Raw genomic sequence first — 56,549 nt, 5'->3', positions numbered from 1 at the left:
ACCCGTGACCTCGCCGAGCAGCGCAAGGCGCCGAAGGTCCTGCTGCGGCGCGGGGTGGCCCTGCTGCGCGCCGAACCGGCGGTGCTGCGCCGGCAGACCGGCCTGGGCGCCGAGGCCGCCCGCGCGCGGGAGGTGCTGCGGCGGGTGGCCGGCCTGGTCGCCAGCCACCCGCACCACTGATCAGGCCAGCAGCTTCGCGTACGCCGGCTTGATCACCTCGTCGATGATCCGCAACCGCTCGTCGAACGGGATGAAGGCGCTCTTCATGGCGTTGATGGTGAACCACTGGAACTCCTTCCAGCCGTAGCCGAAGGCCTCCGCCAGCAGCGCCATCTCCCGCGACATCGAGGTGCCGCTCATCAGCCGGTTGTCGGTGTTGACGGTGACCCGGAACCGGAGGTCGCGCAGCAGCCCGATCGGGTGGTCGGCGATCGACGCGACGGCGCCGGTCTGCACGTTCGACGACGGGCAGAGCTCCAGCGGGATGCGCTTGTCCCGCACGTACGCGGCCAGCCGGCCAAGCACCGGCTGCGGGCCGGGGGTGATGTCGTCCACGATGCGCACCCCGTGGCCGAGCCGGTCCGCGCCGCACCACTGGATCGCCTGCCAGATCGAGGGCAGCCCGAACGCCTCGCCGGCGTGGATGGTGAAGTGGAAGTTCTCCCGCTGCAGGTACTCGAAGGCGTCCAGGTGACGGGTGGGCGGGAAGCCCGCCTCGGCACCGGCGATGTCGAAGCCGACCACCCCGGTGTCCCGGTGCCGCACGGCCAGCTCGGCGATCTCCTGCGAGCGCGCGGCGTGCCGCATCGCGGTCAGCAGGGTGCCCACCCGGACGGGGCGGCCGGCCGCGGCGGCCTCCGCGCTGCCCTCGGCGAAGCCCTCCACCACCGCCCCGACCACCTCGTCCAGCGTGAGGTTCTGCTCCAGGTGCTGCTCGGGGGCGAACCGGACCTCGGCGTAGACCACGCCGTCGGCGGCCAGGTCGAGCGCGCACTCCCGGGCCACCCGGCGCAGCGCCGGCGCGGTCTGCATCACGGCGACGGTGTGCGCGAACGTCTCCAGGTAGCGCTCCAGCGAACCCGAGTTCGCCGCCTCCACGAACCAGCGGCCGAGCGCCTCCGGGTCGGTGGTGGGCAGCTCGTGACCGGCCTCGGCGGCGAGTTCGACGACCGTCGCCGGCCGCAGGCCGCCGTCGAGATGATCGTGCAGCAGCGCCTTGGGGACCTTGACGATGTCCTCGTATCGGATTGCGACCATGCTCAGACCCTAGCCAGCCCCCGACCGGTGCCGGGACGGGACCGCCGGGCCGGGCGCGTCGACGGCGACGCCACCGCCTACGGCACGCTCGTCGCCGGGGCGTACCGGTAGTTCGACGAGCCGAGTCCGGCCGGGAACGGCCCCCGCTGAGCCGGCCACCGGTCCACGGTCGCGGCACGGGCCGGGCTGCCGACCCGCTCACGTACGCTCACCGGGTGACCGCGCCGCACCCGCCCGAGCAGCCCGGGGCCGGGATGCACCCGGCGGTGCTGGCCCGGCTGCGCTGCCCGGTCTGCGCCGACCCGCTGGCCCCGGCCCCCGACACCCACGCGCTGCGCTGCCCGCGCCGGCACAGCTTCGACGTCGCCCGGCAGGGGTACGTCAACCTGCTCACCGGTCGCGCCCCGCATGTCGGGGACACCGCCGAGATGGTGGCCGCCCGGACGGACTTCCTCGCCGCCGGGCACTACGACGTCGTCTCGGCCGCGCTCGCCGAGTCGGCCACCCGGGTCGTCGGCCCGATGGGCGACGGGCGGCGGGCCGACGCGGAGCCGGGCGTCGGGGCGTACCCGCTGGTGGTGGACGCCGGAGCGGGCACCGGCCGGCACCTCGCCGCGGTGCTGGCGGCGCTGCCCGACGCCGTCGGCCTGGCCCTGGACGTCTCCAAGCCGGCGCTGCGGCGCGCCGCCCGGGCCCACCCGAGGGCCGCGGCGGCGCTCGCCGACACCTGGCAGCGGCTGCCGCTCGCCGATGCCTCGACCGCCGTGCTGCTGAACGTCTTCGCCCCGCGCAACGGCGCGGAGTTCCACCGGGTCCTCGACCCGGCCGGGGCGCTGCTCGTGGTCACCCCGACGGACGCGCACCTCGCCGAGCTGGTCGAGGCGCTGGGCCTGCTGCGGGTGGACCCGGCCAAGGCGGACCGGGTGGCCGACAGCCTGGCCGGTCACTTCACCCAGGAGCGGGCCGCCGTGCACACCGCCCGGCTGCGGCTGACCGGGGCCGAGGTGGCCACCCTGGTCGGCATGGGACCCAGCGCCTGGCACACCGACCCGCAGCGGCTCGCCGCCCGGATCGCCGCGCTGCCCGAGCCGGTCGCGGTCACCGCCGCGGTCCGGCTCACCGTCTGGCGCCCGCGCTGATCAGCGGCTCAGGTGGAGAGGTCGACCTCTTCCCAGCCCGGCGGCTCGTCGTGGTACGGCCCGCGCAGCACCACCGCCCACTCCAACGCCCAGCGCCGCTGGCCGATCGCGTTGGCGTCCACCAGGCCGGGCAGTGCCAGGCCGTGCTTCTCCGCCTCCAGGTACGCCCAGTCCAGGCAGTAGTGCAGGTCCAGCAGGGCGGCCGCGTCGGCCGGGTGCTGCGGCGCGGCCAGGATGCGGGCCCGCCACTGGCCGAACGTCTCCCCGTCGGCGATGTGCGGCATCCGCTCCACCAGCCGCTCGTCGACCGGGATGGTCGGATCGAGCTGCTTGCTCAGCCCGAGCACCCAGGCCAGCGAGAAGAGCGCGTCGTGGTGCAGCACGAACGAGCGGTGGTCGCCCTTGCCGCCCATCACGAACTGCCACTCCGGCGGGGTGACCATCTCGACCAGGTGCGAGTCGAGCAGCCAGCTCATCGCCGCCTGCGGCGGCATCCCGAAGCACCGGGCCAGGATCAGGTGCAGGACCGCGATCCGCGCCTCGATCTCGCCGGTGGGACGCAACTCGATCTCGTCGCCCGGCTCCCAGACCAGCGGAAACTGCGGGGGCGGCAACGGCAGGCGCAGCCGGGACAGCTCGTCCAGGCTCGCCTCACGGACTTCCCGGGGATCGGGGGCGGGTACCAGCACGGTCGAAGTCCCTGTCTGCTCGCGTCGGCGTCACCGCCGGACTGTCCCCCTGGGCTGGGAGAATAGCGCCCGGGGCGGGCCGGCACCACGCCGAGGGCCCGCCACCGACCGACCGGTGCCGGGCGCTCGGCCGTTCAGCCGATCCGCTCGATGACCAGCGACGACGCGGCCGGCGCGGTGGGCGCGAGGCGGACCGCCCGCTCGGCCTCCGCCCGCGCCGCCGGAATCCGGGCGGCCTGGTCGGCGCGGAGTTCGTAGAGCGGGTCGCCGGCCCGGACCGGGTCACCGGGCCGCTTGTGCAGCACCACACCCGCGGCAGCGCTGACCGGGTCCTCCTTGCGGGCCCGCCCGGCGCCGAGCCGCCAGGCGGCCACCCCGATCGCGTACGCGTCGACCGAGTAGACGAAGCCGTCGGCCTGGGCGCGGACCACCTCGACCTCGTTGGCGGTCGCCATCGGGGCGTCCGGGTCCCCGCCCTGCGCGCGGATCATCGAGCGCCAGGCGTCCATCGCCCGCCCGTCGCGCAGCGCGGCGGCCGGGTCGGCGTCCGGCAGACCGGCCGCGTCCAGCATCTCGCGGGCCAGGGCGAGGGTCAGCTCCACCACGTCGGCGGGGCCGCCGCCGGCCAGCACCTCCACCGACTCGGTCACCTCGATTGCGTTGCCGACGGTCAGGCCGAGCGGGGTCGACATGTCGGTGAGCAGCGCGACGGTCTTCACGCCGTGCGCGCCGCCCAGCTCCACCATGGTCCGGGCCAGTTCCCGCGCGTCGTCGACGGACTTCATGAACGCGCCGGAGCCGACCTTCACGTCGAGCACCAGCGCGCCGGTGCCCTCGGCGATCTTCTTGCTCATGATCGAGCTGGCGATCAGCGGGATCGCCTCGACGGTGCCGGTGACGTCGCGCAGCGCGTACAGCTTGCGGTCGGCCGGGGCCAGCCCCTCGCCGGCCGCGCAGATCACCGCGCCGACGTCGCGCAGCTGGGAGATGAACTCGTCGTTGCTCAGCGCCGCCCGCCAGCCCGGGATCGACTCCAGCTTGTCCAGCGTGCCGCCGGTGTGCCCGAGGCCGCGCCCGGAGAGCTGCGGCACCGCGCCGCCACAGGCCGCGACCAGCGGGGTGAGCGGCAGGGTGATCTTGTCACCGACGCCGCCGGTGGAGTGCTTGTCCACGGTGGGGCGGGCCACCGGCGAGAGGTCCAGCCGCTCGCCGCTGGCGATCATCGCGGCGGTCCAGCGGGCGATCTCCGGCGGGGTCATCCCGCGCAGCAGGATCGCCATGGCCAGGGCCGACATCTGCTCGTCGGCCACCAGCCCCCGGGTGTACGCGTCGACCACCCAGTCGATCTGGGCGTCGCTCAGCACACCCCCGTCCCGCTTGGTCCGGATGACGTCGACCGCCGTGAACGCACTCATCGTCGAGTTCCTCTGCTTGTCTGGTTCTGCTGATCGGCGGTACGCCGGGACGGGTTCAGCCCGCGGGCCAGCGGGTGGGGATCTCCATCGGAGGCTCGCCCTCGCCGGCCCAGAAGATGGTGCCGCTGGCGTCGACCACCACCACCCGGGGCGTCCGGGCGTGCCCCCAGGTGATCGCCTCGGCCGGCTCGTCCCAGCTCGGGCCCTCCTCCAGCACCCCGGTCTCGGCGCCCTCGGCGTCCCCGGCCGACCGCTCCCAGTACGCCGTCCAGACCTGCTGCCCGGCGGACATGTCGGGGTGCACGAAGACGGTGCCCCGCCCCCGCCAGGCGGCCAGCCGCTCCGGCACCACCGGGACCGGCTGTTCCCCGGTCACCGCCTCGATGTCGGCCACGTCGAAGGCGTGCGGCAGCAGCTCGGCCATGCGCAGCGGCCGTCCCTTGGACTCGACCAGGCACTCCGGCCCGCCGTTCTCCCACAGCAGCTGCCGGCACCGGCCGCACGGCATCAGCGGCTCGCCGGTGGCGTCGACGCAGGACATCGCGACGAGGCGGCCCCCGCCGGAGGCGTGCAGCGCGGAGACCACGCCGCACTCGGCGCAGAGGGTGACGCCGTACGCGGCGTTCTCCACGTTGCAGCCGGTCACCACCCGGCCGTCGTCGACCAGGGCGGCCGCCCCGACCGGGAACTTCGAGTACGGGACGTACGCGTGCCGCATCACCTCGGTGGCGGCGGCCCGCAGCCGCTCCCAGTCGATCTCGGTCATCCCACCATTCTGCCCAAGTCAGGGTGGTCGGGCGCGGGAAGGGGTACCCCTGGTGTCTGCCGACACCCGCCGGGTCGGCGGCGGGGCCGGGAAACGACCGTGCCCGGTGGGAGGTTCCCCACCGGGCACGGGTGCGGCTTCCGCCGCGGGCTCAGCCCTTGATGTACGGCTTGCCGTCCGCCGCGGGCGCGCGGACCCGGCCGACCAGCCCGGCCACCGCCAGGATCGTCGCCAGGTACGGCAGCATCGCCAGGAACTGGCTCGGGATGCTGCTGCCGATCGCGCCCAGGTAGGTGGCGAGCTGGTCGGCGAAGCCGAAGAAGAGCGCCGCGAGCAGCGCCCCCGTCGGGCTCCACCGGCCGAAGATCAGCGCGGCCAGGGCGATGAAGCCCTTACCGCCGATCATGTTCTTGGTGAAGCTGTAGAGCGCCAGCGTGTAGGAGGCGCCGCCGATGCCGGCGACCACGCCCGCCAGCAGCACGTTGCGGTAGCGCAGCCCGAGCACCTTGACGCCGAGGGTGTCCGCGGCGGTCGGGTGCTCGCCCACCGAGCGGGTCCGCAGGCCCCACCGGGTCCGGAACAGCGCGAGGTGGATGACCAGCACCAACAGCAGGCCCAGGTAGAGGAAGATGTTGCCGCGGAACAGCGCCGGCCCGATCACCGGGATGTCCTCCAGCAGCGGGATCTCCCAGTTGGTGAAGCGGGGCGCGCTGTTGTACTTCTCCGCGTTGGTCTGCATCAGCCGCTCATAGAGGAAGCCGGTGATGCCGACCGCCAGCAGGTTCAGCACGACACCCATGACCACCTGGTCGACCAGATAGCGGATGGCGAAGACCGCCAGCAGCAGCGAGATGAACGCGCCGCCGATCGCCGCGGCGACCAGGCCCACCCAGACGCTGTTGAAGAGGCTGCCGAAGAGCGCGCCGCTGAAGGCGCCCATCAGCAACTGCCCCTCGATCGCCACGTTGACCACGCCGGAGCGCTCGCAGAGCACGCCGGCCAGTGCGCCGAAGATCAGCGGCAGGGCCAGGACGAAGGTGCCCCGGACGATGTTGACCATCGGCATGAAGTTGCGGCCCTCGGGCGCGGCCGACACCTGCCAGCAGAGGAAGCTCAGCACGAAGGCGACCAGCCCGACGCCGAGCGCCAGGGTGAACCAGCGCTTCGGGATCCCGGCCAGCAGGGCCGCTCCGGCCGCGGCGGCGATGATCCCGAACAGGATCGCGCCGACCGTGCCGTTGATCTCCAGCGCCGCGCCGCCCTCGGTCTCGCTGAGGGTGAAGCGTGCCTGCCGGTCGGTGGCCAGCGCGCCGAAGAGCACCGCGGCGAGCACGCCCAGCGCCAGCAGGACCGCGCCGATCTTGCGGTTGCGCGTCCAGAAGCCCTCGTCGACCTCTGCGACCTTGACGTCGGGGACAGCCATGGTGGACATGCCTTACCAGCCCTTCGCCAGGCTCGTCTGCAACCGGGCGGCGCGGGCGGCCCGGAGCTGGAAGATCGCCTTCACCAGGGCCGGTGCGGCGATGAAGATGACGATCAGCGCCTGGAGCACGGTGACCAGCTCCAGCGAGATCCCCGAGTACGACTGCATCCGGTTGCCGCCGGCCTGGAGCGCGCCGAAGAGCAGCGCCGCGAGCAGTACGCCCCACGGCTTCACCCGGCCCAGCAGCGCGACCAGGATGCCGTCGAAGCCGATCTGCGCGACCACCAGCGGGGTCAGCGCGTTCGCCGTGGTGCCCAGCACCATCTGGCTGCCGCCGAGGCCGGCGAGCAGACCGGCGATCACCATGATCAGCACGTACGTCCGGGTGACGCTGATGCCGGCCGTCCGGGCGGCGTCCGGGTTGGCGCCGACGGCGCGCAGCTCGAAGCCGAGCGTGGAGCGGTTGAGCAGCCAGGCGATGAACCAGGTGGCCAGCACCGCGAGCAGGATGCCGGCGTGCACGCGCAGGTCGGCGCCGAGCAGGCGGGGCAGCTGCGCCGAGGCGTCGACCGGCTTGCTGATCGCGTCGGCCCGCTCCGGGTTCTGCACCCCGTTCTGGATGATGACCCAGGAGAGGAAGTAGACCGCGATGTAGTTCAGCATGATCGTGTTGATCACCTCGTGGGCGCCCGTGCGCGCCTTGAGGATGCCGGGAATGAAGCCCCAGATCGCGCCACCGACGGCGCCGGCGATCAGCGCGACGAGCAGGTGCACCACCGGCGGCAGCGGCAGGGCGAAGCCGGCGATCGCGGCGAGGATGACGCCCATGGTCGCCTGGCCCTGGGCGCCGATGTTGAACAGCCCGCCCCGGAAGGCGAGCGCCACCGACAGACCGGTGAAGACCAGCGGCGCGGTGTAGGTGAGCGTCTCGGAGATGGGGCTCAGCGCCGCCTGGAAGCCGACCGCCTCGGGGTCGAAGACGGCGCCCTTGAACAGGTTCGCGTACGCCTCGCTGACCACCGTCCAGCTGGAGGTGAGCGCGTCACCCGGCCGGGCGGTGATGTAGCCGTAGGTGGCGAGCACCTCCGGGTCCGAGACGATGATCAGGATCGCGCCGACCACCATCGCCAGCACCAGCGCGAGCACCGTCACGGTGACCGTGTTGGCGGCCCAGAGGTTGTCCAGGAAGAGCCGGCCCAGGGTGGGCCGGGGCTGCTCCGTGGGCTGCTTCGGCGCGGTCATGGTGGCGCCGCGGCCGGTCTTGCCCGCCTCGTCCTGCGCCGCCTGCGCCTCGGTCGCCGGCTCCTTGTCCGGGGAGCCCGACACCGCGTTGGAGTTGCTCATGCCTCGTCCTCGTTACCAGGGCCCTCAGGGGCCGGGGCCACGGCGCCGGTCGGGGTCGCCCCGGCGGCGTCCGGGGTGATGCCGGCCATCAGCAGACCGATCTCCTCGCGCGGGGTGTCCGGGCCGACGATGCCGATGATCCGGCCGCGGTACATGACCGCGATCCGGTCGGCCAGGCCGATCACCTCGTCCAGCTCGCTGGAGACGACCATGACGGCGGTGCCCACGTCCCGCTCGCGGATCACCTGGCTGTGGATGAACTCGATCGAGCCGACGTCCACGCCCCGGGTCGGCTGGGCGGCGATGAGCAGCTTCAGCGGCCGGGACAGCTCCCGGGCCACGATCACCTTCTGCTGGTTGCCGCCGGAGAGGGTGCCCACCGAGGCGTCGGCCGAGGAGGTACGGACGTCGAACTGCGCAATCCGCTCCTTCGCCGACTTCGCGATGGCGTCCGGCTTGAGGGCCAGGCCCTTGCCGAAGGGCGGCCGGTCGTAGATGTCCAGGACCAGGTTCTCCGCGACGGAGAACTCCTTGACCAGGCCGTCGACGCTGCGGTCCTCGGGGACGTAGCCGACGCCGGCGCGCAGCACCTTCTTGGTGGACCAGCCCTGCATCGGCCGGCCGTCGAGGGTGACCGTGCCGGCGAGCGCCGGGCGCAGGCCCATGATCGCCTCAATCAGCTCGGTCTGGCCGTTGCCCTGCACGCCCGCGACGCCGAGCACCTCACCGGCGTGCACGGTCAGGTCGACGCCGTCGACCGCGCGGATCCGCCGGTCGTCGTCGACGACCAGGCCGGAGACCTGGAGCATCGGCTTGCCGGGGGTGGCCGGCTGCTTGTCCACGGTGAGCCGGACGCTGCGCCCCACCATCAGCGCGGCCAGCTCGTCGCGGCTCGCCTCCGGGGAGGCCGTGCCGACGGTCTTGCCGCGCCGGATCACGGTGATCCGGTCGGCGATGGCCTTGACCTCGCCGAGCTTGTGGGTGATGAAGACGATCGACTTGCCGGCGGCCTTGAGCGACCGCATGACCGTGAGCAGCTCCTCGGTCTCCTGCGGGGTGAGCACGGCGGTCGGCTCGTCCAGGATGAGCAGGTCGACGTCGCGGGTGAGCGCCTTGACGATCTCCACCCGCTGCTGGATGCCGACCGGCAGGTCCTCGATCACCGCGTCCGGGTCGACCCGCAGGTTGTACCGCTCGGAGACCTCGGCCACCTCGCGGCGGGCCCGCCGCCGGTCCAGGAAGCCGAGGATGCCGCCCCGGACCTGCTCGGCGCCGAGCATGATGTTCTCGGCGACCGTGAAGACCGGCACCAGCATGAAGTGCTGGTGCACCATGCCGATCCCGGCCGCGATCGCGTCCGACGGCCCCCTCAGCTTCAGCGGCTGGCCGTCGACCAGGATCTCGCCCTCGTCGGGCTGGTAGAGCCCGTAGAGCACGTTCATCAGGGTCGACTTGCCGGCGCCGTTCTCGCCGAGCAGGGCGTGAATCTCTCCAGGCTCCACCGTCAGGTCGATGTGGTCGTTGGCGACCAGATCACCGAACCGCTTGGTGATGCCGCGCAGTTCGAGTCTCAGCGCAACCTCCTGGAGTGCGAGCGATGGTGCAGCCTAGCTGCCGGTCGGCCGACCGGCAGGGTCGGCCGCGAGGTGGAGCGGATCGGCCGCCCCGGCGCACGCGAGGTGTCCCACGTACGCCGAGGCGGCCGATCGTCATGCCTGGTGCCCGCCGGCCTCCGTTGCCGATGATTTCATCGCGGCGGCCGGGGAGGCGGTCACTTGGTCGGCTGGGCCTTCGAGGTGACCGTGATGGTGCCGGCGGCGATGTCCGCCTTGATCTTCTCGACCTCGGCCTTGAGCTCCGCCGGGACCTTGGTCTCGAAGTCGTGGTAAGGGGCGATCGAGACGCCGTTGTTGGCCAGGTTGCCGACGAAGCCCGGCTGGGCCTGGAGCTTCTCGCCACCGGCGGCCTTGAGCACGGCGTCCTTGACGGCGTCCGGGATGTTCTTGACGACCGTGGTCAGCAGCGCGGCGCAGTTCGGGGTGCTCTCGCAACCGTCGACGTCCACCCAGATGACCGAGTACTTGCCGCCCGAGGCCTGGGCCGCGGCGGTGGTGCCGAGGCCGGCGCCGCCGGCGACCGGCATGACGACGTCCGCGCCCTGGGCGACCAGCGCGTCGGAGACCTTCTTGCCCTCGTCCTGCTTCTGGAAGTCGTTGGTGAAGGAACCCTTCTGGGTCGCCTTGTCCCAGCCCAGCACCTGGACGTTCTTGCCCTTGGCCTTGTTGAAGTACGCCACGCCGTCGGCGAAGCCGTCCATGAAGATGGTCACCGGCGGGATCGGCAGACCGCCGTAGGTGCCGACCTTGCCGGACTTGCTCATCCCGGCGGCCAGGTAGCCGGCCTGGAAGGCGGCCTGGGCGGTGTCGAACTGCATCGGGTAGACGTTGCCCACGCCCGGGTTCGCGTCCACGATGCCGAACTGCTGGTTCGGGTTCGCGCCGGCGATCTTCTTGGTGGCGTCCGCCATCAGGCCACCGACGGCCAGGATGAAGTCGCACTTCTGGTTGACGTACCCGGTCAGGTTGACCTCGTAGTCCGCCTCGGCCTTCGACGCGACGTACTTGATGTCGATGTTGTCGTTCGCCTTCTGGGCCTCCTGGAGACCCTTCCAGGCGGAGGTGTTGAACGACTTGTCGTCGATGCCGCCGACGTCGGTCACCATGCAGGCGCTGTACTTCTTGGCGCCGTTGCCGGCGTTGTTGTCGTCCTCGGGGGCCTCACCACACCCGGCGGCGGCCAGCACGAGCCCGCCCGCCACGATCGCGGAGGCGATCCGCATCCCACGCACAGAGCGCAAGACGTCTCCTTCCCATTGCACACCGCGCCTCGTGCGGTGGCAGCCCTTGAACCGACCAGCGCTGTGCTGCCGGCATCCCACGTTACGGACGGGAGCGTACGCCCGCGCCCACCCACCGGCCGCCAATCGTGCACGACTGTTGAGCGGCTGTTATCCCGGCGTAACCCGGGCGTGGGGCAGATCACTCAGAGTGCTGATATGTGACCCGCCCGCTGTCTGGAAAGTCCCTTTCCCCGGGGCCCGCGGGCGGGTCCTCGGGGCTACCGCCAGAACACCGCGACAGCGGCGTTGACCAGGGTCAACCCGACGAGCGCGAGGAAGTGCCCGCGGTTGACCTCGGCCCGCTTCCGGGAGAAGAAGACCATGACGAAGATCAGCAGAGCCAGCACCAACTTGGTAACAAGCTTCGCCGGGGCGGGCTCGTCGCCCTCGCGCAGCGGAGCGGAGAGCCCGATGCCGGTGAGCAGACCGATCACCGAGCCCCAGAGCATGGCCGCGTTGATCCGCAGCCGGCCGCTGACGTACTGGGCGATGGCGCCGCCGAGCAGCAGCGCGAACCCGATCAGATGGACGTAGAGAAGTACCAGCCGAAGAGCTTCCACGCCGATCATCCTCCCCCACCAACGACAGTTCGTAGTAGCCGCCCCGCCCGGCTGAGCTCATACCGTGATCTCGTCGGCGTCGGCGGACCGGGGCGCGCGGCTCCGTGCCACCAGCACCAGGGCGAGCCCGGCCACCGCGTAGCCGGTCAGTACGGCGACCGGACGGCCCGCGCCGGCGCCGTCGAAGAAGGCGGCCGACCGCAACAGCGTCCCACCGGCGCCCACCGGCAGGAACTGCCCGACGGCACCCCACGGCTGCGGCAGCAGTTCCGGTGCGGCGCTCACCGCGGAGAGCGGGTTGCCCAGCAGGAAGACCAGCAGCGCACCGACGCCGAGGCCCGGGGCGCCGAGCCGCGCGCCCAGCCCCGCCACGGTGCCGGCGGCGGCGAGCGCGAAGAGCCCGATCGCCGCGCCCTCGGTCAGGAGGTCACCGCCGATCACCCCGAGCCAGCCGTGCAGCACCGCCGTGCCGATCAGCGCGGTGAGCAGGGCGTACCCGAGCAGCCCGACCACCCGGGCGCGCCGGCCGGCGACCAGGGTGGTGAGCAGGACGCCGGCGAGCATGCTGGTCAGCGCCAACGGCAGGAAACCGGCGGCGAAGCCGGCTCCACGCGGGTCGTCCGGGTCGGTCGGCACCACCACCGTCACCGGCACCGGCCGACCCCCGGAGAGTCCCGTCGCGGCCTCGGTGAGCAGGGCCGCCACGGCGGGGCCGGCGGCCGGAGCGGTGCGCAGGCCGACGCCGTCGGGGCCGACGACGAAGGCGGCGTAGACCTCGCGGTCGCGCAACGCCCGGTCGGCCGCGGCGGCGTCCGGGAGTTCGGTGAGGGCGAACGCGCCGGGCCGGGCGGCCGCGAGCCGGTCGGCCAGTTCGGCGGTGGCGGTCGCCGGGCCGGCGACGGCGACCGGCAGGTCGCGCGCTGCCAGGTTCGCGGCGGGCCCGGCGAACAGGGGTACGAGCAACGCCTGCACCGTCACCGCGAGGGCGGCGATCAGCACGGCGGACAGCATCGGGGGCCGGGACGTACGAGACATGCCCACTCCTTAAAACGAACGCTCGTTCTTTTAAATAGAGCGTGCGCCTCGCCGCGGCTGCCCGTCAAGAACGAGCGTTCGTTTTACACTGTGTGTCATGCCACGCGTATCGGACGCCCACCTCGCGGCCCGTCGACAGCAGATCCTCGACGCGGCCCGGCGCTGCTTCCTGCGCGACGGCTTCCACAACACCTCGATGCAGGACGTGATCGCCGAGGCGGGGCTCTCGGTCGGGGCGGTCTACCGCTACTTCCCGAGCAAGAACGACCTGATCACCTCGATCGCCCAGTCGGTGATCGGCGGGGCGGACGCCGTCTTCGCCGAGCTGGCCGCCGCCGAGCCGCCGCTGCCCCTGGTCGAGGCACTGGACCGGGCGCTCACCTACGTCGACGCCCAGGCGGGCGAGGACGGCATCCTGCCGCTGGCGATCCAGGTGTGGAGCGAGTCGCTGCGCGACCCGGCGCTGGCGACGTTTGTGAAGACGACGTACAGCGGCTTCCGGGACCGCTTCACGCTGCTGGCCCGGCGGGCCCGGGAGGCGGGCGAGCTGCCCCCCGACGCCGACCCCGAGGCCGTCGGCACCGCGCTGTTCGGCCTGGTCCCGGGCTACCTGATGCAGAAGGTGCTCACCGGCCGGCCGGACCGCCGCAGCTACCTCGCCGGCGTCCGCACCCTGCTCGGCCAGCCCGCCGCCCCCTGACCCCCCGCGATCTTGCACCCTCCGCCCGGGCGAATCGGATGAATGCCCCCAAGGACGGGGATGCAACCGCAAGATCGCGGGGCGCGGCTGCGCCGGCGGGACACGGGCGGTCAGCGGGTCAGGACAGCCGCCAGACCTGGAACGTGGGGCCGTCGGCGGGGAGGGTGACCACGCCGTTGGCGTCCGGGCGCAACGCCGGGGCGCCGCCGTACACGTTCTCCCCCGCCCGCAGCCCGGCCAGCCGGACCGGCCGCCCGGCGGCCCGGCGGGCGAGCACCAGCACCGCGCCGGTTGGGGTCTCCCGGAGGAAGACCAGGGTGTCGGCGTCGACGTGCACCCGGCGCAGGCCACCGTGGCGCAGCGCGGGGGTGTCGCGGCGCAGCGCCAGCAGCCCCCGGTACGCGGCGAAGGTCCCCTGGTCCCAGCTCTCCGGCCGGTGCCACGGCATCGGGGTCCGCGAACCCTCGCCGTTGGTGCCGGTCAGCCCCAGCTCGTCGCCGGCGAAGACCACCGGGGTACCCGGCATCGTGGCGAGCAGGCCGGCGGCCACCTCCTGCCGGGCGGCGTCGCCGACCACCGTGCGGATCCGGGCCGAGTCGTGCGAGCCGAGCAGCTGCCACGAGTGGGTGTACGAGCGCCAGGAGATCAGCGACCGGTAGGTGTCCATGGTGGCCAGCACCGCCTCGGCGTCCCGCCGTCGTACGCCGCCCGGGGTGCCGAGGAAGTTCGGCACCGGGTCGTCGCCGTGCCGCAGCCAGGACCAGACCGGGTCGGTGAAGCCGACGTAGTTCATCGTCCCGTGCCAGCCGTCGGCGTCCAGGTCGCCGGTGTGGTCGTGGCCGTGCTCGGCGAGCAGCAGGCCGTCGGGGCGGGTGTCGGCGACCACCTCGCGCAGCAGTCGCGCCACCTCGTGGGTGTACGCGTCCGCGCCGCGCCGGCCGGTCATGTTCGCCACGTCGACCCGCCAGCCGTCCAGCCCGTACGGCGGGCGCAGCCAGCGCCGCAGCAGCGAGTCCTCGGCGGTGGCGAAGCGCCGGCGCAGCTCCGCGCTGCCCCAGTTCAGCTTCGGCAGGGACTTGACCCCGTTCCAGGAATCGTACTCACCGGTCGCCTCGTCGAAGTAGTACAGCTCCCGCTCGGCGGCGCGCACGTCCGAGGCGGCGGTGGTGAACCACTCGTGCGCGTCGCCGGTGTGGTTGCTGGTGATGTCGCCAAGCAGCCGCCAGCCCCGGGCGTGGACCGCGTCGGCGAGCCGGGCCAGCGCGGCGTCCCCGCCGAGCAGCGGGTCGACGGTGTCGAAGCTGGCCGCGTCGTAGCGGTGGTTGGAGCGGGCCGGGAAGACCGGGGTGAGGTAAAGGGTGTTCACCCCGAGCCGGGCCAGGTGGTCCAGGCGTTCGGTGATGCCGTCCAGGTCGCCGCCGTAGAACTGGTACGGCGTCTGCGGCCCGCGCCCGACGACCGGGGTGTCCCAGTCGCACGGGATCGCCCAGTCCGGCGGGGTGCGGCCGTCGGCGGCGGCGGAGCGGGCGAACCGGTCCGGGAAGATCTGGTAGATCACCGCGTCGCGCGCCCAGGCCGGCGGCGGGGCGTAGCTGACCAGCTTGAAGTCGCCGTTGTCCGGCACGTCGTGGGAGACCAGGCCGGCGGCGTTGAGCCAGCGGTAGCCGTCGGCCCCGGAGAGCATGAAGCGGTAGTTGCTGACCGGGTTGCGGACCTCGACGTCGGCCCGCCACCACACGTCGCCGCCCTCGGTGCGGTCGACGGTTGCCTCGGCGAAGTGCGGCTCACCGTCGCCGGTGGTGCGGACGTGCACCTGCCGCACGTCGGCGCCCGCCGGGACCCGGACGAAGACCGGCACGGTCTGCCCGAGCGCCGGCTCCTGCTCGGGCACGTAGGTGGCGGATCCGTCGTGGTGCGGCAACAGGGACATGACAAAACCCTTCGGTACGTCGAGAGAAAACGCCCGCCCGGACCGGACCCCTCGCCCCCGTTTGCGGCGTGTCGGGGTGTCCTCAGTCGACGACACCCCGACACCCCGCAAACCGGCCCCACGGGCAGGCCCCGGGCCCGCGCGCGGACCCGGACCACTCAGGCCGTGCCGCGCGAAGAGCGGCCACCTATCCGATTTACCCCTTGACGGCGCCGGCGGTGAGGCCGGAGACGATGTAGCGCTGGAGCAGTTGGAACACCAGCACCGTGGGGATCGCGGTGAGCAGCGTGCCCGCCGCGAACATCCCGAAGTTGTTGTTGCGCTCACCGGCCACCAGGCCGAACATGCCGACCGCGAGGGTCTTCGAGTTGGTGTTGGTGAGGAACACGTTGGCGAGGATGAACTCGTTGATCGAGCCGATGAAGGCGAGCAGCCCGGTCACGGCCAGGATCGGCGCCACCAGCGGCAGCATGATCCGGAAGAAGACCTGGGCGTGCGACGCGCCGTCCATGGTCGCCGACTCGTCGAGCTCCTTCGGCAGGGTGTCGAAGAAGCCCTTCATCAGCCAGGTGTTCGCCCCCAGCGCGCCACCCATGTAGAGCAGGAACAGGCCCCACGGGGTGTTGAAGCCAATCGACGGCCACAGGTCGGTGACCGTGGTGAAGATCAGGAAGATCGCCACGATCGCCAGGAACTGCGGGAACATCTGGATCAGCAGCAGGGTGAGCAGCCCGACCCGGCGGCCGGCGAACCGCATCCGGGAGAACGCGTACGCGGCCAGCGCCGACAGGAAGATCGACGCGAAGCTGGCCACCCCGGCGAGCAGCAGCGAGTTCAGGAACCAGTGACCGAACGCCGTCTTCGAGAACAGGTTGGTGAAGTTCTCGAACGACGCGCCGGTCGGCAGCAGCTCGGTGGAGGAGAGCGTGCCCAGCGGGTTGAGGGCGGCGGAGATGACGAACAGGATCGGGAAGAGGCTGAACGCCACCGCGAGCACCCCGACCAGGTGCCGCCACCCGACCTGGGTCAGCCAGCGGCCCTTGGACTTGCCGGTCGCGTTGCGGTTGACGACGGGCGCCTCGGCGTGGGTCGTCACGAGTACACCTCCTCCTGCCTGCGGGTACGCGAGAAGCTGATGGCGGACACCACGGCCACGATCGCGAAGATGAAGATCGAGACGGTGGCGGCCAGGCCGTACTCGGCGCCCTGCGCGCCGAAGGCCAGCCGATAGGTGTACGTGATCAGCAGGTCGGTGGCGCCGCTGCGCGGGTTGTCCGCGGGGAACGGGCCACCCTCGGTGGTGAACCAGATCGCGTTGATGTTGTTGAAGTTGTACGCGAACGACGCGATCAGCAGCGGCGAGATGGCCACCAGCAGCAGCGGCAGGGTGACCGCCTTGAACGACTGGAAGGGGCTCGCGCCGTCGACCGAGGTGGCCTCGGTCAGCTCCCGGGGAATGGCCTGTAGCGCACCGGTGGCGACCAGGAACATGTACGGGTAGCCGAGCCAGAGCTGCACCAGCAGCACCGCGATCCGAGCGGACCAGGTCTCGCCGAACCAGTCGACGCTCAGCCCGAACAGGTTGTTGACCAGGCCGAAGTCGGTGTTGAACATGTCCCGCCAGACCAGCAGCATCGCGAACGACGGCATGGCGTACGGGAGGATCAGCAGCACCCGGTAGAGGTTGGTGCCGCGCATCCGGGGCGAGTGCAGGGCCAGCGCGATGCCCAGGCCGAGCAGGAACGTGAAGCCGGTCGAGCCGAGCGCGAAGGCGAAGTTCCAGACCAGCGTGCCGAAGAACGGGCCGGAGATGTTCGGGTCGGTCAGCACCCGGCTGAAGTTCTCCAGCCCGACGTTGACCTTCCAGCCCTGGGCGAGCCGCTCGCCGTCGGCGGCGACGAAGGAGCCGACCGACTCGTCGGCGGTCCAGGTCTTTCCGCTCTCACTGTCCTTGATGCAGTCGCAGGCCTCGTCGTACGCGCGGACCGCGGTCCCCTCGTACGCACGGGTCAGGCCGGACGAGCGCAGCGCGCCGCCGGCGGTCGGCACCACCAGGTCGGTGATCTCCTTGCTCCGGGCGCTGGCCTGACCGAAGTTGAGCACGGTGTAGCCCTCGGCTGCGGTGACCTTGCCGTCCGGCGCCACGGTGACGTCGGCGGCGTCGAGCTGCTTGAGCCCGTCGGCGTCGCCGACCGAGACCGCGCCGGTCTTCGGGTCGGTGACCAGGAAGACCAGCGGTCCGGTGGCCGGGTCACCCTCGGTGGCGACCGAGAGCGGGTACTGCGCCGAGCCGGCGAGCTGCTTCACCGACGAACTCTGGATGGCGACGACCGCCTCGGACTTGTCGCCACGGTGGCCGTCGCCGAAGTTCGTGAAGGCGGTGCTGGCGGTGTAGAGCACCGGGAAGACCTGGAACACGATCAGGAAGATCGTGCCCGGGATCAGGTACTTGGCCGGGATGTGCCGAGGGGTCAGGTAGAGGTAGAACAGGGCGGCGGTGGTGGCCACCAGGATCGCCAGGCCGACCCAGAGCTTCGCCTCGATGAGCGGGAAGGCCGCCCAGATCGCGATCCCGGCCACCAGGCCGAGCAGGACCACCTTGACGACGAGGCCGGTCAGGGTGATCGGCGCGTGGTGCCGCGCGTCACGGGACTTGCGCGGGGGCCCGGAGCGAACGGGCCCCCCGCCCCGGGCCAGACGATCTCCGGTCAGATCAAGTAATGAGCACGTCGCTGTCCGGCCCGGGACCTGCTCAGCAGACCCCGGGCCGGACAGCGACGTGCTCATTACTTGATCTGACCGGAGATCGTCTTGCCTGCGGCGGTGACGGTCTTGGCCGGGTCGGCGCCACCGATGACGGCGGCCTCGGCCTTGCCGAACGGGTCCCAGATCGCGGCCATGGCCGGGATCGCCGGGAGCACCTGGCCGTTCTTGCCGGCCTCGGAGAACTTGGCCAGGTCCGGGTCGCTGCCCTTGACCTGGTCGAAGGCGGCGGTCAGCGCCGGCGGGCGCGGCTCGGCGTTGTACAGCGCCACGGCCAGGTCGGGCTTGGTGACGTAGTTGGTGACGAACTCCTGGGCCAGGGCCTTGTTCTTGCCCTTGGCGGCGACGTAGAACGACTGGACGCCCACGAACGGCTGGGCCTCCTTGCCACCGGCGAAGCCGGGGACCGGGGAGATGTCGTACTTGATGCCGGCCTTCTTGGCGTCAGCGATCGCCCACGGGCCGGAGACCAGGTAGGCGCACTTCTTGCCGGTGAAGGTGGCGATCGAGTTCTCGCCGGTGATGGAACGCTTCAACGCCCCGTCGCCCTTCTCACCGAGCTTGGCGATCTTCTGGAACGCGGCGATCGACTCCGGCTTGCCCACGCCCAGGTCCTTCGGGTCGTAGTCGCCGTTGGCGGCGGTGCCGAAGAGGTAGCCGCCGGCCGAGGTGTACAGCGGGTAGATGTGGTACGCGTCGCCGTTCTGACCGGACTGGAGGCAGAGGATCTCGCTGGCCTTCTTCTCGGCCTTGAGCTTCTTGCCGCTGGCGACCAGGTCCTCGATCGTCTTCGGCGCCTCGGGGGCCAGCTCCGTGTTGCGGATCAGCGCGATGTTCTCGGTGGCGTAGGGCACGCCGTAGACCTGACCGTTGAAGGTCACGGCCTTGACGGCGGTCTCGTTGAAGGCGCTCTTCTGCTCGGCGGCGAGCTGCACCGGGTCGATGGCGCCGTTCTGCACCAGGTTGCCGATCCAGTCGTGCGCGCCGACCACGACGTCCGGGCCGCTGCCCTGCTGCGAGGCGGTGACGAAGTTGGTCTGCAGGTCCTTGGAGACGGCCTGCACCTCGACGGTCACGCCGTTCTCCTGGCCGAACTTCTCACCGAACGGCTTGAGGGCCGCGGCACGCTTGTCGTCGGCCCAGATGACGAGCTTGCCGCTCGCGGCCTTGGGGGAATCCTTGGCGGCCGGCTCGTCCTTGCTGTTGTCGCCGCAACCGGAGGCGGCGAGCGCCAGACCGAGAACGGCGACCACACCCGTGGTACGGATGCGCATCGGTACTCCTGTCGTTGTGGCGACCCGCCGGGGGAAGGGCGGCCCGCCAGTGGAAAACCTCTGAAAAGTTTCTTGCCAACCGGCGCTGAGGTGCTGCGCCGCTGCTCTCGCGTGTTGCGGGGACGTTAGCAAGAGGTTGCAGGGAATGGAAGGCCTTGCAGAGCTGTACGCAAGAACTTGCCCGTGAGCTAAAGTGCCGCCATGCGCGCTCGACTGTCCGACATCGCCCAGCAGGCCGAAGTCAGCGAGGCCACGGTGTCGCGGGTGCTCAATGACCGCCCCGGCGTGGCCCCCGAGACCCGGCAGGCCGTCCTGACCGCCCTCGACGTGCTCGGCTACGAGCGCCCCGCCCGGCTGCGCAAGCGCAGCGCGGGACTCGTCGGGCTGGTCGTCCCGGAGCTGGACAACCCGATCTTCCCGATGTTCGCCCAGGTCATCGAGTCGACCCTGGCGCAGAGCGGGTTCACCCCGGTGCTCTGCACCCAGACCCCGGGCGGGGTCACCGAGGACGAGTACGTCGAGATGCTGCTGGACCGCCAGGTCTCCGGGATCGTCTTCGTCTCCGGCCTGCACGCCGACACCGCCGCCAACCACGACCGGTACCGCGCGCTGATCGCCCGACCGCTGCCCGTCGTCATGATCAACGGGTACGTCCCGGAGGTCGCCGCCCCCTTCGTCTCCTGCGACGACGGCGAGGCCGCCGAGCTGGCCGTCGCCCATCTGGTCGCGCTCGGCCACCGCCGGATCGGCCTGATCACCGGCCCGGACCGGTTCGTGCCGGTGCAGCGCAAGGTGGCCGGCTGGCGGACCGCGATGACCCGGCTCGCCGGCACCGGTGAGCAGGACCTGGACGAGCTGGCCGAGCTCTCGCTCTTCGGGGTGGAGGGCGGCGAGGCCGCCGCCGGGCGGCTCATCGAACGCGGCGTCACCGGCATCGTCTGCGGCTCCGACCTGATGGCGCTCGGCGCGATCCGGGCGGCCCGGCAGCGCGGGATGTCCGTGCCGCAGGACGTCTCCGTGGTCGGCTACGACGACTCCCCGCTGATGGCCTTCACCGATCCGCCGCTGACCACCATGCGCCAGCCGGTCGCGGCGATGGCGGTGGCGGCGGTGCGGGCCCTGGTCGACGAGATCAACGGGCACGCCGCGCCGCACTCGGAGTACCTGTTCCGCCCGGAACTGGTGGTGCGGGGCTCGACCGCGGTCGTCCGGGCGGCCGGTGCCGCCCCGGCCCGCGGCGACGCCCGACGGCGGCCGACGCCGCCCGCGCTCGCCATCCCTGCCTGACCTCGCCAGACGCCCCGCCCGACCGGGCGCCGTCCCGCCTTGTGGGACGGACGCCCGGTGCCCGCATGCCGGTCGAACGGGAAGCGCCATCATTTCTTGCGCAAGGAATGCTTGACTCTTGCAGTCATCGGGCGGCATCCTGCACTGACACCAGCGCCTCCGGGCCCATTCCGGGTGCTCCACAGAACGGGGATCGTCACCGATGACCGACGCCACCAACCCGGCACCGCCGACCGCCGACGACGACTGGTGGCGCTCCGCGGTCGTCTACCAGGTCTACGTCCGCAGCTTCGCCGACGCCGACGGCGACGGCGTGGGTGACCTCCGGGGCATCCGGGAACGCCTGCCCTACCTGCGCGACCTCGGCATCGACGCGCTCTGGCTGACCCCCTTCTACACCTCGCCGCAGATCGACGCCGGTTACGACGTCGCCGACTACCGCGACGTCGACCCGATCTTCGGCACGCTCACCGACTTCGACGCGATGATCACCGACGCGCACGCCCTCGGGCTGCGGATCATCGTCGACCTGGTGCCCAACCACACCTCCAGCGCACACCCCTGGTTCCAGGCCGCGCTGGCCGCCGGCCCGGGCTCGCCGGAGCGCGAGTTCTACCTGTTCGCCGAGGGCAGGGGCGAGCACGGCGAGCTGCCCCCGAACGACTGGGAGAGCATCTTCGGCGGCCCGGCCTGGACCCGGGTGCCGGACGGTCAGTGGTACCTGCACCTGTTCGACCCGGCCCAGCCCGACCTGAACTGGCGGCACCCGCAGGTGCGCGCGGAGTTCGAGGACGTCCTCCGGTTCTGGCTCGACCGCGGCGTCGACGGGTTCCGGATCGACGTGGCGCACGGGATGATCAAGGCCGAGGGGCTGCCGGATGTCGGCTTCAGCTCGATGACCACCGGCCGGCGCCAGTCCGAACTGCTCGGCAAGGGCCGCCTGCCCTACTTCGACCAGGACGAGGTGCACGACATCTACCGCGCCTGGCGGCCGATCCTGGACAGCTACCCGGGCGGCCGGATGGCCGTGGCCGAGGCGTGGGCGGAGACCCCGCAGCGGCTGGCCCGCTACATCGGCCCGGACGAGCTGCACCAGGCCTTCAACTTCGACTTCCTCGACGCGACCTGGTCGGCCGACTCGTTCCGCAAGGTGATCGACACCGCGCTGGCCGAGTCCACCATCGTCGGCGCCCCGACCACCTGGGTGCTCTCCAACCACGACCGGCAGCGGCACGTCACCCGGTACGGCGACGGCGAGGTCGGCCTGCGCCGGGCCCGGGCCGCCGCCCTGCTGATGCTGGCCCTGCCCGGCTGCGCCTACGTCTACCAGGGCGAGGAGCTGGGCCTGCCGGAGGTGCTCGACCTCCCCGACGAGCTGCGTCAGGACCCGGCGTTCCTGCGTACCGGGGAGAGCCGCGACGGCTGCCGGGTGCCGATCCCGTGGAGCGGCGAGCTGGCCCCGTACGGCTTCGGCCCGCAGGGCAGCGACCTGAGCTGGCTGCCGGCCCCCGCCACCTGGCAGGCCCTCTCGGTGGCCGCCCAGACCGGCGTCGCCGGCTCCACGCTGGAGCTCTACCGCGCCGCGCTGCGGATCCGGCACGAGCACCCCGCGCTGGCCGGCACGACCGGCGGGGTGACCTGGCTGGAGGGCGGGCCCGGAATGCTGGTCTTCAGCCGCTCCGCCGACGACACCACACTGACCTGCGTGGTCAACATCAGCGGCGCGCCGGCCCTGGTCGAGGGGTACGGCCGGCCGCTCGTCGCGAGCGAGGAACTCACCGCGCAGGGGCCGGGTCACCTCCTGCCGGTGGACGCAGCTGCGTGGTTCGAACGGCGCTGAGCCGGGTAACCCGCCATCGACCTGGTCGTCCGTTGTGCTCCGCGCCGACGGGCGACTGGGCCGCCGACCCCTTGTGGTGGGGGGTGAGGTGGCACCGGCGCCTCGGGGATCTCCCCGGGGCGCCGGTGTCCGTTCCGCCCCGCGGCACGTGTCGTCGCCCCGGCCCGGGGGTACCGGTGGGCAGACCCTGCGGAGGTGACCGATGACGCTGAACGTCGCGCAGTACACCCTCGACGTCGCCGACCTCGACCTGATGGCCGACTTCTGGTCGGCGGCCCTCGGCTACCGGGTGGACCGGGGCGGCGACGGCAACGCCAAGCTCCGTCCCACTCCCGACCGGCCGACCGGCGCCCCGACGGTCTGGCTCCAGGCCTCCGGTACGCCCAAGCGCGGGAAGAACCGGCTGCACCTGGACCTGGTAGCCGACTCCGACCCGCAGGCGGAGGTACGGCGGCTGCTCGCGCTGGGCGCCCGGCCCGCCGACGTCGGCCAGTCCGGCGACGAGGGCTTCGTCGTGCTGACCGACCCGGAGGGCAACGAGTTCTGCGTGCTGGACGGGCCGCCCCGCTGACCGGTCAGCGGCCCTTGCGCCGCAGCAGCTCCCCGATCCGCTCGAAGCCGGCCCGCAGCTCCTCCTCGCTCGGCACGGGCTGCGGCGCGAGCGGGTGCTCCGCCCGGGCGGCCGCCTGCTCCAGCTCCTCGTCGATCACGTCCTCGAAGTCCCCGTAGAGGTCGGACTCGTCGATCCGGGCCGCCTCGTCCTCGGCGGCGATCTGCGCGGCGGCGATCTCGCCGCGCACCTCCTCGGCCGAGAGCGCCGGCACCAGCGGCTCCACCACCGCCATCAGCTGCTCCTCGGCCACCACCGCCTCGGCCAGGGCCAGCGCGTGCGGGCGCTCGTACGGGCCGCAGACCACCGGCTCCCACTCCGCCGGGTCGCCGAGCGGGCCGAACGTGATGATCCACGGCAGGCCGAGCATCGGCGAGTCGTCCGGCAGGTCCAACGTCACGAGTGCGCCCACGCGCTCATCATGGCCGGTCCCGGCGGAAAGGTGAGTGGCATTTGCGGCAACTGCCGGTTCGCGCATGGGTCGATTTCCTGACCTGTTCGTCCGTCGACTCAGCCCGGGCGGGCGGCGTCGAGAGCGGCGCGGACCAGGGCCAGCGCCCGATCCGGCGGCACGCCGAGGCGTACCGCCTCGTCGGCGTACCGGGCCGCCGCCCGCTGCAACCGGTCGGTCGCGTCGTCCCGGCCCGGCGCCACGTACGTCCCGTGCCGGCCCCGGGTCTCCAGCAGCCCGGCCGCCTCCAGCTCGCGGTACGCCCGCGCCACGGTGTTCGCCGCCAGCCCCAGCTCGGCGGCGAACTGGCGCACCGGAGGCAGCCGGGTGCCCACCGGCAGCCGCCCGTCGCCGACCATGGCGGCCAGTTGCCCGCGCACCTGCTCGTACGGAGGCACCGCCGAGTCCGGGTCGATCTCGATCAGCACGTCAGCCTGCTCCTCCCGGGGTGCCCGGATCGGTGTCCGGGTCCAGCTCGGCGTCGAGGTCGGCCGGGGGCGGCCCCTCGGAGAGGTCGACCACCCGCCCGTGCCGGCTGGTCGCGGCGAGCGCGGCACCGAAGAGCACCAACTGGTTGAGCAGGTAGAGGTAGAGCAGCAGCCCCACCGCACCGGCCACCACCGTGTAGGCCGGGTTCCGTTCCGTCCGCACCACGTAGAACCGCCCCACGGTGTTGATCAGCGTGATCCCCACCGCGACGAACACCACCACCGGCCGCAGCCGTCGCCGGCTCATCCGCAGCCGGGGCACCGCGACCAGCAGAGCGGTCGCCAGCACCGCGTTGACCAGCACGCTGAGCACGGCGCTGAGCGTGGTCAGGCCGATGGAGCCGGTGGCCCGCAACAGCAGGCGCAGCAACGACTCCAGGGCGTCGACGGCCGCCACCGAGAGACCGAGCATCACGAAGACCAGCACCAGCACGCCCAGGTCGACCAGGCGGCGCACCACCAGGTTGCCGGGCTGCTGGTTGAAGCCGTACATCAGGCGCTGCGAGGAACGGATCGCCTCCACCCAGCCGATCCCGGTGAAGACCAGGATGACCAGGCCGACCACGCCGACCGCGTTGCTGCTCTCCGCGATCTGCCCGGGGTCGATGAACGGCAGGTTCTCCCGGAGGAAGTCGGCCGCCGCCTCGCTGACCTCGTCGTTGTCCTCCAGGATCGCCCCGAAGATCGAGTACCCGACCAGGGCGAGCGCGAAGACGGCGAAGAACCCGTAGTAGGCGATCGCGGCGGCCAGCCGCCCGCCGAGCACGTTGCCGTACAGGTCGATCGCCCGGCACAGGTGGTCGAAGCGGGGCCACCGCTGCCGGGCCGTGGTGAACCGGCGCTCGATGCCGGCCGTCAGCCGGCCCCACGCGTCCACCACGTCATCCTCGCCGATCTCCGCCGCAGGGGCGGGCACGTGCCCGGCGAGCCGGGTCAGCCACCGAGCCGGAAGTCGCGGCGCGGCTGCCACCGGGTCTCGCCGCTGTGCGAGAAGAGGGTGAACGAGTCGACCTCGAACATCGCCGAGAAGTCGGCCAGGTCCTCGTACGCCCGGTCCAGCGCCTCCGGGGCGACGTCCTGTGCGACGGTGACGTGCGGGTGGTACGGGAAGCGGGCCTCCCGGTGCAGCTCGGGTGCGGCGTTGATGGCGGCGGCCAGCAGCTCGCACTCGCTGATCCCGGCGGCCACCGCCACGAAGACCACCTGGGTCACCGGGCGGAACGTGCCGGTGCCCCGCAGGTGCAGGGTGAACGGCAGGTGCCGGGCGGCCACCCGGGCCAGGTGCTCCTCGACCGCCGGCAGGGCCGCCACCGGGATCTCGGTGGGCCCGAGCAGCGTCACGTGCGCCGGAACCACCTGCGGGTCGCCCGCCTCGACCCGGCGCCGGGTGAGCATGCCGCCCCACGGCTCCGGGACGTCCACCGCGATCCCGATCTGGATGGTGCCACCGGACACCGGGGCCCCGTCCCTGCGATCCACGCTCCGCGCCACCCCTCCACCCGTACCCGTCGGCCCGGAGCCGCTACTCGAAGCGGACCGGCGGGAAGAACCCGATCCGGTCGTACGCGGCGCGCAGCGTCGGCGCGGCGACCGCGCGAGCCTTCTCCGCACCGGCCGCGAGCAGCTTGTCGAGCTGGGCCGGGTCGTCGAGGTAGGCGCGGGTGCGCTCCTGGATCGGGGTGACGAACTCCTTGACCACCTCGCCGAGGTCCTTCTTGAGGTCGCCGTACCCCTTGCCCGCGTACGCGGCGACCAGGTCGTCGATGCTCCGCCCGGACAGCGCCGAGTAGATGGTCAGCAGGTTGGAGATGCCCGGCTTGGTCTCGGTGTCGAAGACGATCTCGCGGCCGGTGTCGGTCACCGCGGAGCGGATCTTCTTGGCCGAGCGGGCCGGCTCCTCCAGCAGGTCGATGATGCCGGCCGGCGAGGACGACGACTTCGACATCTTCGCCGTCGGGTCCTGCAGGTCGGTGATCTTGGCAGTGTCCTTGACGATGTGCGGGGCGGGCACCGTGAAGGTCGGGCCGAACAGCGAGTTGAACCGCTGCGCCAGGTCCCGGGAGAGCTCCAGGTGCTGGCGCTGGTCCTCGCCGACCGGCACCGCGTTGGCCTGGTAGAGCAGGATGTCGGCGGCCTGCAGGATCGGGTACGTGAAGAGCCCGACGCTGGCCCGCTCGCTGCCCTGCTTCTGCGACTTGTCCTTGAACTGGGTCATCCGGCCGGCCTCGCCGAAGCCGGTGATGCAGCCGAGCACCCAGGCCAGCTGCGAGTGCTCGGGCACCTGCGACTGGATGAACAGGGTGCTGCGCTCCGGGTCCAGCCCCACCGCGAAGAGCTGCGCGGCGGCCACCCGGGACCGCTGCTTGAGCACCTTCGGGTCGTGCCCGGCCGTGATGGCGTGCAGGTCGACCACGCAGTAGAACGCGTCGTGGGTCTCCTGCAGCGCCACCCAGTGCCGCACCGCGCCCAGGTAGTTGCCGAGGTGGAACGAGTCGGCCGTCGGCTGGATGCCGGAGAAGACGCGCGGGCGGGCGGGAACGTCGGACATGACGGCAATTCTGTCAGCAACGCCCGGCGTACGTCATGACGGGCCGGTGGGTCGGCTCGCCGCCGTCGCGGCGGGGGCGGTGACCTCGCGTCGCTGCTCGGGCAGGCGCGCGGCGGAGACCGCGAGGCGGGACACCCGGCGCCCCTCCAGGGCCAGCACCCGCAGCAGCCAGCCGCCGGCCGGCTCGTCCGGCGCCTCGGTGTCGGCCGGGGAGACCGGCACCTCGTCGCCGACCACCGGCAGCCGGCCGAGCGCCGCCATCACGAAACCACCGACCGTCTCGTACGGCCCGGCGGGCAGCGGGACGCCGGTGCGTTCGGCGAAGTCGGCGAGGTTGAGCCGGCCGTCCACCACGGCGGGCAGGCCCGCGTGCGCGGGCTCGGGGGCGGCGTCGTACTCGTCGTGGATCTCCCCGATCAGCTCCTCGATCAGGTCCTCCAGCGTGACGATGCCGGCGGTGCCGCCGTACTCGTCAACCACCACCGCCAGGTGGTGCCGCTCGCGGCGCATCTCGGTCAGCGCGGCGAGCACCCGCTTGCTGCCGGGCAGCTGTTTGACCTCACGGGTCAGCTCACCGACGGTGGTGCACGGGTCGAGGTCGGGGCGGAGCAGCACGTCCCGCAGATGCACGAAGCCGACCACGTCGTCGTGGGTGCCGTCGACCACCGGGTAACGGGTGTGCGTCTCGGTCCGGACCACCCGCTCCGCCTCGGCGATGCTCAGCCCGGCGGAGAGGAAGACGACCTCGGTGCGGGGCATCATCACCTCGCGGACCAGGCTCGCGCCGGCGACCAGCACCTCGTCGATGATCCGCCGCTCGTCCGGGTCGAGCCGGGTGTTGGCCGCGACGAGGTCGCGCAGCTCCTCCTCGCTGATCCGCTCGCGACCGGCCGCCGGGCTGGCGCCGAGCAGGTCGGTGACGAGGCGGGTGGCGCCGTCGGCGGCCCGGACGACGAGCCGCGCGACCGTCCGGGCGAGGGGTCCGGGTCGGCGTCGGGTCCGCCCCGACACCCGCCGGCGCAGCCCGGGACCGCCCGCTTCCCGCATGGAACAGATGGTAAGGCTGCGCGCCACCGGCGACCGGCGATGTTTGGATCTGTTCAATCGTGAAGGTTCATGGTGGAATATCAGGGAGCCGCGACGCTGAGCGCGCGCACAGCGCCCGGCCGTAGGGTGATCACGAACGGCCCGCGACGGGACGCGGCCAGTCAGGAGGACCCGACGTGAAACTGCTCGTCACCGGCGGCGCCGGCTTCATCGGCAGCGTGGTGACCCGGATGCTGCTCGACAACGGCCACGACGTGACGGTCCTGGACGACCTGCGCACCGGCCACCGGGCCGCGCTCGCGCCGGACGCCACCCACGTCGAACTGCCCGTCCACGAGGCCGCCCAGGTGCTCACCCCCGAGGCCGGCTTCGACGGGGTGCTGCACTTCGCCGCGCTGATCGCCGCCGGCGAGTCGATGGTCAAGCCGGAGCTGTACTGGCACGCCAACACGGTCAGCTCGATCGCCCTGATCGACGCGGTCCGCGCCGCCCGGGTGCCCCGGCTGGTCTTCTCCTCCACCGCCGCCGTCTACGGCAACCCGACCGAGCTGCCCATCCCGGAGACCGCGGTCAAGGCCCCCACCAACACGTACGGGGCCACCAAGCTCGCCGTCGACATGGCGCTCACCTCCGAGGCGATCGCCCACGACCTGGCCGCCGTCTCGCTGCGCTACTTCAACGTCGCCGGGGCGTACCTGCGCGACGACGTCGCGATCGGCGAGCGGCACGACCCGGAGACCCACCTGATCCCGATCGCGCTGGACGTCGCCGCCGGGAAGCGGGAGAAGCTCCAACTCTTCGGCGACGACTACCCCACCGTCGACGGCACCTGCGTGCGCGACTACATCCACGTGGCCGACCTGGCCCGGGCGCACCTGCTGGCGCTCAGCGCCGCCGTGCCGGGCCGGCACCGGATCTACAACCTGGGCAACGGCAACGGCTTCACCAACCGACAGGTGGCCGAGGTGGTCCGCGAGGTCACCGGCCACCCGCTGCCGGTCGAGGTCGCCCCGCGCCGCGAGGGCGACCCGGCCGAGCTGGTCGCCTCCTCCGCGCTGGCCCGCGAGGAGCTGGGCTGGACGCCGGAGAAGCCGACCCTGCACGACATGGTCGGCGACGCCTGGGCCTTCTACCGCGCGCACGTGCTGGAGCAGCGGTGACCGGGCCGGCCGCGAACACCGCGGCACCGGAGGCGGAGTCCGGCGACGTCGCGGCCCGCGCCGCCGCCGGCTTCCACGCCGCGTACGGTGAGCCGCCCGCGGGCCGCTGGGCGGCTCCCGGCCGCGCCAACCTGATCGGCGAGCACACCGACTACAACGACGGCTTCGTGCTCCCCTTCGCGCTGACCCTGCGGACCGTGGTCGCCGCCGCCCCGCAGCCCGGTGAGCGGTGGACCGTCCGGTCGGAACTCTCGGACGAGGCCGTGGAGTTCGGCGCCGCCGAGGTCGACGAGCCGGGCCGGGTCACCGGCTGGGCGGCGTACGTCGCCGGGGTCGTCTGGGCGCTGCGCGCGGCCGGGTACGACGTGCCCGGGGCCCGGCTGGCCATCGCCTCCGACGTACCGGTGGGCTCGGGGCTCTCCTCCTCGGCGGCCATCGAGGCGGCGGTGCTCGCCGCCCTGGTCGACCTGGGCGGGCTGGACCTGCCCGCGGAGAAGCAGCCCCGGCTGGCCCAGCGGGCCGAGAACGCCTACGTCGGCGCGCCGACCGGAATCATGGACCAGTCGGCGGTGATCCGCTGCCGCGAGGGGCACGCCCTCTTCCTGGACTGCCGCACCGAGGCCGTCGAACACATCCCGTTCGACCTCGACGCCGCCGGGCTGGCCATGCTCGTCGTCGACAGCCGCGCCCCGCACCGGCACGCCGACGGCGAGTACGCCGCCCGCCGCGCCGCCTGCGAACGGGGCGCCGCGCTGCTCGGGGTGCCCGCGCTGCGCGACGTGCCGCTCGCCGACCTCGACGCCGCGCTGGCCCGGCTCGACGACGACGAGATCCGCCGCCGGGTCCGGCACGTGGTCACCGAGGACCAGCGGGTCCTGGACACCGTCGAGCTGCTCCGCGCCGGCCGGGTACGCGACATCGGCCCGCTGCTCACCGCCTCGCACGCCTCGATGCGGGACGACTTCGAGATCACCGTCCCGGAGATCGACACCGCGGTCGAGGCGGCCCTCGCCGCCGGCGCGCTGGGCGCCCGGATGACCGGCGGCGGCTTCGGCGGCTGCGTCCTCGCCCTCGTCGAGTCCGACCGCTCGGACGAGGTGGCGGACGCCGTCACGCGCGCCTACGCCGACCGCGGCTTCCCCACCCCGGGCCACGTCACGGTCCTCCCCGCCCCCGGCACCACCCGCCTCGACTAACCCCCTTCCAAGCGCCAGATACAGAGAAGGAGTGGCTGTCCACGTGGAACAGCCACTCTTTCTCTGTAAGTGCGGCCCCCGGGCCGAGGGGGGCCGAGGGGTCAGGCGGTGTCGACGATCATGCCGGCGGCGACGGTGCGGTTGGTGGTCTCGTCGATGATGACGAAGCCTCCGGTGGTGCGGTTGCGGCGGTACTCGTCGGCGAGCAACGGCACGGTGGTGCGCAGCCGTACCCGGCCGATCTCGTTGAGCTTCAGCTCGCCGGCCGCCTCGTCCCGGTGCAGCGTGTTGATGTCCAGCCGGTAGTGCAGCCCGCGCACGATCGCCCGCGCCGACCGGGTGGTGTGCTTGATCGCGTACTTGCCGCCGACCTGGAGCGGGCGGGTCTCGTCCATCCAGCAGACCATCGCCTCGATGTCCTGCGAGACCGCCGGGGCGTTGTTCGGCCGGCAGATCATGTCGCCCCGCGAGATGTCTATCTCGTCTTCCAGCCGCACGGTGACCGACATCGGCGGGAACGCCTCGGCCACCGGGCCGTCCGCCGTCTCCACCGACGAGATCCGGCTGGTGAAGCCGGACGGCAGCACCATCACCTCGTCGCCCGGCTTGAGCACGCCCGAGGCGACCTGGCCGGCGTACCCCCGGTAGTCGGTGACGGTGGTGGACTGCGGGCGGATCACGTACTGCACCGGGAAGCGCACGTCGACCAGGTTGCGGTCGGAGGCGATGTGCACCCGCTCCAGGTGGTGCAGCAGCGACGGCCCCTCGTACCAGGGCATCTTCTCCGAGCGGGTGACGATGTTGTCGCCCTTGAGCGCGGAGATCGGCACCACGGTCAGGTCCGGCACGTCGAGCTTCGCGGCGAACGCGGTGAACTCGTCGGCGATCCGCTCGTAGACCTCCTGCGCGTAGTCGACCAGGTCCATCTTGTTCACGCAGAGGACCAGATGCGGCACCCGCAGCAGCGAGCAGAGGAAGGCGTGCCGGCGGGACTGCTCGACCAGGCCCTTGCGGGCGTCCACCAGGATCAGCGCCAGGTCGGCGGTGGAGGCGCCGGTGACCATGTTCCGGGTGTACTGGATGTGGCCGGGGGTGTCGGCGATGATGAACTTCCGCCGCGGGGTGGCGAAGTAGCGGTACGCCACGTCGATCGTGATGCCCTGCTCCCGCTCGGCGCGCAGGCCGTCGGTGAGCAGCGCCAGGTTGGTGTACTCGTCGCCCCGGGCCGCGCTGACCGCCTCGACGGCGGCGAGCTGGTCGGTGAAGAGAGACTTGGTGTCGTACAGCAGCCGGCCGATCAGGGTGGACTTGCCGTCGTCCACGCTGCCGGCGGTGGCGAAGCGGAGCAGGTCCATCGGCCGCGCCTCCGGCCCCGCCCCGGTGGCGGTGCGGCTGTCCGCCGCGCGCCCGGCGATCGTCTCGGTGGTCATCAGAAGTAGCCCTCCCGCTTGCGGTCCTCCATGGCGGCCTCGCTGACCCGGTCGTCGCCGCGGGTCGCGCCGCGCTCGGTGATCCGCGTGGCGGCCACCTCCTCGATCACCTTCTCCACCGTGTCGGCGTCCGAGCGGACGGCCGCGGTGCAGGAGGCGTCGCCCACCGTGCGGTAGCGCACCCGGGCCTTGAACCGCTCCTCCCCGGCGCGGGGCTGGAAGAACTCGTTCACCGCGTAGAGCATGCCGTCGCGCTCGACCACCTCGCGCTCGTGCGCGTAGTAGATCGAGGGCAGCGGGATGCGCTCCCGGGCGATGTAGTGCCAGACGTCCAGCTCGGTCCAGTTGGAGAGCGGGAAGACCCGGATCGACTCGCCCGGGTGGTGCCGGCCGTTGTAGAGCGACCACAGCTCGGGACGCTGGTTCTTCGGGTCCCACTGGCCGAACTCGTCGCGGAAGCTGAACACCCGCTCCTTGGCGCGGGCCTTCTCCTCGTCGCGGCGGGCGCCGCCGAAGAGCGCGTCGAAGCGGTGCTTCTCCACCGCGTCCAGCAGCACCGGGGTCTGGATCCGGTTGCGCATCCCGTCGCCGGACTCGCGGACCATGCCGCTGGCCAGGGCCTCCGGCACGCTCGCCACGATCAGGTGCAGGCCCAGCTCGGCGACCCGCTGGTCGCGGTACTCCAGGACCTCGGGGAAGTTGTGCCCGGTGTCCACGTGCATGACCGGGAAGGGGATGTTGGCCGGCGCGAACGCCTTCTGAGCCAACCGGAGCATGACGATCGAGTCCTTGCCGCCGGAGAAGAGCAGCACCGGGCGCTCCATCTCCGCGACCACCTCGCGCATCACGAAGATGCTCTCCGCCTCCAGCGCGTCGAGGTGCGAGACCTGGTAGAAGCGGGCGGGGGCGGTCATGACACGGTCTCGATCGGCGCGGATCCGCTCATGGATTCCAGACCTTTCCGGTCGGATACATCAAGAACAAGCGCTCAGGCTACCCGGAATGTCTCTGCAGCGCTGCAAGCAACCGAGTGGCGAGATCCTTGCGGCAGACCAGCAGGTCCGGCAGGCGCGGATCCGCCTCGTTGTATTTCAGCGCAGAACCGTCGATCCGGGAAGCGTGCAGGCCGGTGGCCGTCGCCACAGCGATCGGGGCGGCCGAGTCCCACTCGTACTGGCCGCCCGCGTGGATGTAGGCGTCCACCTCACCGGTGACCACCGCGGCGATCTTCGCGCCCGCCGAGCCCATCGGCACCAGGTGCGCACCCACGTCCTCCGCCAGATCGGTCAGGAAGACCGGCGGCCGGCTCCGGCTCGCCGCCAGGCGCAGCGTCCGCCCGCCACCCGCGGTCGCCGCCTCCAACGTCAACGGGGGGTACGCCGGCGGGTAGTCGGTGCCGAGCACCCGGTGCTGCGCCGGCAGCCCCACCGCCCCCGCCACCAGCCCGTGCGGCGTCGGCGCGTTGCGCGCCCAGAGCGCCACGTGCACCGCCCAGTCCGAGCGCCCCTCCTCGGCGAACTCCCGGGTGCCGTCCAGCGGGTCGACGATCCACACCCGGTCGGCGGTCAGCCGCGACACCGCCGCGGGGTTCACCTCCGCCGCCCAGGCCAGCCGGGAGCCCTCGTCCTCCTCGGAGAGCACCGCGTCGCCGGGCCGCCACCGGGCCAGCTCGGTGCGGATCAGGTCGTGCGAGACCTTGTCCCCGGCCGACTTCAGGGCACCCGGGTCGGCGAAGCCCATCTCGGCCCGCAGGCTCAGCAACGCCTGCCCGGCCCGCGCCGCCAGCCACCGGGCGAACGCACCGTCGATCATCGGAGGACTGCCCACGTACCACTCCCGTCGCTCGCCGCGATCCGTGTCACGGGTCACGCCACGTCAGAAGGCGCAGACTACCGGCCAGGCAGCTCAGCTCCGGGTACGCCCCGCCCTCAGGCCCCGTGGTACGCGTTCTGCGTCGGCTCCACGCCCTTGGTGACCACCGACTCCACCACGTCCGCCGCCCGGTCCACCAGGAACTCCAGCTCCTTGCGCTCCACGCTGCCGAAATCCGACAGTACGTAGTCCGCCGGGTCCTGCCGCCCCGGCGGCCGGCCGATGCCGAAGCGCACCCGGACGTAGTCCTTCGTACCGAGCGACTTCGACATCGAGCGCAGGCCGTTGTGCCCGCCCTCGCCACCGCCGATCTTGATACGCAGCTGGCCGTACGGGATGTCCAGCTCGTCGTGCACCGCGATCACCCGCTCGGCCGGGATCTTGTGGAACTGGGCCAGCGCGGCCACCGGACCGCCCGAGAGGTTCATGTAGGTCAGCGGCTTGACCAGCACCAGCTTCGGCCCGCCGAACCCCAGCCGCCCCTCGGCGACCTCCGCCACCGCCCGCTTGTGCCGGCCGAACTTCGCGCCCACCCGGCCCGCCAGCAGGTCGGCGACCAGGAAACCGACGTTGTGCCGGTTGCCGGCGTACTCCCGGCCGGGGTTGCCCAGGCCGACCACCAGCCACGGCCCCGCCTCGTCCGTCACGTCCCGTCCCTCCCGCTCGTCGTCGACGCCGCACGCGTCCCGATACGCCGACAGGCGCCCCCGGTGTCCGCCGGGAGCGCCTGCCGCAAACGATGGTGCGAACCGATCAGGCCTCGGTCTTCGCCTCGGCGTTCTCCTCGGCGGCCGGGACCTCGGAGCCCACCGGGGCCTCCTCGGCCTCGGTGGCGGCCTCCGCGGCCTCCTCCTCCGGGGTCTCGACCTCGGGCAGGGTCGCCTCGAGCTGCTCGGCGGTCGGGGCGGCGGTCACCGAGGCGACCGTCTGCTCCGCGTCGGCGGCCAGCTCGACGCCGGCGGGCAGCTGCACGTCGGCGGCGGTCACCTGGGAACCGGCCTCCAGGCCCTCGATCGAGGCCTCCAGGTGGTCCGGCACCTTGGTGGCGTCGGCGGTCACCGACAGGGTGTCGTGGTCGTGCACGATCAGGGTGTCCCGCGCGGCCTCACCGGTCAGCTGGACCGGGACGTCGACGGTGACCTTCTCGCCCCGACGGACCAGGATCAGGTCGACGTGCTCGAAGGTGTCCTTGATCGGGTCACGCTGGATCGCCTTCGGCAGCGCCAGCGCCTGGGTGCCGTCGCTCACCTCGATCGCGAAGAGCTGGTTCGCGCCGCCCTTGCGGATCGCGGCCGCGAACTCACGGGCCGGGAGCGCGATGTGCTTGGGCTTCTCGCCGTGGCCGTACAGCACGGCGGGCACCTTGCCGGCCCGGCGGGTACGACGGGCACCACCCTTGCCGAACTCGGTACGGGGCTCGGCGCTGATCTTTACCTCGGACACGGGAGAACTCCTGATGCTTTCGCTGCGGCGGCTTGTCGACTGGCGGTGCTGGGGCGAGGGGCTCGCTGGGGCTCATGCGTCATGAACGACTGCCCGGAGCACCGCGTCGATGACGGTGCCTCCGTGCGGCGCTTGTCAGCGGCCCGCCGGGCACCCTCGCCGTGGCAACCGCACCAGTCTACCCGAGCGGATTCCGAGCTCTCCGGCAGTCCCCTCCACACCGGTCCCACCGGCGCGTCGGCCGGCGGGAACGGTGCCGCACCGCGGCTCCCGCCGCGGTGCGCGGGTCAGCTCAGGCCACCGAAGAGGGTGGTCACCGAGCCGTCGTCGAAGACCTCGCGGATCGCCCGGGCCAGCAGCGGCGCGATCGACAGCACGGTCAGCTTGTCGAGCTGCTTCTCGGGCGGCGACGGCAGCGTGTTGGTCACCACGATCTCGCTGATCGGGCTGTTCTTCAGCCGCTCGGTCGCCGGGTCCGACAGCAGGGCGTGGGTGGAGGCGACCACGATCTCCGCCGCGCCCGACTCCTTGAGGATGTCGGCGGCCTTGGTGATGGTGCCACCCGTGTCGATCATGTCGTCGACGATCAGGCAGACCCGGCCCTCGACCTCACCGACCACCCGGTTCGCCACCACCTGGTTCGGCTTCAGCGGATCCCGGGTCTTGTGGATGAACGCCAGCGGGCAGCCGCCCAGCCGGTCGGTCCACCGCTCGGCCACCCGTACCCGGCCGGAGTCCGGGGCCACCACGGTCATCGGCCGGCCGGCGTACTTCTGCTGCACGTACTCGGCGAGGATGTCCATCGCGAAGAGGTGGTCCACCGGGCCGTCGAAGAAGCCCTGGATCTGCGCGGTGTGCAGGTCGACCGTGAGGATCCGGTTCGCCCCGGCGGTCTTCAGCAGGTCGGCCACCAGCCGGGCCGAGATCGGCTCCCGGCCGCGGTGCTTCTTGTCCTGCCGGGCGTACGGGTAGAACGGCAGCACCACGGTGATCCGCTTGGCCGAACCACGCTTCAGCGCGTCGATCATGATCAGGGTCTCCATGACCCAGGTGTTCACCCCGTGCGTGACGGACTGCACCACGAAGGCGTCCGAACCGCGCACCGAGTCCTTGAACCGTACGAAGATCTCGCCGTTGGCGAACTCGTACGCGTCGGAAGGCGTCGGCGCGACGCCGAGCACCTCACCGATCTCCTTGGCCAGCTCCGGAAAGCCACGTCCGGAGAAGAGCATCAGGCTCTTGCGGTTTTCGGCGACGATGCTGCCCATGGGCCCGTCTGCTCCCGTTGGTCGGTGGTTCCCGGCGGCGGTGTGGGGCCGGGGACTATTCGGTTGCAGTATCCCCCGCGCCCGACGGCCGTCCCACGGTCTCGGCGCCCCCGTGGATTGCCTCACCTTCCCTTGCGACCGGCGTGTCGGCCGACGCACCCTTCGCCCGCTCCGCCGCGACGGCCGAGGCCGTACCAGGGCGCTTGCGCGCCACCCAGCCCTCGATGTTGCGCTGCGGCGCCCGGGTCACCCCGAGCGCGCCCGGCGGGACGTCCTGCGAGATCGCGCTGCCCGCCGCCACGTACGCCCCCGCGCCCACCTCGACCGGCGCGATCAGGCTGGTGTCGCAGCCGACGAAGGCCGCCTCGCCCACCGTGGTGCGGTGCTTGTTCACCCCGTCGTAGTTCACGAAGATCGTCGCCGCGCCGATGTTGGCCTTCGCCCCGATCGTGGCGTCACCCACGTACGACAGGTGCGGCACCTTCGCGCCCGGCCCGACCTCGGAGTTCTTCACCTCGACGAACGTGCCGACCTTCGACTTCTCGGCCAGCCGGGCGGCCGGGCGCAGGTACGCGTACGGCCCGACGCTGGCCCCGGGGCCCACCTCGGCACCCACCGCGTGGCTGCGCAGCACGGTCGCCGCCGCCCCCACCACGGTGTCGATCAGCGTGACGTCCGGCCCGACGACCGCCTCCGCGCCGACCGCCGTCGTGCCGCGCAGCTGGGTGTTCTGGTCGATGACCGCGTCCCGCTCCACGGTGGCGGTGACGTCGATCCAGGTCGTCTCCGGGTCGAGGATGCTCACCCCGGTGCGCATCCACGCCTCGTTGACCCGGTCGCGCAGCAGCCGGCGCAGGGCGGCCAGCTCCACCCGGTCGTTGCAGCCCAGCGTCTCGACATGGTCCGCGGCGACGTGCACGCCCACCGGCTCCCCCGCCGAGACGAGCAGGCCGAAGACGTCGGTCAGGTACTCCTCGCCCTGGTCGTTGTCGGTGGAGAGCTTGCCCAGCGCGTCCCGCAGCCGCGCCGCGTCGAACGCGTAGATGCCGGCGTTGATCTCCCGCAGCGCGCGCTGCGCCGGCGTGGCGTCCCGCTCCTCGACGATCTGCTCCAGCCGGCCCGCGGCGTCCCGCACGATCCGGCCGAGGCCGGTCGGGTCGGGCACCTCGGCGGCGAGCACCGTCGCCGCCGCGCCCTCGCCCTCGTGCGCCTCGACCAGGGCGGCCACCGTCTCGGCGCGCAGCAGCGGGACGTCGCCGTTGATCACGATCACCGTCCCGGTCGCCTCCGGCGCCGCGTCCAGCGCGATCCGCACGGCGTGCCCGGTGCCGAGCTGCTGGGCCTGCAGGACCGGGGTGGCGTCCGGAGCGATCTCGCCCAGGTGCGCCCGGACCTGGTCGGCACCGTGCCCGACCACGACCACGGTGTGGTCGGCGCCCAGCGGTGCGGCCGCGGTCAGCACGTGGCCGAGGAGCGTACGGCCGAGCAGCGGGTGCAGCACCTTGGGCAGCGCCGACTTCATCCGCTTGCCCTCACCGGCGGCGAGCACGACGACGGTACGGAGGTGGGGCTGGGGCACGAGTGGCTCCCGTCGGGAAGGCGACAGTCTCGCGGCCATGCTAACCAGACCGTGGGGCGGTTCATCCCCATACCCCACGTGCTGCGCGATATCAGAAGAGGCTCGGCCGCCAGGGTTCGAACCTGAAACACGGGTACCAAAGACCCGGGTGTTGCCAATTACACCACGGCCGACTGTGACGCAAGACAGCTTAACGCCTCCGCCTGAGGTGTCCCCACCCCTATGTGATCGCCTCGGCGAGACCCTCGATCCGCCGGCACGGCAGGAAAGCTGGAACGCCCGGTACGACGCCTCGTTCATTCATGTCCGCAACTGTTCACTCCGCCCCGCCCGGTGCCTAAGTTACGGTGACGTAGGCGTATCTCCCCTCTGCGAGGTGCCATGTCGACCTCCCTGACCAGCGGGCCGAAGTCGCTCACCCAGGGCCCGCAGTCCACCGGCATCCTGATCGCCCTGTGGGCGTTCGTGGTCGTACCCTTCCTGGCCCTGCTCGCCGCGGTGCCGGTCGCCTGGGGTGGCTGGCTGAGCGGGACGGACCTGGCGGTCGCCGCCTTCTGGTACCTCCTCTCCGGCCTGGGCATCACCGTCGGCTACCACCGGTACTTCACCCACGGCTCGTTCAAGGCCCCGCGCCCGGTGCGGGTGGCGCTGGCGGTGGCGGGCTCGTTCGCGGTGCAGGGCGAGATCATCCAGTGGGTCGCCGACCACCGCCGCCACCACGCGTTCTCCGACGCCGAGGGTGATCCGCACTCGCCGTGGCGCTACGGGGAGAGCGTCCGCGGCCTGGCCCGGGGACTGTTCCACGCCCACGTCGGCTGGCTCTTCGGCCGGGAGCTGTCGAACCGGGCCCGCTTCGCCCCGGACCTGCTGGCCGACCGGGACACCCGGCGGGTGGACCGCCTCTTCCCGCTCCTGGTGGTGGTCTCGGTGCTGGGGCCGGCGGTGATGGGCGGCCTGGCGACCTGGTCCTGGCCGGGGGCGTGGACAGCGCTCTTCTGGGGCGGCCTGGTCCGCATCGCGCTGCTGCACCACGTGACCTGGTCGATCAACTCGGTCTGCCACGTCTACGGCGAGCGGCCGTTCGCGATGCGCCAGGGCGACCGGGCGGCGAACTTCTGGCCGCTGGCGATCCTGTCGTTCGGCGAGAGCTGGCACAACCTGCACCACGCCGACCCGACGAGCGCCCGGCACGGGGTGCTGCGCGGCCAGCTGGACATCTCGGCCCGGGTCATCTGGCTGCTGGAGAAGGCCGGCGCGGCGCGGGACGTGCGCTGGCCGAAGCCGGAGCGGGTCGCCGCGAAGCTGGTGAAGCCGGTCGCACGGCGCTGAAACCGGGCGATGCCCGCCGACGTTACCTGGCAGTATGGCCGGGTGACCGAGGCAGACGGGCACGGCGGCAGGAACATCCCACGACAGGGCGTCACCGAGCGCCGGCGAGGTGACGAGATGGCGGACGAGGCCACCGGCGGACGGCGGCGGGCGGCGCCCGCGGCAGCGGCCGCCAAGCCCCCCTCCCGGGTACGCATGTCCGCCGCGCAGCGGCGGGAGCAGCTGATCGCGATCGGCCGGCAGATCTTCGCCGAGCGCGGTTTCGACGCCACCTCCATCGAGGAGGTGGCGTCGCGCGCCAAGGTCTCCAAGCCGGTGGTCTACGAGCACTTCGGCGGCAAAGAAGGCCTCTACGCGGTGGTGGTCGACCGCGAGGTGCGCGCCCTGCTGGACCGGATCACCACCGCGTTGACCGCCGGGCATCCGCGCGAGCTGCTGGAGCAGGCGGCGTTGGCGCTGCTCACCTACATCGAGGAGGAGACCAGCGGGTTCCGGGTGCTGGTCCGGGAGTCGCCGCTGATGTCGGCGACGGGCAACTTCAGCAGCGTGATGAACGACGTCGGGCACCAGGTGGAGCACATCCTGGCGGCCGAGTTCTCCGGCCGGGGGTACGACCCGAAGCTGGCCGAGCTCTACTCGCAGGCCCTGGTGGGGATGGTGGCGCTGACCGGCCGCTGGTGGCTGGAGGTGCGCAAGCCGCGCAAGGAGACGGTGGCCGCGCACCTGGTGAACCTGTCCTGGAACGGCCTGTCGCACCTGGAGTCGAAGCCGGGGCTGATCACCCGCAAGCGGGCCTGACGCCCGGGGCGGCCCGGCTCAGCGGGTGCCCGCCTCGGAGATCGGGTGTCGCCGGTCGTTGCGCTCCTTCTCGGCGTGCTCGTCCGTGCCGACCTTGTCGTAGAGGCCGGTGGCGAGCAGCAGCAGCCCGAAGACCATCGACACGATCACCGTGGACATGGAGAAGTTCAGGAAGTTCACGGTGGTCTGCAGCACCGACATCATGGCGATGCTGGTGATCATGAAGACCGCCCCGGCGGTCAGGTTCATGTAGTGGCCGAGGTTGCTGCGCCGGGACGCGCCGATCAGCAGCACGATCCCGAAGGCCACCGACACCAGCGAGAACGCCAGGTTGGTGCGGAGTCCGAGCGCCCAGTGGGAGCCCCGGTCGAACAGCGGCTCCCCCCAGGTCTCGAAGACGCCCCAGACGCCGAAGACCAGGATGTAGAGCCCGACCAGCCCGGCGATGACCCGGTACAGCGGGCGCGCGGGGTGGTTCACCGGAAAGTGCGCCATGACCCCTCCGTCCGACTACGACCTCTTTCCGGGCAATTCTCCCCCAGACCGGACCCCGCCGTCCGGCAAACCGTCGGGCAGCCGCGCCGACGAAAGATCCCGCCCCGCCCGGGCGCGAGCCACGGGCGGAGCGGGATCAGGACGCCGGAGCGCGACCGACGGATCAGAGGACGAGGCGGGCCTTCTCGAAGGCTTCCTTCTCCTCGTCGGTGCCGACCTTGCCGTACATGCCGGCCATCAGCAGGACGAGGCTGAGCGTCAGCACCACGATGTCGGTGATGATGGTGAAGTTGAAGATGTTGGCGTCGGTCTGCAGGAACGCCAGCTCGGCCAGGCCGAGCACCATCAGGCCGTAGGCCAGGAACTGGTTGATCGCCACGTCGAGGTTGCGGCCGATCACGGTGCCGGCCAGCACGACGATGCCGAGCAGGATGCTGAGCAGCGAGAACCCGAGGTTCGTCCCCTGACCCAGGACCTTGGTGTCATCCTGGGCGAAGAGGTCGTTGCCGGCGCTCGCGATGAGGCCGAGCACACCGAAGACCACCAGGTACAGACCAACGAGCCCGCCGATCGCCCGGTAGATCGGCCGCGCGGGGTGGTTGACGGGGGTATGGGCCATGTCTGAGTCTCCAACGCCGTGGGGATGAGAGAGGTCGGCGACAATTGTCCCGCACGGCGGGATGTGACGCCGCACACGGCCCCCGTCTTCCGGTGCGCCGCCGGTCAGACGGGCGGGATCTCGTCGGCCAGGGTGAGCCAGGTCTCCTCGGTCCGCTCGCGTTCGGCGCGTACCTCCTTGAGCTGCGCGTCGAGTTCGGCGACCTTGGCGTAGTCGGTGGCGTGCGCGGCCAGCTGGTCGAGCAGCCCGGTCTCCTTCTGTTCCAGCTTGGCGATCTGCCGTTCCAGCCGGCCCAGCTCCTTGCGGGCCTGCCGGGCCTCGGCGGCGGACATGCCGGTCGGGGCCGCGGCGCCCGGCGCGGCCGTGGGGGCCGCCGAGGTACGCGCCGGCTCCGCGCCGCCGGCCCGTGCCAGGTACTCGTCGACGCCGCCGGGCAGGTGCACCAGCCGGCCGTCGCCGAACATCCCGTACGCGACGTCGGTGACCCGCTCGATCAGGTAGCGGTCGTGGCTGGCCACGATGACCGTCCCGGGCCAGGAGTCGAGCAGGTCCTCCAGCGCGGCCAGGGTGTCGGTGTCCAGGTCGTTGGTGGGCTCGTCGAAGAGCAGCACGTTGGGCTCGCCGGCGAGCAGCCGGAGCATCTGCAACCGGCGGCGCTCGCCGCCGGAGAGGTCGCCGACCGGCGTCCAGAGCCGCCGGTCGTCGAAGCCGAAGATCTCGGCGAGCTGGGCGGCGGAGACCTCCCGGTCGCCGAGCTGCACCCGGCGGGCGACCTCCTCGACGGCCTCCAGGACCCGCAGGTCGCCGGGGAGTTCGGCCAGTTCCTGCGACAGGAACGCGGGCCGGACGGTCGAGCCGGTGTGGAAGCGCCCGCCGTCGGGGCGGGTGACGCCGGCGAGCATCCGCAGCAGGGTGGTCTTGCCGGCGCCGTTGCGGCCGAGGATGGCGATCCGGTCGCCGGGGCCGACCTGCCAGGTGGCGCGGTGCAGGATCTCCTTCGGGCCGGCGAGCAGCCGGACGTCCTCCAGGTCGTACACCTGCTTGCCGAGCCGGGCGGTGGCGAGCCGTTGCAGCGACATGGTGTCGCGCGGCGGCGGGACGTCGGCGATCAGCGCGTTGGCCGCGTCGATCCGGAACCGGGGCTTGGAGGTCCGGGCGGGCGGGCCGCGGCGCAGCCAGGCGATCTCCTTGCGGAGCAGGTTCTGCCGGCGGGCCTCGGTGGCGGCGGCGACCCGCTCGCGTTCGGCGCGGGCCAGCGTCCACGCGGCGAAGCCGCCCTCGTACGCCCGGACGGTCTGGTCGGCGACCTCCCAGGTGTTGGTGCAGACGGCGTCCAGGAACCACCGGTCGTGGGTGACCACGACCAGCGCGCCCTTGCGGCCGACCAGGTACTTGGCCAGCCAGTCGACGCCGCCGACGTCGAGGTGGTTGGTGGGCTCGTCGAGGATCAGCAGGTCCGACTCGCGGACCAGCAGCGCGGCGAGCGCGACCCGGCGCCGCTCGCCGCCGGACATCGGGCCGACGGGCTGGTCGAGGCCGAGGTGGGGCATGCCGAGGCCGTCGAGGATGGCCCGGACGCCGGCGTCGCCGGCCCACTCGTGCTCGGCGCCCATGCTCTGGGCGAGCCAGGCGGTGCCGAGCACCACGTCCCGGACGGTGGCCTCGGGGGTGAGCGTGAGGCTCTGCGGCAGCCAGAGGACCCGCAGGTCACGGCGGTGGGTGACCCGCCCGGCGTCCGGTTCCTCCTGCTTGGTGAGCAGCCGCAGCAGGGTGGACTTGCCGGCGCCGTTGAGGCCGACCACGCCGATCCGGTCGGCGTCGTCGAGGCCGAGCGAGACGTCGGTGAGCAGCGGCCCGGCGGCGCCGTACCCCTTGGACACCCGGTCCAGGTTGACGATGTTGGCCACGACCTCACCTCCCATGATCAAGGCGTCCCGGTGCCGGCTGGCACCTGGGGACGCCTGGCCTTCCAGGGTACGCGGACACCCGGCCGGCCCCGCGCGGCGCTGCGCTCCGCCCGCTGCGCGGCAGGTCGCCGGGTCCGGCCGGGACACGCCGCGGTCGAGGCGCGTGCCCGGCGGGCGGCGCGTCCGGCCAGGTCAGCTGATCCGGGCTCCGATGACCGGCCCGTGGGCGACCCGGGCCTCCCGGCACACCTCGGCCGCCTCCAGCTCGCCGGCGATCCGCTCCGCGTGGGCGGCGTCGGTGGCGAGGAAGACGCAGGTGGGGCCGGAGCCGGAGACGATGCCGGCCAGCGCGCCGGCCGCCTCGCCGGCCTTCAGGGTGTCGGCCAGCGACGGGCGCATCGCCAGGGCGGCGTCCTGGAGGTCGTTGCCGAGGGTGGCGGCGAGCACCCGCGGGTCGCGCTGGCGCAGCGCGGCGAGTAGCGCGTCGGTGCTGCCCAGCGGCTCACCGGCGCTGCCGGCGTCGCGGAGCCGGTCCAGCTCCCGGTAGGCGGCCGGGGTGGAGAGCCCTCCGTCGGCGATGGCGACCACCCAGTGCCAGGAGGTGGGCCGGGCCAGCACCGGGCTGACCGCCTCGCCCCGGCCGGTGCCGAGGGCGGTGCCGCCGTGGATCAGGAAGGGCACGTCCGAGCCGAGGTCGGCGGCGATGCCGGCCAGTTCGTCGCGGGACAGCCCGGTGCCCCAGAGCGCGTCGCAGGCGACCAGCGCGGCGGCCGCGTCGGCGCTGCCGCCGGCCAGCCCGCCGGCGAGCGGGATCTGCTTGCGCAGGTGCAGCCGGGCGTGCGGCATCACCCCGGCGTAGCCGGCGAGGGCGTGGGCGGCCCGGATCACCAGGTTGGTGTCGTCCAGGGCCAGCTCCCCGGCGCCCTCGCCCTCCATGGTCAGGGTGAGCGTGTCGCCACGGCGGGCGGTGAGCTCGTCGTGGATGGAGATGGCGTGGTAGACGGTGTTCAGCTCGTGGTAGCCGTCGCGGCGCAACGGTCCCACCCCGAGGTGCAGGTTGACCTTGGCCGGCACCCGGACCCGGACCGGTCCGCTGGCGCCGCGCCGCTGCTGCTCGTCGTCTTCGTCCGGTCGCCAGGCCTCGGTCACGGGGCGAGTTCCCGCAGGCGCAGGCGGATGTCGAACGGCTTGGTCACGATCAGCTCCTCGGCGGAGTCGGCGACCGGCTCGTACCGGCCGTCGACCAGGTCGTACGCGTACAGGTGCAGCGGATCCTGCTCGATCCGCCAGTAGTGCGGAATGCCCGCGTCGGCGTAGTCGGCCGGCTTCTCCAGCCGGTCCCGGCGCCGGGTCCCGGGCGAGACCACCTCCACCGCGAGCACGACCTGCTCGGGCTCGAAGTAGTGGTGATCGGCCGCCACCGGACGCTTCAGCAGGACCACGTCAGGTTCGAGGGTGTTCCGGTAGTTGATCGCCACCCCGACCGCGGTGGCCGGCGTCAGCTCGACCGGCGCGTGCTGCCGCAGCCACGTCCAGAGCAGGTTGCCGATGGTCTGATGACCGAAGGTCGGGGATGGAACCACGACGAGGACTCCGTCACGCAGCTCGACGCGGGGGGCGTCGTCGGGCAGGGCCAGCACGTCCTCGACGGTGTGGTTGGCCAGCCGCTGCCGAACGGGGTCCGGGCTCCACATCCCGTGGGCGGTGGGGTCGATCGGCTGCGCGGTCACTGGTACACCTCCTCCGCGGACACGGGGCCAGACTACTGCGCGACGGGCGCGACGGACGGAGCCGACGCGGCGATGGCGGCGAACTGCTCGACGGTGAGTGACTCCCCGCGTGCGCCGGGGTCCACCCCGGCGGCGGTGAGCGCCGCGGCCGCCCGGTCGGCGCCGCCGGCCCAGCCGGCCAGCGCGGCGCGGAGCGTCTTGCGGCGCTGCGCGAACGCGGCGTCCACCACGGCGAACACCCGTTCCCGGGCGACGTCGTCGCGGGGCGGCTCGCGGCGGGTGAAGGCGACCAGGCCGGAGTCGACGTTGGGCACCGGCCAGAACACGTTCGGTGGTACCTTCCCCGCGGCCCGGGCCCGGGAGTACCAGGCCAGCTTCACCGACGGGACGCCGTACACCTTGGAGCCGGGACCGGCGACGAGCCGGTCGGCGACCTCCTTCTGCACCATCACCAGGCCCTGCCGCAGGGTGGGCAGCTCGGCCAGCAGGTGCAGCACCACCGGCACCGCGACGTTGTAGGGCAGGTTCGCCACCAGCGCGGTCGGGGCCGGGTCGGCCAGGTCGGCGGCGCGGACCCGCAGCGCGTCGGCGTGGTGCACGGTGAGCCGGCCGGCGTCCGGCCCGGCGTGCCGGGCGGCGGTCTCCGGAAGCGCGCCGGCCAGCGTCCGGTCGATCTCCACGGCGTGCACGTGAGCGGCGACCGGCAGCAGGGCCAGGGTGAGTGAGCCGAGACCCGGCCCCACCTCCAGCGCCACGTCGTCCGGGGCCAGCCCGGCGGCGGTGACGATCCGGCGGACCGTGTTCGGGTCGTGCACGAAGTTCTGGCCGAGCTTCTTGGTGGGGGCGACGCCCAGGCGGGCGGCCAGTTCCCGGATCTCCGCCGGGCCGAGGAGTCCGGTCACGCCCGTAGCGTAGCGGCGGCGCCGGGCCGGTTCACCACGGGCCGAAGACCCGGTCGCCGGTGGCGGAGATGGCGGCGCAGAGTTCGTCGAGGTCCGCGCCGGTGGTCGCGGCCAACGACCGGACCGTCAGCGGGATCAGGTACGACGCGTTCGGCCGCCCCCGGTGCGGCATCGGGGTCAGGTACGGCGCGTCGGTCTCGACCAGGATCTGGTCCAGCGGGGTCAGCGCGGCGGCCTCGCGCAGCGCGGTGGCGCTGCCGAAGGTGACGGTGCCGGCGAAGCTGAGCAGGTAGCCCCGGCGGACGCACTCGGCGGCGAACTCGGCGTCGCCGGAGAAGCAGTGCAGCACCACGGTGTCCGGCGCGCCCTCGTCGTCGAGGATGCGCAGCACGTCGGCGTGCGCGTCGCGGTCGTGGATGACCAGCGCCTTGCCGTACCGCTTGGCGATGGCGACGTGCGCCCGGAAGCTCTCCTCCTGCGCGGCCCGCCCCTCGTCGCCGCTACGGAAGAAGTCCATTCCGGTCTCGCCGACGCCCCGGACCCGGTCGCGGGCGGCGAGCGCCTCGATCTCGCGCAGCGCCTCGTCGAGGTCCGCCAGCCGGGGCGCCTCGTTGGGGTGCAGCGCGACGGTGGCCAGCACCGCCGGGTACTCTTCGGCGACGTCGGCGCCCCAGTGGGACGAGGCCACGTCGACGCCGACCTGCACCAGCCGGTCCACGCCGACGGCGGCGGCCACCTCGATCGCGGCGGCAACCGGGTCCTCGGCGGGACCACCGCCGGGCACGCCGGCCTCGCTGACCGTGATGTCCAGGTGGGTGTGGCTGTCGAGCACGGGGCGGGGCAGCGCCTCCGGCGCGGGCGGGAACTCCCCCGCCCGGCGGGCGGCCCGCTGCTTGCGGGTTTCGGTCGGCTCACTCATCACGGCCAGCATCACACACCGCCACCTGCCCACGTTTCTCGGACGCCATCGACTGTTCACCGGTCTGGCATGAGCCGCGATTACCGTCTGCAGGATGACCGTCACCCCTCAGGCCAGCGACACCGGCTTGCGCGTCGGGTACGAGGGCGCGATCTATCCGGCGGAGGAGATCGCCCGGGGCGCGGCGTACGAGCTGTTCAGCGCCGACGAGGTACCCGGTTTCGAGTGGTCGCCCCGGCCGGGCAGCGCGCTGCCGTGGCGGAAATTCGTGCACGTGACCGAGGTCGGCGCGGTGCACGGCGGGGCGGAGCCGGCCGAGGAGCCGGACGCGCCGCTGCTGGTGCCGCTGCACCGGGAGCGCGGCTGGGCGTACGTGCACCAGCTCAGTCAGCAGCCGGCGGCGGCCGGGGACCCGACGCTCACCGCGGTGCGCGCCTCGGCGGTGGTGCGGCGCGGCACCCGGATGGTCAAGGTGCTCTCCGCCCAGCAGCTCGCCGGGTACGTGCGGGGTTGGCTGCCGCACGGCTTCTGCTACCGGGAGCACGACGTGGCGCACCTGCGTACGCCGGGGGCGCTGGCGGTGCTGCGCGGCGACGGCGTGGGCGGCGGCGACGAGGTGGCGTACGCGCTGCGCTGGCGGGCCGCCGACCCGGTCGACTACGAGGTGCCGGCCGGCCCGGCGCACCGGGGCCTGCTGGCGCTGCCGCCCCGGGACCGGCTCGGCCCGCCGGTGCTGGGCACCGGGTTCGTGCCGAGCAACGCGCAGCTGATCCCCGAGTTCGTCACCCGGGACTGCGCCGACCTGCCCATGCCGGCGAACGCCACCCTGGTGGCGTACCCCGCGCAGGGGGTGGAGGTGGTGCTCTACAGCTACCAGGCGGAGCAGCGCGGCTGGTTGCGGATGGTCGGACCGCAGTGGCGGCACCTGCTCGCCGCGGTGCCGGGGCTCTCCCCCGACCAGGAGTACCTGCCCACCGGGGAGGCGCCCCGGGCCACCCAGCTCGTCGGCCGCTACGCCGGCACCGAGTACGAGGCGGTGGCCGACCTGCCGGGCGGGTTCCGGGTGCTGGCGATGACCCGGGCCGCCCGCTACCCGGTGGAGTCGGTGGCCCGGCGGCTGCGGTACGCGCGCTGGCGGGACGTGCCGTGCCTGGTGTTGCGGGAGGAGGCGGGGTGGCTGCGGTTGCGGCTGTGCCGGCCGGATCCGGACGCGGTGGTCGGCACGGGGGCGCAGTGCCACGAGCGGGGCGTCTACGAGACGTGGGCGCCGGGCAGCGAGGTCACCGACGACCAGGTGGTGGACGTGCCGTACGCGCTGTGACGAGGCGCGCATAACGGGCAGTGGCGCGGGAATGCGCGGGGGCGTCCGACATCGGAGATCAGGAGACCCCGCATGCCTTTCGTCACCGTCGGGACGGAGAACTCCGCCCCCATCGACCTGTACTACGAGGATCACGGCTCCGGTCAGCCGGTGGTGCTGATCCACGGGTTCCCGTTCAGCGGCTCGACCTGGGAGAAGGTGTCCATCCCGCTGCTCAGGGCCGGCTACCGGGTGATCACGTACGACCGGCGGGGCTTCGGCGCGTCCGCCCAGCCGACGACGGGGTACGACTACGACACGTTCACCGCCGACCTCGACGTGCTGATGACGGAGCTGAACCTGCGGGACGCGATGCTGGTGGGGCACTCGATGGGCACCGGTGAGGTGACCCGCTACCTGGGCGCGTACGGGTCGGGCCGGGTGAGCAAGGCGGTGCTGCTGGCCCCGCTGGCGCCCTTCCTGCTCAAGACGGCGGACAACCCGGAAGGCGTCGACAAGCAGCTCTTCGAGGGCTTCCAGCAGGCCATCCGGGCCGACCGGTTCGCCTACCTGACCAGCTTCTGCGACGCCTTCTTCAACTACTCGGAGAACAAGGGCAGGTGGGTCAGCGAGGAGGCGTATCGGGCGCACTGGAACATCGGCGCGATGGCCTCGGCGACGGGCACCCACGACAGCGTGGACGCCTGGCAGACCGACTTCCGGGCCGACCTGCCCCGGATCGACGTGCCGGTGCTGATCGTGCAGGGCGACAAGGACAACGTGCTGCCGTACCCGGTGACCGGGCAGCGGCTCCAGCCGATGCTGCCGAACAGCCAGCTGATCACGTTGAAGGGCGCCCCGCACGGCACGCCCTGGACGCACGCCGACGAGGTCAACCAGGCGATCATGAACTTCTTCGCCCAGCCCAGCATGGCCCGCGCCTGACGGGACGGATCGAAAGACCGGCGGCGCGGCCCCAGGGGCCGCGCCGCCGCGTGCGTCTCAGCCGGCCAGGCGGGCCAGCTCCTCCTCGACGATGGAGGGGTCGAGCTTGCGGAAGACCGGCTTCGGCGCCGCGAGCGGCCGGCCGGCCTCCACCGGTACGGACTCCCAGCGCGCCCCGGCCGTGTAGTCGCCGGTCAGCACCGGGTACGCCGGGCCGCCGTCGAGGTCGTCGACGTCCTCGATCACCGGCATCGGCGCGTGCACGCCGGTGCCGCCGAGCAGCTCGTGCACCTTCTGCGCGGAGTGCGGCAGGAAGGGGGTGAGCAGCGTGTTGGCGTCGCTGACCACCTGGAGGACGACGTGCAGAATGGTGCCCATCCGCGGCTTGTCCGCCTCGTCCTTGAGCTTCCACGGGGCCTGCTCGGAGAGGTACTTGTTGGCCTCGGCGACCACCTTCATCGCCTCGCCGATGGCCTGCTTCTGCCGGTGCTTGGCGATCAGGTCGCCGACGACGGCGAAGCCGGCCCGGGCGGTGGCCAGCAGCGCCTCGTCGGCCTCGGTGAGCCCGGCCGGGTCGACCGGGGGGATCGCGCCGAAGTTCTTCGCCGCCATGGAGATGGACCGGTTGACCAGGTTGCCCCAGCCGGCGACCAGCTCGTCGTTGTTGCGGCGGAGGAACTCGGCCCAGGTGAAGTCGGTGTCGTTGCTCTCCGGGCCGGCCACGGCGATGAAGTAGCGCAGCGCGTCGGCGTCGTAGCGCTCCAGGAAGTCCCGGACGTAGATGACCACCTTGCGCGACGAGGAGAACTTGCGCCCCTCCATGGTCAGGTACTCGCTGGAGACCACCTCGGTGGGGAGGTTGAGCGGGCCCAGCTCGCCCGGCTCGCCGTCGTTGCCGCCCTCGCCGGAGTAGCCGGAGAGCAGCGCCGGCCAGATCACCGAGTGGAAGACGATGTTGTCCTTGCCCATGAAGTAGTAGCCGCGGGCGTCCTTGCCCTCGCCGTCGGCCGACCACCACTTGCGCCAGGCCTCCGGGTCACCGGAGCGGCGGGCCCACTCGATGGAGGCGGAGAGGTAGCCGATCACCGCGTCGAACCAGACGTAGATCCGCTTGTCGCCGCGGTCGCGCCAGCCGTCGAGCGGGATCGGCACGCCCCACTCCAGGTCCCGGGTGATCGCCCGGGGCTGGAGGTCGTCGAGCAGGTTCTTCGAGAAGCGCAGCACGTTGGGCCGCCAGCCCTCCCGGGCGTCCAGCCAGTGCCGCAGCACGTCGGCCAGGGCGGGCAGGTCGAGGAAGAAGTGCTCGGTCTCGACGAACTTCGGCGTCTCGCCGTTGATCTTCGACTTCGGGTCGATCAGGTCGACCGGGTCGAGCTGGTTGCCGCAGTTGTCGCACTGGTCGCCGCGGGCGCTGTCGTAGCCGCAGATCGGGCAGGTGCCCTCGATGTAGCGGTCCGGCAGGGTCCGGCCGGTCGACGGGGAGATCGCACCGGTGGTGACCTTGGGCACGATGTAGCCGTTGCGGTGCAGCCCCTGGAACAGCTCCTGCACCACCGCGTAGTGGTTGCGGGTGGTGGTGCGGGTGAACAGGTCGTAGGAGAGGCCCAGCGCCCGCAGGTCCTCGGCGATCACCCGGTTGTACCGGTCGGCCAGCTCGCGGGGGGTGACCCCCTCGGCGTCGGCCTGCACCTGGATCGGGGTGCCGTGTTCGTCGGTGCCGGAGACCATGAGCACGTCGTGGCCGGCCATCCGCATGTACCGGGCGAAGACGTCGGAGGGAACGCCGAAACCGGAGACGTGGCCGATGTGGCGCGGGCCGTTGGCGTACGGCCAGGCGACCGCCGCGAGAACGTGACTCATGACCAGCAAGCCTAGTGACCGCGCCCCGGTGGCCGCGAACCAATAGGCCTCCCCGTGTCGGGGCCGACACCGCCGAGGGTCGATCCACCCCCGGCCATTCGTCCGATTTGTCGCCGACACGCGGCCTGAGCTGCCCGGCCTCTCCCCCGCTGCGGTGTCCAATGAACGCCGTGACTGGCAGACGAGCGGCACCGGGGCGCGACGAGAAGTCCCCCGGCACCAGGACGGACCCGCCGGGCGGCCCGGCCGCGCCGGCGCGGGGCGGCGCGGTCGCGCCCCAGCCGCGGGTGGTCCCGGGGCCGGACGAGACGCCCGTCGAGGTCGAGCCGACCACCGGCGCGCCGGTCGACGCGCTCCCGCGCCGGGTCCCGGTCCGTCAGCCGGCGCGCGGCCCGCGCGCCGACGGCGCCACCGACGGGGGTACGGCCGACGCCGACGCCGCCTTCTGGCCGCCGATCGAACAGGTGCACTGGGACGGCACTCCGCTGCGCGAGGAGCCGAAGCGCGGCGAGCGTCCGCCCGCCGGGCCAGCCCGGCCGCGCGCGACCCGCGCACCGCGCCCGCCGGACCCGGTGCAGGGGCTGGCGGTGCTGGTGACGCTGAGCCTGGTCGCGGCCTTCTTCGCCTGGGTGAGCGCCGGCCCGTTCTGGCTGGCGGTCGGGCACGCCACCGAGGGCACGGTGGTGATCACCGACTGCGCCGGGGACGGGTTGGCCCAGCGCTGCCGGGGCGTCTTCTTCGCCGACCGGGGCCGGTTCCTCGCCCACGGCGTCCGGGTCACCGGGGTGCCGAGCGAGCGCCGCGCCACCGGTACGGCGCTGCCGGCGAGGATGACCGGGCCGGGCGACGACACCGCGTACGCCGACACCGGGATCGGCCGGCACCTGCGCTGGCTGCTCGGGCTGCTGGTGATCACCGGCTGCGGCGCCGGCATCGCCCGGGGGACCGGGGCGTTGCGGCTGGCCGACGCGCGGCACCGGCGCTGGGCGACGGCCGGCGCGTACGGCGGGCCGGCGCTGATCACGCTGGGCTTCCTGGTCGTCGCCTGGTGAGGCGCCCGCCTCAGGCGTGCACGACGGTGTAGACGTCGCGGCGGCGCAGCCCGTACCCGGCGGCGACCTCGCTGATGGCGTCGCGCCGGGACAGCCCGGCGGCCTCCCGCTCGGCCACCGCCGCGCGCAGCGTGTCGTCGTCGGGGCGTTCCGCCGTCCGTTCCGGTGCCCCGGCGACCACCAGGGTGATCTCGCCGCGCGGTTCCCCCTCGGCCGCCCAGTCCGCCAGCTCGCCGAGCGGCCGGCGGACGATCTCCTCGTACGTCTTGGTCAGTTCGCGGCAGAGCGCGGCCGGGCGGTCGGCGCCGAAGGTGGCGGCGAGGTCGGCCAGCGCGCCGGCGATCCGGTGCGGGGCCTCGAAGAACACCAGGGTCCGCTCCTCGGCGGCCAGGGCGCGGAGCCGGGAGCGCCGGCCGCCGGGCGAGCGGGGCAGAAAGCCCTCGAAGCAGAACCGGTCACTGGGCAGGCCGGACAGCGCCAGCGCGGTGGTCACGGCGGTGGGGCCGGGCGCGCAGGTGACCGGCACGCCGGCGTCCAGCGCGCCCCGGACCAGCCGGTAGCCGGGGTCGGAGACGCTGGGCATGCCGCCGTCGGTGACCAGCGCGACCTGGTATCCGGCGGTCAGCACGTCGACCAGTTCGGGGGTACGCCGCTCCTCGTTGCCCTCGAAGTAGGAGACGATCCGGCCGGCGACGGTGACGTCGAGGTCGCGGGCCAGCCGGGTGAGGCGGCGGGTGTCCTCGGCGGCCACCACGTCGGCGGTGGCGAGCACCTCGCGGAACCGCGCGGAGGCGTCGGCCGGGTTGCCCAGCGGCGCGCCGAGCAGGACCAGGCGCCCGAGCTCGGACTTTTCACCCACGTGATGCGCTCCTTCATCGACGAGCGTGCCGGTCTCGGCGGCGGTGGGCGCCACCGGGCACCTTCAGAGCCTACGATCGCCGGGTGACGAGTGCGTCGACAGCACAGAGCGCGAACGAGACCGGACCCGACCAGGGGACCCCGACCAGCGACGGTGGCGGGGTTCCGGCCGTCGTGCGCCGCCGGCTCGCCACGGTCGAGGCCCGGTTGGACGTGCACTCCTGGATCGCCACCGCCGTGGTGGTGGCGATCGCCGCGATCCTGCGCCTGCTCGGCCTGAGCAAGCCCAAGGGCAAGATCTTCGACGAGATCTACTACGCCCGCGACGGCTACGGCCTGATCGACAAGGGCGTCGAGTGGAACTACAAGGACAACGGCCCGTCGTACGTGGTGCACCCGCCGCTGGGCAAGTGGCTCATCGGGCTCGGTGAGTGGGCCTTCGGCTACTCCGACCAGGAGCACAACATCTCGGTGCCGGGGCACCTGCTGACCACCGCCCCGGAGTTCGGCTGGCGGTTCTCGGCGGCGGTGGCCGGCATCCTCTCCGTGCTGATACTGACCCGGATCGCCCGGCGGATGTTCCGCTCCACCACCCTGGGCTGCGCCGCCGGTCTGCTGCTCGCGCTGGACGGCTTCCACCTGGTGCTGTCCCGCACCGCGCTGCTCGACATCTTCCTGCTGCTGTTCGTGCTGGCCGCGTTCGGCGCCCTGGTGCTGGACCGGGACGCCCGGCGGCGGCGTTGGGCCCGGGCGCTGGAGGACGGGCTGGACCCGGGCGCGCCGGGGCGGGCCGGGCGGCCGGCCGGCGGCTGGCGGACCTGGCCCTGGTGGCGGCTGGCCGCCGGGGTGCTGCTCGGCTGCGCGGTCGCGGTGAAGTGGAGCGCCCTCTACTTCGTGCCGGCGTTCGCGCTGCTGGTACTGCTCTGGGAGGTCGGCGTCCGCCGCTCCGCCGGGGCACGCCGCCCGTGGCGGGACACGGTCCTCGACGAGCTGCCCTGGCTGGTGCTCGCCGGGCTGCTGCTGGTGCTGACGTACGTGGCCACCTGGTCGGGCTGGCTGCTCGGCGACGACGGCTACTACCGGCTGGCTTCCCGCTACCCCACCGTCGCCGGGCTGAGCGACACCCCGATCCTCGGCGCGCTGAACAACCTGTACCACTACCACCGGGCGGCGTTCGACTTCCACACCGGGCTGGTGACCCCGCACAAGTACCAGTCGTGGCCGTGGCAGTGGCTGCTGCTCGGCCGGCCGGTGGCCTTCTACTGGTCGGGTGACGGCAGTTGCGGGGCGCCGAGCTGCGCCTCGGAGATCCTGCTGCTGGGTACGCCGCTGCTCTGGTGGTCGTTCCTGCCGGCGCTGGTCGCGACCGCCTGGCTGGGCCTGGCCCGGCGGGACTGGCGGGCCGGGGCGATCCTGCTGACCCTGGCCGCCGGCCTGCTGCCGTGGTTCTGGTTCGCCCTCGACGGCCGGACGATGTTCTCCTTCTACGCCGCCCCCGCGCTGCCGTTCCTGGTGCTGGCGGTGGTCTACGTACTGGGCGCGATCGTCACCCCCGCCACCGGTGCGGGGGTCGCGGCGAGCGAGGCCGACCTGGCGCGTGACGACGACCGTCGCCTGATCGGCGGGGTGATCGTCGGCGCGTACGTGCTGCTGGTGGCGCTCTGCTTCGCGTACTTCTACCCGATCTTCGTGGGCAACCTGCTGCCGTACGACGACTGGTCGGCCCGCATGTGGCTGGACGGCCGCTGGATCTGATCCCGTACTCCCGCAGCGGCCCCGAGCCGTCGGCGGGGCGGGGTGGCTGCGTGGATCTTGATGCAGCCGGCGGGAGAACGCCGCCGGCTGCGGCCGCGAGCTGGGCGGCGGCGGCGCCGACGGGGGCGCGGAAGTGGCGCACAAATAGCGCGCGCCCCGATCGCCTGCCACGGGGGAAGCGGGCGATTGGGGCGCGCAAGACAGAGCTTAACCACCCTTCGGCACCGGCACAACGGGTCGACTTGGGTCAGATTTCCGACGGATGCCGGGCCGGGCAAAAGGTTTACGTCCGACAGTTGACACATGGTCACCGACCGCTCCACGATCCGCCGCCGACGGCGAGCGGGTCCGTACCGATTCCTGCCCGATCAGGAGGATCGGCACGGGGACGGACGGCGGAGGCGCCGGCACCCCGACGGCTTCCGGGAGATCGACGGGAGACCACCGGATCCCACCCGGGCGGTCCGGCGCCGGCCGCCGATCCGGGCGCCGCAGACGGTGACCACGGCCCGCCGCGCCCCGGATGATCATCCAGAGTGGACCGCACTACACTCCGCCCGGTGATCAACAAGAGACGTTCGACGGCCGTCCTGATCGGACTGCTGGCGGCCACCGTGCTGACCGGTCCCGCGCCGGCCGTGGCGGACGAGGAGACACCCGCCGAGCCGCCGAAGGTCGAGCTGGTGCTCGACGTCAGCGGCTCGATGCGGGCCCGGGACATCGACGGCCGCAGCCGGATCTCGGTGGCCCAGCAGGCGTTCAACGAGGTGGTCGACGCGCTGCCCGAGGAGACCCAGCTCGGCATCCGGGTGCTCGGCGCGACCTACCGGGGCAAGGACAAGAAGCAGGGCTGCCTGGACACCCAGCAGATCGTGCCGGTCGGGCCGGTCGACCGGGTGCAGGCGAAGGCCGCCGTGGCCACGCTGCGGCCGACCGGCTTCACCCCGGTCGGGCTGGCGCTCCGCTCGGCCGCCCAAGACCTCGGCACCGGCAGCACCACCCGACGGATCGTGCTGATCACCGACGGCGAGGACACCTGCGCCCCGCCGGACCCCTGCGAGGTCGCCCGCGAGCTGGCCGCCCAGGGCACGAAGCTGGTGGTCGACACGCTCGGCCTGGCCCCCGACGAGAAGGTACGCCGGCAGTTGCTCTGCATCGCCGGTGCGACCGGCGGCACGTACACGGCGGCGCAGAGCGCCGAGGAGCTGAGCGGCCGGATCAAGCAGCTGGTGGACCGGGCGAATCAGACGTACACCGCCACGCCCACCGTGGTCGGCGGTACGCCGGACTGCGCCAAGGCGCCGCTGCTCGCCCCCGGCGTGTACAGCGACCGGGAGGCGTTCTCCGAGCACCGCTGGTACCGGGTGCCGGTCCGGCCGGGGCAGGAGCTGCGCGCCTCGGTCAGCCTGGCGCTGGACCGGCCGATCAACCCGGACCACGGGGTGCTGCTGCGGGCCACCACCGCCGACGGCCGGGAACTGGTGCGCGGGGTGGACGCCGGCAGTGGGCGTACCGACGTGGTCTCGGCCGGCCTGCGCTGGTCGGCGACGGAGGACGGGGCCACGCCGACGCCCGCCGCCGATGCGGCGTCCGGGCCCGCCACGACGGTGTGCCTGGTGGTGAGCAACTCCTTCGCGCCCCGGCCGGGCACCCGGGTGACGCCGGGAATGCCGGTCGAGCTGACCGTCGACGTGGTCGCCTCCTCCCCCGCCCCGGCCGCGCCGGATCTGGGCCGGGGCTGGCTGCTGCTCGCCCTGCTCACCCTGGCCGGCCTGCTCACCGGCCTGGTCGCCGGGCTGCTCACCCGCTGGTGGGTCGCCACCTGGAGGGAGAACTGAGATGCGTACCCCGATGATCGTGGCCGGCGTGGCGCTCGCCGGCGCGCTGGCCCTCCCGGCCGTGCCCGCCGCGGCCGCCGTCCCCACCCCCTCGCCCGGCGCCACCCCGGTCGCGCGGGCCGGCACGTCCTTCCTCACCGCCACCGGCATCGCCGCCGGCCAGCCGGTACGGATCAGCGCCTCGACCGGCGACCACCTCTACTGGTCGTTCCCGGCCTCGGCCGGGCAGCGGCACGAGATCAGCGCGACGGTCTCCTTCCCGAAGGCCCGCACCGGCGCCTCCACCTGGACGGTGGAGGTCTTCGACGGGCTGCGCCGCCGGCAGGCCTGCACGGCCGGGGCGCAGACCCCCACCGTCGACGCCTCCGCCGGCAGCGTCTCGCTGGGCTGCACCCTGCGCGAGGTGCGCTCCTGGGCCGAGCCGTGGTCGGCCGACCCGCTGCCCGGCACGTACTACGTCCGGCTGTCGGTGACCGACCTGCCCGAGCCCGACCTGGGCCTCCCGATCGACGTCGAACTGCTGGTCGGCGCGGACGGCGAGGGCTCGCGCGACGACGGCGAGCTGAAGGCGCCGCTGGTGTCGAACACGAAGGCCGGCACGGTGCTGACCGGGGAACCGGCGGCGGCTCCGGCCGAGGAGGCGGACGGCGGGATCGCCGACTGGCTGCCCGCCCTCGGCTCGCGCTGGATCTGGAGCACCCTCGGCGGGGTCCTCGCCGCCGTGGCCGGCGTGGTCGGCTTCGCGCTGACCCGCCGCCCGCGCCGGCCCTGACCGCCGGCGGTGGCGGCGGCGAGGCACGACCCCAGGTAGACGCTGAGCGAGGCGCGG

At 72.7% G+C, this 56,549-nt stretch carries 53 protein-coding genes and 1 tRNA gene (1 of these 54 running past the window's edge); 16 read left to right on the top strand and 38 right to left on the bottom strand.

The features are described from left to right. Positions 1-180: the 3' portion of a hypothetical protein gene (locus ACSNN7_RS11145; protein ID WP_436680607.1), read on the top strand. It extends 231 nt beyond the left edge of the window; the window shows 180 of its 411 coding nt (coding positions 232-411); its start codon lies beyond the left edge, outside the window; the stop codon is at positions 178-180. Here ACSNN7_RS11145 and ACSNN7_RS11140 read toward each other — a convergent pair whose 3' ends face one another. Together ACSNN7_RS11140 and ACSNN7_RS11135 are read right to left on the bottom strand one after the other, a co-directional pair. Next, positions 181-1,257 (bottom strand): adenosine deaminase, encoded by a 1,077-nt coding sequence (locus tag ACSNN7_RS11140; RefSeq protein WP_436680606.1) that lies wholly within the window; start codon positions 1,255-1,257, stop codon positions 181-183. Between the two features lie 77 nt (positions 1,258-1,334). Continuing rightward, a complete protein-coding gene (locus ACSNN7_RS11135) occupies positions 1,335-1,469 on the bottom strand; it encodes a hypothetical protein (protein WP_436680605.1) in 135 nt (44 codons plus the stop codon). A gap of 42 nt (positions 1,470-1,511) precedes the next feature. Between ACSNN7_RS11135 and ACSNN7_RS11130 the strand changes: the two genes are divergently transcribed. Continuing rightward, a complete protein-coding gene (locus ACSNN7_RS11130) occupies positions 1,512-2,396 on the top strand; it encodes a putative RNA methyltransferase (protein WP_436680620.1) in 885 nt (294 codons plus the stop codon). An 8-nt stretch (positions 2,397-2,404) separates the two neighbouring features. Here ACSNN7_RS11130 and ACSNN7_RS11125 read toward each other — a convergent pair whose 3' ends face one another. The 9 genes from ACSNN7_RS11125 to ACSNN7_RS11085 all read right to left on the bottom strand — a co-directional run bounded on the left by ACSNN7_RS11125 (position 2,405) and on the right by ACSNN7_RS11085 (position 12,527). Next, a complete protein-coding gene (locus ACSNN7_RS11125) occupies positions 2,405-3,085 on the bottom strand; it encodes a DUF4272 domain-containing protein (RefSeq protein ID WP_436680604.1) in 681 nt (226 codons plus the stop codon). A 134-nt stretch (positions 3,086-3,219) separates the two neighbouring features. Further along, the gene (locus ACSNN7_RS11120; protein WP_436680603.1) at positions 3,220-4,500 is read right to left on the bottom strand and encodes a thymidine phosphorylase; all 1,281 of its coding nucleotides are present in this window, start codon (positions 4,498-4,500) and stop codon (positions 3,220-3,222) included. 55 nt (positions 4,501-4,555) lie between these two features. Further along, on the bottom strand, positions 4,556-5,266 hold the full coding sequence (locus ACSNN7_RS11115; RefSeq protein WP_088964039.1) for a cytidine deaminase: 711 nt from the start codon (positions 5,264-5,266) through the stop codon (positions 4,556-4,558). Positions 5,267-5,417: 151 nt separating this feature from the next. Next, on the bottom strand, positions 5,418-6,698 hold the full coding sequence (locus ACSNN7_RS11110; protein ID WP_436680602.1) for an ABC transporter permease: 1,281 nt from the start codon (positions 6,696-6,698) through the stop codon (positions 5,418-5,420). Positions 6,699-6,701: 3 nt separating this feature from the next. Beyond that, positions 6,702-7,931, bottom strand: coding sequence for an ABC transporter permease (locus ACSNN7_RS11105; RefSeq protein ID WP_436680619.1), 1,230 nt, complete (start codon positions 7,929-7,931; stop codon positions 6,702-6,704). Between the two features lie 98 nt (positions 7,932-8,029). Next, complete coding sequence (locus ACSNN7_RS11100; protein ID WP_436680618.1) at positions 8,030-9,547, bottom strand: ABC transporter ATP-binding protein; 1,518 nt, start codon at positions 9,545-9,547, stop codon at positions 8,030-8,032. Positions 9,548-9,804: 257 nt separating this feature from the next. Beyond that, positions 9,805-10,872, bottom strand: coding sequence for a BMP family lipoprotein (locus ACSNN7_RS11095; RefSeq protein WP_436680617.1), 1,068 nt, complete (start codon positions 10,870-10,872; stop codon positions 9,805-9,807). Positions 10,873-11,150: 278 nt separating this feature from the next. Next, positions 11,151-11,492: a hypothetical protein gene (locus tag ACSNN7_RS11090; protein ID WP_436680601.1), complete on the bottom strand. Its 342-nt coding sequence runs from the start codon at positions 11,490-11,492 to the stop codon at positions 11,151-11,153. A 57-nt stretch (positions 11,493-11,549) separates the two neighbouring features. Beyond that, complete coding sequence (locus ACSNN7_RS11085; protein ID WP_436680600.1) at positions 11,550-12,527, bottom strand: hypothetical protein; 978 nt, start codon at positions 12,525-12,527, stop codon at positions 11,550-11,552. 97 nt (positions 12,528-12,624) lie between these two features. Between ACSNN7_RS11085 and ACSNN7_RS11080 the strand changes: the two genes are divergently transcribed. After that, positions 12,625-13,227 (top strand): TetR/AcrR family transcriptional regulator, encoded by a 603-nt coding sequence (locus ACSNN7_RS11080; protein WP_436680599.1) that lies wholly within the window; start codon positions 12,625-12,627, stop codon positions 13,225-13,227. Between the two features lie 118 nt (positions 13,228-13,345). On the opposite strand, the gene ACSNN7_RS11075 is transcribed toward ACSNN7_RS11080, so the two are convergent. The 4 genes from ACSNN7_RS11075 to ACSNN7_RS11060 all read right to left on the bottom strand — a co-directional run bounded on the left by ACSNN7_RS11075 (position 13,346) and on the right by ACSNN7_RS11060 (position 19,194). Further along, entirely contained in the window at positions 13,346-15,157 is a 1,812-nt protein-coding gene (locus ACSNN7_RS11075) for a glycoside hydrolase family 13 protein (protein WP_436680598.1), read from the bottom strand. A gap of 196 nt (positions 15,158-15,353) precedes the next feature. Beyond that, positions 15,354-16,253: a sugar ABC transporter permease gene (locus ACSNN7_RS11070; protein WP_436680597.1), complete on the bottom strand. Its 900-nt coding sequence runs from the start codon at positions 16,251-16,253 to the stop codon at positions 15,354-15,356. Then, on the bottom strand, positions 16,250-17,944 hold the full coding sequence (locus ACSNN7_RS11065) for an ABC transporter permease subunit (protein ID WP_436680596.1): 1,695 nt from the start codon (positions 17,942-17,944) through the stop codon (positions 16,250-16,252). Before ACSNN7_RS11065 ends, ACSNN7_RS11070 begins: the two co-directional genes overlap by 4 nt. Continuing rightward, positions 17,944-19,194, bottom strand: a complete 1,251-nt coding sequence (locus ACSNN7_RS11060; RefSeq protein WP_436680595.1) for a sugar ABC transporter substrate-binding protein — start codon at positions 19,192-19,194, stop codon at positions 17,944-17,946. The genes ACSNN7_RS11065 and ACSNN7_RS11060 overlap by 1 nt, the downstream gene beginning before the upstream one ends. A 201-nt stretch (positions 19,195-19,395) precedes the next feature. Between ACSNN7_RS11060 and ACSNN7_RS11055 the strand changes: the two genes are divergently transcribed. The 3 genes from ACSNN7_RS11055 to ACSNN7_RS11045 all read left to right on the top strand — a co-directional run bounded on the left by ACSNN7_RS11055 (position 19,396) and on the right by ACSNN7_RS11045 (position 22,892). After that, positions 19,396-20,481, top strand: a complete 1,086-nt coding sequence (locus ACSNN7_RS11055) for a LacI family DNA-binding transcriptional regulator (RefSeq protein WP_436680594.1) — start codon at positions 19,396-19,398, stop codon at positions 20,479-20,481. 202 nt (positions 20,482-20,683) lie between these two features. Then, positions 20,684-22,321: a glycoside hydrolase family 13 protein gene (locus tag ACSNN7_RS11050; protein ID WP_436680593.1), complete on the top strand. Its 1,638-nt coding sequence runs from the start codon at positions 20,684-20,686 to the stop codon at positions 22,319-22,321. A gap of 202 nt (positions 22,322-22,523) precedes the next feature. Further along, positions 22,524-22,892, top strand: coding sequence for a VOC family protein (locus ACSNN7_RS11045; protein WP_436680592.1), 369 nt, complete (start codon positions 22,524-22,526; stop codon positions 22,890-22,892). A 4-nt stretch (positions 22,893-22,896) separates the two neighbouring features. On the opposite strand, the gene ACSNN7_RS11040 is transcribed toward ACSNN7_RS11045, so the two are convergent. From ACSNN7_RS11040 to ACSNN7_RS11015, 6 genes are all read right to left on the bottom strand, one after another. Next, positions 22,897-23,343 carry a hypothetical protein gene (locus ACSNN7_RS11040; RefSeq protein WP_436680591.1) on the bottom strand — a complete coding sequence of 149 codons (447 nt, stop codon included), beginning with the start codon at positions 23,341-23,343 and terminating at the stop codon, positions 22,897-22,899. A gap of 98 nt (positions 23,344-23,441) precedes the next feature. Further along, positions 23,442-23,810, bottom strand: a complete 369-nt coding sequence (locus ACSNN7_RS11035) for a GntR family transcriptional regulator (RefSeq protein ID WP_436680590.1) — start codon at positions 23,808-23,810, stop codon at positions 23,442-23,444. 1 nt (position 23,811) lies between these two features. Beyond that, positions 23,812-24,747 (bottom strand): YhjD/YihY/BrkB family envelope integrity protein, encoded by a 936-nt coding sequence (locus tag ACSNN7_RS11030; RefSeq protein ID WP_436680616.1) that lies wholly within the window; start codon positions 24,745-24,747, stop codon positions 23,812-23,814. 56 nt (positions 24,748-24,803) lie between these two features. Then, positions 24,804-25,349, bottom strand: coding sequence for a 2'-5' RNA ligase family protein (locus ACSNN7_RS11025; protein WP_436680589.1), 546 nt, complete (start codon positions 25,347-25,349; stop codon positions 24,804-24,806). A gap of 43 nt (positions 25,350-25,392) precedes the next feature. Beyond that, positions 25,393-26,418, bottom strand: coding sequence for a tryptophan--tRNA ligase (gene trpS / locus ACSNN7_RS11020; RefSeq protein WP_436680588.1), 1,026 nt, complete (start codon positions 26,416-26,418; stop codon positions 25,393-25,395). A 33-nt stretch (positions 26,419-26,451) separates the two neighbouring features. Continuing rightward, entirely contained in the window at positions 26,452-27,465 is a 1,014-nt protein-coding gene (locus tag ACSNN7_RS11015; protein ID WP_436680587.1) for a hemolysin family protein, read from the bottom strand. A 230-nt stretch (positions 27,466-27,695) separates the two neighbouring features. On the opposite strand from ACSNN7_RS11015, the gene galE reads away from it, so the two are divergent. Together galE and galK are read left to right on the top strand one after the other, a co-directional pair. Then, the gene (gene galE / locus ACSNN7_RS11010) at positions 27,696-28,625 is read left to right on the top strand and encodes a UDP-glucose 4-epimerase GalE (RefSeq protein WP_436680615.1); all 930 of its coding nucleotides are present in this window, start codon (positions 27,696-27,698) and stop codon (positions 28,623-28,625) included. Next, entirely contained in the window at positions 28,622-29,821 is a 1,200-nt protein-coding gene (gene galK / locus ACSNN7_RS11005) for a galactokinase (protein WP_436680585.1), read from the top strand. Before galE ends, galK begins: the two co-directional genes overlap by 4 nt. A gap of 101 nt (positions 29,822-29,922) precedes the next feature. On the opposite strand, the gene cysN is transcribed toward galK, so the two are convergent. The 8 genes from cysN to ACSNN7_RS10965 form a co-directional block, all read right to left on the bottom strand. Continuing rightward, positions 29,923-31,251: a sulfate adenylyltransferase subunit CysN gene (cysN, locus tag ACSNN7_RS11000; protein ID WP_436680584.1), complete on the bottom strand. Its 1,329-nt coding sequence runs from the start codon at positions 31,249-31,251 to the stop codon at positions 29,923-29,925. Continuing rightward, a complete protein-coding gene (gene cysD, locus ACSNN7_RS10995; protein WP_436680583.1) occupies positions 31,251-32,165 on the bottom strand; it encodes a sulfate adenylyltransferase subunit CysD in 915 nt (304 codons plus the stop codon). Before cysD ends, cysN begins: the two co-directional genes overlap by 1 nt. A gap of 79 nt (positions 32,166-32,244) precedes the next feature. Continuing rightward, positions 32,245-33,063 (bottom strand): 3'(2'),5'-bisphosphate nucleotidase CysQ, encoded by an 819-nt coding sequence (locus ACSNN7_RS10990; protein WP_436680614.1) that lies wholly within the window; start codon positions 33,061-33,063, stop codon positions 32,245-32,247. A 116-nt stretch (positions 33,064-33,179) separates the two neighbouring features. After that, a complete protein-coding gene (gene pth / locus ACSNN7_RS10985) occupies positions 33,180-33,770 on the bottom strand; it encodes an aminoacyl-tRNA hydrolase (protein WP_436680582.1) in 591 nt (196 codons plus the stop codon). A 106-nt stretch (positions 33,771-33,876) separates the two neighbouring features. Further along, the gene (locus ACSNN7_RS10980; protein ID WP_436680581.1) at positions 33,877-34,566 is read right to left on the bottom strand and encodes a 50S ribosomal protein L25/general stress protein Ctc; all 690 of its coding nucleotides are present in this window, start codon (positions 34,564-34,566) and stop codon (positions 33,877-33,879) included. Positions 34,567-34,853: 287 nt separating this feature from the next. Further along, positions 34,854-35,834: a ribose-phosphate diphosphokinase gene (locus ACSNN7_RS10975; RefSeq protein ID WP_436680580.1), complete on the bottom strand. Its 981-nt coding sequence runs from the start codon at positions 35,832-35,834 to the stop codon at positions 34,854-34,856. 55 nt (positions 35,835-35,889) lie between these two features. Continuing rightward, complete coding sequence (glmU, locus tag ACSNN7_RS10970) at positions 35,890-37,452, bottom strand: bifunctional UDP-N-acetylglucosamine diphosphorylase/glucosamine-1-phosphate N-acetyltransferase GlmU (RefSeq protein ID WP_436680578.1); 1,563 nt, start codon at positions 37,450-37,452, stop codon at positions 35,890-35,892. A 62-nt stretch (positions 37,453-37,514) separates the two neighbouring features. Beyond that, positions 37,515-37,586 (bottom strand) — tRNA-Gln (locus tag ACSNN7_RS10965). A gap of 208 nt (positions 37,587-37,794) precedes the next feature. On the opposite strand from ACSNN7_RS10965, the gene ACSNN7_RS10960 reads away from it, so the two are divergent. Both ACSNN7_RS10960 and ACSNN7_RS10955 read left to right on the top strand, forming a co-directional pair. Next, entirely contained in the window at positions 37,795-38,742 is a 948-nt protein-coding gene (locus ACSNN7_RS10960) for an acyl-CoA desaturase (protein ID WP_436680577.1), read from the top strand. Between the two features lie 117 nt (positions 38,743-38,859). Beyond that, positions 38,860-39,540: a TetR family transcriptional regulator gene (locus ACSNN7_RS10955; RefSeq protein WP_436680613.1), complete on the top strand. Its 681-nt coding sequence runs from the start codon at positions 38,860-38,862 to the stop codon at positions 39,538-39,540. 18 nt (positions 39,541-39,558) lie between these two features. Here the strand turns inward: ACSNN7_RS10955 and ACSNN7_RS10950 are convergent, their stop codons facing one another. From ACSNN7_RS10950 to ACSNN7_RS10920, 7 genes are all read right to left on the bottom strand, one after another. Then, positions 39,559-40,035 (bottom strand): DUF4383 domain-containing protein, encoded by a 477-nt coding sequence (locus ACSNN7_RS10950; protein ID WP_436680575.1) that lies wholly within the window; start codon positions 40,033-40,035, stop codon positions 39,559-39,561. A gap of 163 nt (positions 40,036-40,198) precedes the next feature. After that, positions 40,199-40,654: a DUF4383 domain-containing protein gene (locus ACSNN7_RS10945; RefSeq protein ID WP_436680574.1), complete on the bottom strand. Its 456-nt coding sequence runs from the start codon at positions 40,652-40,654 to the stop codon at positions 40,199-40,201. 104 nt (positions 40,655-40,758) lie between these two features. After that, on the bottom strand, positions 40,759-42,561 hold the full coding sequence (locus ACSNN7_RS10940) for an ABC-F family ATP-binding cassette domain-containing protein (protein WP_436680573.1): 1,803 nt from the start codon (positions 42,559-42,561) through the stop codon (positions 40,759-40,761). Positions 42,562-42,753: 192 nt separating this feature from the next. Further along, on the bottom strand, positions 42,754-43,710 hold the full coding sequence (locus ACSNN7_RS10935) for a 4-(cytidine 5'-diphospho)-2-C-methyl-D-erythritol kinase (RefSeq protein WP_436680572.1): 957 nt from the start codon (positions 43,708-43,710) through the stop codon (positions 42,754-42,756). After that, positions 43,707-44,291, bottom strand: coding sequence for a Uma2 family endonuclease (locus ACSNN7_RS10930; protein ID WP_436680571.1), 585 nt, complete (start codon positions 44,289-44,291; stop codon positions 43,707-43,709). The genes ACSNN7_RS10935 and ACSNN7_RS10930 overlap by 4 nt, the downstream gene beginning before the upstream one ends. Before the next feature lie 32 nt (positions 44,292-44,323). Continuing rightward, positions 44,324-45,193 (bottom strand): 16S rRNA (adenine(1518)-N(6)/adenine(1519)-N(6))-dimethyltransferase RsmA, encoded by an 870-nt coding sequence (gene rsmA / locus ACSNN7_RS10925; RefSeq protein ID WP_436680570.1) that lies wholly within the window; start codon positions 45,191-45,193, stop codon positions 44,324-44,326. Between the two features lie 31 nt (positions 45,194-45,224). Beyond that, positions 45,225-46,124: a TatD family hydrolase gene (locus tag ACSNN7_RS10920; protein WP_436680612.1), complete on the bottom strand. Its 900-nt coding sequence runs from the start codon at positions 46,122-46,124 to the stop codon at positions 45,225-45,227. Positions 46,125-46,206: 82 nt separating this feature from the next. On the opposite strand from ACSNN7_RS10920, the gene ACSNN7_RS10915 reads away from it, so the two are divergent. Further along, on the top strand, positions 46,207-47,433 hold the full coding sequence (locus ACSNN7_RS10915; RefSeq protein WP_436680569.1) for a hypothetical protein: 1,227 nt from the start codon (positions 46,207-46,209) through the stop codon (positions 47,431-47,433). 72 nt (positions 47,434-47,505) lie between these two features. Next, positions 47,506-48,357, top strand: a complete 852-nt coding sequence (locus ACSNN7_RS10910; RefSeq protein WP_436680568.1) for an alpha/beta fold hydrolase — start codon at positions 47,506-47,508, stop codon at positions 48,355-48,357. Positions 48,358-48,414: 57 nt separating this feature from the next. Here the strand turns inward: ACSNN7_RS10910 and metG are convergent, their stop codons facing one another. Continuing rightward, positions 48,415-50,217, bottom strand: a complete 1,803-nt coding sequence (gene metG / locus ACSNN7_RS10905) for a methionine--tRNA ligase (protein ID WP_436680567.1) — start codon at positions 50,215-50,217, stop codon at positions 48,415-48,417. Between the two features lie 161 nt (positions 50,218-50,378). Here metG and ACSNN7_RS10900 point away from each other — a divergent pair, with 161 nt between their 5' ends. Further along, positions 50,379-51,269 carry a hypothetical protein gene (locus ACSNN7_RS10900; RefSeq protein WP_436680566.1) on the top strand — a complete coding sequence of 297 codons (891 nt, stop codon included), beginning with the start codon at positions 50,379-50,381 and terminating at the stop codon, positions 51,267-51,269. 10 nt (positions 51,270-51,279) lie between these two features. Here the strand turns inward: ACSNN7_RS10900 and rsmI are convergent, their stop codons facing one another. After that, entirely contained in the window at positions 51,280-52,128 is an 849-nt protein-coding gene (gene rsmI / locus ACSNN7_RS10895; RefSeq protein WP_436680565.1) for a 16S rRNA (cytidine(1402)-2'-O)-methyltransferase, read from the bottom strand. An 83-nt stretch (positions 52,129-52,211) separates the two neighbouring features. On the opposite strand from rsmI, the gene ACSNN7_RS10890 reads away from it, so the two are divergent. The 3 genes from ACSNN7_RS10890 (at position 52,212) to ACSNN7_RS10880 (ending at position 56,492) form a co-directional block, all read left to right on the top strand. Further along, a complete protein-coding gene (locus ACSNN7_RS10890; RefSeq protein WP_436680564.1) occupies positions 52,212-53,882 on the top strand; it encodes a dolichyl-phosphate-mannose--protein mannosyltransferase in 1,671 nt (556 codons plus the stop codon). A gap of 560 nt (positions 53,883-54,442) precedes the next feature. After that, positions 54,443-55,720 (top strand): VWA domain-containing protein, encoded by a 1,278-nt coding sequence (locus tag ACSNN7_RS10885; protein ID WP_436680563.1) that lies wholly within the window; start codon positions 54,443-54,445, stop codon positions 55,718-55,720. A 1-nt stretch (position 55,721) separates the two neighbouring features. Continuing rightward, positions 55,722-56,492 carry a peptidase gene (locus ACSNN7_RS10880; RefSeq protein WP_436680562.1) on the top strand — a complete coding sequence of 257 codons (771 nt, stop codon included), beginning with the start codon at positions 55,722-55,724 and terminating at the stop codon, positions 56,490-56,492. The last annotated feature ends 57 nt before the right edge of the window (positions 56,493-56,549 follow it).

Source organism: Micromonospora sp. URMC 105 (assembly GCF_051386295.1).
Classification (GTDB): Bacteria; Actinomycetota; Actinomycetes; order Mycobacteriales; family Micromonosporaceae; genus Micromonospora.
The sequence above is the reverse complement of the archived record's forward strand: the minus strand, read 5'-3'. Positions and strand labels throughout refer to the sequence as shown.

Coding starts and splice junctions, on each gene's coding strand:
- ACSNN7_RS11140 (WP_436680606.1), bottom strand. CDS start 1,257: ATGGTCGCAATCCGATACGAGGACATCGTCAAGGTCCCCAAGGCGCTG.
- ACSNN7_RS11130 (WP_436680620.1), top strand. CDS start 1,512: ATGCACCCGGCGGTGCTGGCCCGGCTGCGCTGCCCGGTCTGCGCCGAC.
- ACSNN7_RS11120 (WP_436680603.1), bottom strand. CDS start 4,500: ATGAGTGCGTTCACGGCGGTCGACGTCATCCGGACCAAGCGGGACGGG.
- ACSNN7_RS11115 (WP_088964039.1), bottom strand. CDS start 5,266: ATGACCGAGATCGACTGGGAGCGGCTGCGGGCCGCCGCCACCGAGGTG.
- ACSNN7_RS11110 (WP_436680602.1), bottom strand. CDS start 6,698: ATGTCCACCATGGCTGTCCCCGACGTCAAGGTCGCAGAGGTCGACGAG.
- ACSNN7_RS11105 (WP_436680619.1), bottom strand. CDS start 7,931: ATGACCGCGCCGAAGCAGCCCACGGAGCAGCCCCGGCCCACCCTGGGC.
- ACSNN7_RS11095 (WP_436680617.1), bottom strand. CDS start 10,872: ATGCGGATCGCCTCCGCGATCGTGGCGGGCGGGCTCGTGCTGGCCGCC.
- ACSNN7_RS11085 (WP_436680600.1), bottom strand. CDS start 12,527: ATGTCTCGTACGTCCCGGCCCCCGATGCTGTCCGCCGTGCTGATCGCC.
- ACSNN7_RS11080 (WP_436680599.1), top strand. CDS start 12,625: ATGCCACGCGTATCGGACGCCCACCTCGCGGCCCGTCGACAGCAGATC.
- ACSNN7_RS11075 (WP_436680598.1), bottom strand. CDS start 15,157: ATGTCCCTGTTGCCGCACCACGACGGATCCGCCACCTACGTGCCCGAG.
- ACSNN7_RS11065 (WP_436680596.1), bottom strand. CDS start 17,944: ATGAGCACGTCGCTGTCCGGCCCGGGGTCTGCTGAGCAGGTCCCGGGC.
- ACSNN7_RS11060 (WP_436680595.1), bottom strand. CDS start 19,194: ATGCGCATCCGTACCACGGGTGTGGTCGCCGTTCTCGGTCTGGCGCTC.
- ACSNN7_RS11055 (WP_436680594.1), top strand. CDS start 19,396: ATGCGCGCTCGACTGTCCGACATCGCCCAGCAGGCCGAAGTCAGCGAG.
- ACSNN7_RS11050 (WP_436680593.1), top strand. CDS start 20,684: ATGACCGACGCCACCAACCCGGCACCGCCGACCGCCGACGACGACTGG.
- ACSNN7_RS11045 (WP_436680592.1), top strand. CDS start 22,524: ATGACGCTGAACGTCGCGCAGTACACCCTCGACGTCGCCGACCTCGAC.
- trpS (WP_436680588.1), bottom strand. CDS start 26,418: ATGTCCGACGTTCCCGCCCGCCCGCGCGTCTTCTCCGGCATCCAGCCG.
- ACSNN7_RS11015 (WP_436680587.1), bottom strand. CDS start 27,465: ATGCGGGAAGCGGGCGGTCCCGGGCTGCGCCGGCGGGTGTCGGGGCGG.
- galE (WP_436680615.1), top strand. CDS start 27,696: ATGCTGCTCGACAACGGCCACGACGTGACGGTCCTGGACGACCTGCGC.
- cysN (WP_436680584.1), bottom strand. CDS start 31,251: ATGACCACCGAGACGATCGCCGGGCGCGCGGCGGACAGCCGCACCGCC.
- cysD (WP_436680583.1), bottom strand. CDS start 32,165: ATGACCGCCCCCGCCCGCTTCTACCAGGTCTCGCACCTCGACGCGCTG.
- ACSNN7_RS10990 (WP_436680614.1), bottom strand. CDS start 33,063: ATGATCGACGGTGCGTTCGCCCGGTGGCTGGCGGCGCGGGCCGGGCAG.
- ACSNN7_RS10975 (WP_436680580.1), bottom strand. CDS start 35,834: ATGGGCAGCATCGTCGCCGAAAACCGCAAGAGCCTGATGCTCTTCTCC.
- glmU (WP_436680578.1), bottom strand. CDS start 37,452: ATGGCCGCGAGACTGTCGCCTTCCCGACGGGAGCCACTCGTGCCCCAG.
- ACSNN7_RS10960 (WP_436680577.1), top strand. CDS start 37,795: ATGTCGACCTCCCTGACCAGCGGGCCGAAGTCGCTCACCCAGGGCCCG.
- ACSNN7_RS10955 (WP_436680613.1), top strand. CDS start 38,860: ATGGCGGACGAGGCCACCGGCGGACGGCGGCGGGCGGCGCCCGCGGCA.
- ACSNN7_RS10950 (WP_436680575.1), bottom strand. CDS start 40,035: ATGGCGCACTTTCCGGTGAACCACCCCGCGCGCCCGCTGTACCGGGTC.
- ACSNN7_RS10945 (WP_436680574.1), bottom strand. CDS start 40,654: ATGGCCCATACCCCCGTCAACCACCCCGCGCGGCCGATCTACCGGGCG.
- ACSNN7_RS10920 (WP_436680612.1), bottom strand. CDS start 46,124: ATGCTGGCCGTGATGAGTGAGCCGACCGAAACCCGCAAGCAGCGGGCC.
- ACSNN7_RS10915 (WP_436680569.1), top strand. CDS start 46,207: ATGACCGTCACCCCTCAGGCCAGCGACACCGGCTTGCGCGTCGGGTAC.
- ACSNN7_RS10910 (WP_436680568.1), top strand. CDS start 47,506: ATGCCTTTCGTCACCGTCGGGACGGAGAACTCCGCCCCCATCGACCTG.
- metG (WP_436680567.1), bottom strand. CDS start 50,217: ATGAGTCACGTTCTCGCGGCGGTCGCCTGGCCGTACGCCAACGGCCCG.
- ACSNN7_RS10900 (WP_436680566.1), top strand. CDS start 50,379: ATGAACGCCGTGACTGGCAGACGAGCGGCACCGGGGCGCGACGAGAAG.
- ACSNN7_RS10880 (WP_436680562.1), top strand. CDS start 55,722: ATGCGTACCCCGATGATCGTGGCCGGCGTGGCGCTCGCCGGCGCGCTG.